Source organism: Methanothermobacter sp., from assembly GCF_030055425.1.
GTDB lineage: Archaea > Methanobacteriota > Methanobacteria > Methanobacteriales > Methanothermobacteraceae > Methanothermobacter.
This window is the reverse complement of the sequence record NZ_JASFYE010000007.1, coordinates 1-45,630: the sequence shown is the minus strand read 5'-3', so window position 1 is coordinate 45,630 and position 45,630 is coordinate 1. Positions and strand designations below refer to the sequence as shown.

Below are 45,630 nucleotides of genomic sequence, written 5' to 3'. Positions count from 1 at the left end.
GAATTATCTGCCAAAATCAAAGCTTCAAAAGTTCCTAAAGGATAAAAATTGTGAAATTATGATGGTCTAAGGAACTCCATCACATCCACAAAGTTCTCAGCGAATATCTCTACCTGCTCAGTTGGTATGGAGAAGCTGAGACGTATGTACCTGTCCCCGAATATCTTGCTGGTGTATGCACCCTGCCTTACAAAGATCTTCCTCTTAAGTAGGTAGTCTGTAAGGTCAACGGGGTTCACACCGGTTTCATGTATATCTATGGCCATCATGTTACCATTTGATGGGTAAACCGGGAGAAATGCCCCTTCAACCTCTTCAACAGCGTCCCTGATGATCCTCTGGTTCCTGAAGGTCACATCCCGTATCCTGTGGACCCACCTGTCCTTTGATTTGAGAGCTGCAATTGCACCTGCCTGGGATACAACATTTGTACCCAGGTCATTTATGACGATGCTCTTCACTGACTCAACAATGTCTGCAGTTGCAACAATTGCACCTATCCTTAGACCTGCCATCCCGCATATCTTGGAAAAGCTGTACACTGTAACTGTATGGTCGGGTGCGTAATCAGCTGCAAGGTGGTGTTCCTGTGCAAAGTCCCTGTAGGTTATATCGTGCAGAAGGTAAACATCATGGTCCACTGCAATGTCTGCAAACGCCTTTATCTCCTCCAGTGTATATGATGAGCCCAGTGGATTCAGGGGGTCAATAAGTGAAATCAGGCGGGTGTTGCTGTCCATATTCTCAAGCACAAGGTCAGGTGTCAGTTTATACCCACATTCGCTGCTGTATATTGGGACCGATTTGACAGTGCATGCGAATCTGCTTGCAAAGTTGTCAATTATCAGGTAGCCGGGATCACATGTTATGGCATTGTCCTCAGGGTTGAGAATATCATTCATGCAGAGATACAGGGACTCTGTACCCCCGGCGGTTATGAGGGCTTCAAAGCCATCCCCCAGTCCCAGATCCTTCAGTACAAGTTCCTTGAGTTCCGGGAACCCCTCAGGGGGAGGATACTTGCAGTAACTACCCTCATTTATGCAATCAATCATGGCTTCCGCTATTTCAGAGTGATCATGAAGATGGTTGGTGTTCTGACCCATCCATATCATTTCTTTGTCCTTGAAGACGTAGTTAAAAAACTCATTTGAAGTTTTAAAGCCGTTTGGCGGCACTTTTGCGGCTTTAGCATATTTTTTAGGAGAAATCATTTTATCACATCAGCACCAGAGTATCCTAATGAAAGAGAAGAAGGCTTCTCTTATCTACCCGAGGCTGAACCTCAACCATAGGCCACACTATTACCGTGTTCTATATCATATTAAACAAACCACTTAATAAACTTTGTTCAGAAAAAGAGCCTCTGTAATAAAACTTAGGGCCCATATCCTACTTCAAGAATGCAGCCAGCCTCCAGGGGATCAGCCAGATGATAACGATGGCCGCCCGGAGTGGAATTCCTGAAGATCAGACAATACCCTCAGGAACTATCCTGAAACTGGTCCTCAAACCTTCGGGCCTGTTTCTGTGCCTTCTGAGTACAGCAACTCTTTCACCTGGCCTATCACCCATTTCAAGTTCAACAATTGTTTTGGACCAGTACCTCAGGAGGGTCCCGCCAACGGGACTCACCCTCTCCACCCCATCATCTCCCCTCAGGGAATATATCTGGTTGGTTACAACCACCGCAAGGTCAAATCTTCTTGCCATCTGCAGAAGAAGGAAAAGCTGTCTTCCAAGATCAACATTGAAATTCGATCCGTTACCCTCCTTTAGACGGTATAGGGCCACCGCAGAATCAAGCACAATCAGGTCAACTGAATCGCCATGGTTTTTGAGGACATTCAGTGTTCTTTGAATGGCTTCACCCTGTTCTGTGAAGCTAGATGGTTCAAAAACTATTATATTATCGGCAACCCTTTCAAATGAAGATCCTGAAACCTGTCTTATTCTTTCAACAGAAATTCCGCCCTCAGTATCAATAAAAACTGTCTTTCTGTCTCTCTTTGAAGTTTCAACTGCAAGTTTAATTGCAATGTTGGTTTTGCCAGAAGCTGGGGGTCCATAGAACTGTGTGATGGTTCCCCTCTCAACACCCCCTCCAAGTATGGAGTCAATGGATGAACCTGTGGGGAGCCTTCCGTTTTCACCGAGCTCCATAAGGGTCCTCATCTTATACACCTGAAAATCCTGTAGATAACCTCAGGGTCCCCCCTACCTATCCTGAGAACAGCAGGTGGTTCAGCCGTAAGATCCACAACAGTGGATGGTTCAGTGCTATCACATTCGCCTGCATCAAGCATGAGGTCAACCTTCAGATCCTCAATTATATCATTGGTTTTCCCTGATGGTTGCTTACCTGATATATTGGCACTTGTGGCCGTCACCGGAAATTTTGCTGATATCCTCCTGCATACCTCATCATCAGGGACCCTTACACCCACCTTTGATGATCCCCCTGTGAGAATATCCGGCACCAGATCCTTCTTCTCAAGTAAAACCGTGTAGGGACCAGGTAATATCCCCCTGATTATCTCCATTGCATGCTCTGATGGTTTTGAGAACCTTGGTATCTCAGACACCTTTGAGACACATATGGATACCGGTTTATCAGGGGCCCTTCCCTTTATCCGGAAGAGCTTCCTCACTGACTCCCTGTCAAGTGCATTGACACCGAGGCCATAGATGGTATCTGTGGGGTATATCACTACTCCACCCCCCTCCATAACAGATATTGCCTCATCAATCACCTTTTGTGATGGGTTTCCTCTCCTGATTTTCCGGATTATCATTGAACCACCAGATCCATGACCAATTTATATATCTGTAATCAATATAAATGAGTTCATGTTGAATCAGTTCAGACCGGCACTCAGAAGGTTCATAGACCCTATCGCAGAGAAGATCGCAATACCGGCAGATTATATAACGTTCACTGGTTTCCTTGTTGCATGTGCCTCGGCTGCATCCTATGCCAGCGGGAATATTATTAACGGTGCCCTGCTTCTTGCATTAAGCGGATTCATAGATGTCCTTGATGGGGCTGTTGCAAGGAAAAGATTCAATCCCACCAGATTTGGTGGTTTCCTGGATTCGACCCTTGACAGGCTCTCAGATGGCATAATCATCACCGGTATAACGGCAGGGGGGTTCACAGGGATTCTCACAGGTATGCTGGCCCTCCACTCCAGCCTCATGGTCAGTTATGTTAGGGCAAGGGCCGAGTCAGAGGACCTCGAATGCGCTGTAGGTGTTGCTGAAAGGGCTGAGCGGCTCATAATACTCATTGGAGGGTCCCTTGCCGGATACTTCCTTGGCTTATGGTATATGGACGCTGCCATGATAATTCTGGTCTTTGCAGGTTACTTCACGGTGATCCAGAGGATGATGTACGTCCGGAGGCAGATGAAAACATAATGACTCAGGAATTCCCTGATTAAGAGATTGATGAGGTGTTTAAATGGAATGCAGGGAACGCATAGAAAAGGACCTTGATCTTCTTGAGAAAAATTTAATGGAAATGGAATCCATAGAATTCAAAGGGGAGGAGAGGGCCATCATTGAGAGGGCACTGAACTACAGGGACGACTCCATTTACTACCTAAAGAAGGGAGATTACATCACATCCTTCGGGTGCATTACCTACGCCCACGGCCTTCTGGATGGGCTCAGAATGCTTCACGGAATTATATGATGGAGATAAAATGAAGTTTTTCATTAAAGAGGGAAAAGTTGAGAAGTATGGGCGCAGGCACCTTGATAAGGTTATGGAATGCTACCTGAAGCTGGAGGAGCTGATGGAGGCCTTTTACAGTGGCGACTGTAGAAGCGTATCCAGACTCGCAAGGGAGATAGCGGTTAGTGAGCATGAGGCCGATGAGATAAGAAGGAAAATGGAACTTGAATTCTATGAGGGGGCCTTCCTCCCCTTCGACAGGGAGGACCGTATAATGCTAGTTGAGAGCATAGACAAGGTCGCTGACGTCATTGAATCAACCGCATTCACCGTATCCCTTGGAAGGGTTTCCTTCCCCTCAGGGTTCAGAGAGGACTTCCAGAGGATGATGGATGTCACAGGAAAGACGGTTCACGCCCTTAAGGAGTGTGTGGAACTCCTTGAAAGGGACCTCGGGGAGGCCATGAGGAAGGTCCATGAAATTGAGGGCCTTGAGGATAAGGTGGATACAATTGAGAGGAAGATCATAACAGACCTCTACTCTGCCTACAGGGAGAAGGAGATGGGTGTCATAAAATTCATGGACATGAAGGAAATCACCAGGAAGATCGGGAACATTTCTGACAGGGCCGAGGATGCTTCTGACCGTGCCCTCATAATAATAGCCAAGAGAAGAGGCTGATGACCCTTAAAATGGCCGTTGAGGACCTGAGATACCTCCTCAACAGGGGTTACCGTAAACGTGTTGCGCTTAATTTCGTTGCAAACCACTATCTTCTCGGGAAGAGGGAAAGAAATTACCTTGCAAGGTATGTCTTCTCAGATGAAACCAGAAAGAGGAGACTCTCCCTGCTGGTAAGTCCAGATTTCCTCAGGGGTTCCACTGTCCACATTGATGGCTACAATGTACTCATAGGTACAGAAAGCGTTCTTGGGGGTGAAGGGTTCTTCATTGCCCAGGATGGGTTTCTGCGGGATGTGAGGGGTGTATCAGGGAGTTACAGGATGGGTGAAGTAACCCTGAGGGCCCTGAATGCCATAATGGATTTTCTATCCGATTCAGGTGTTAAAGAGGTTTTTTTCTATTTTGACAGGAACGTCAGCCATAGTGGCAGGCTGAGGCAGATCGTTGAGGAACTAATGGATTCCAAGAAACTTGAGGGACGTGCTATTCTCTCATCATGCGTTGACAGAAACCTTAAGGAAAGTGGGGGTGTGGTGGCAACAGCTGACGGTGCTGTGATTGACTCTGTGGATATGGTGATTGACATTCCCCATGAGATACTCAGGAGACTCAACAAGAAGAAACCAAAGGATGGTGACAGAAAAGAAACCAATCATTAAAAATGCCAAGATCAATCAACCCTATATCAGAACAATCATTAAAGGTATCCGGAAAACGATCTGCTGGCAGAACCTAGGAATTTAATGTTTCCAAAAAAATAAAATTTGAGCGGAGTCTGTTTACTCCATGTCCTCAAATCTGTCTCCGAGTTTTTCAAGCACACCCGGAAGGGATGTGTACTCCATTTCATCTGATGGGAGTCTGTGGGGTTCGAATGGCCCGTGTCTTCTCATGTACTCTGCAATTTCAGATGCAAGCTGCCTTGAGCGGTCAAATGCTGGGTCATCAAACATGTCGATTGGACCCACGAGTTTGCAGTCTGCGATCTGGAATCCCAGCCCTATGACCCTTGGAGGTCCGTCGAACCTGACGGGTGTTGCATCCCTCTGGGCAACAGGCATCAGTGGCCCGTTGTGTGATCCCCTCATCCAGCCACCCACAAGATGAGGGAATGCAAAGGGCTCAACGACTTCCCCTGCTGCAGGGAATCCTGACTGTGCCCTCACAATTGCAACAGGGTCATCCTTTCCTATGTACTTACCTGCCATGAGGTTAAGTCGTTCTGTGCTCACAGAGGCTGCTATTTCACCGTCGTCCCTTCTGTGTATCTTCTTTATCACATAGCGGCTGATTGAACCGAGAAGTGCAAGGAGGTCGTACATCTCATCAGGGCATGCCATTGTAACCTTCTTGTGTTCAACAACGTCAAAAACCTCGAATTCGTATCCGTTGTGAAGTGATGGGTCAATAACAAGACCCGCGGTGTTGAATGGGTCTGCAAACATTCTGAAAAGGGGCAGGTTAAATGCTCCAGGTTCTGTCTTGTCGCAGCAGAAAATTATAACAGGATCGCTTGGCCTCTCCTTAAACTCCATCTCAGCGCAGCCAGGGCCCATACCCTTGATGTTTCCTGAGAAGGTGTCTGAGAGAAGGTCCTGTCCTGCACCGTAAAGTTTTAAGCCCCTGGCAACCTCTGTGGCTTCCCTGAAGGCGTTCCATGCTGTCTGGTGAACCTCCTCATTTTCTTCACCGTTCCTGTGGGTCATTATGAGGTCAATGTCATCCCCACAGTTGGTAATATAATAATCCTCAAGGATTCCTGTATCCCTGGCTTCTGCCAGTATCTCGTCGCACTTCTTCTTTAATGCTTCATGTGCGACTGCGTGACCGGCTACGCTTCCAACGTCTGCTTTAATTACACTAATGGTTGTTTTCATCATTACACCTCCAGAAGATAGTGAGTTAATTAACTGGATTCTTTATATAAAAGATGTGATCTGATTATTTAAAAAGTTATCCACAGAATCTGCAACGATCATTCAGGGCTTTCTGTTTCGAAGCTGATCTGAATATCCTCTCAATTTCATCTTCAACCTGGATTTTTTCTGAGAGTTCCCTGATGGAGGCTGGATCTGCTGCTGTTGAGGGATGGCGGGGTACAGCACTGCATCCACCATCGGGTATCACCGAGATGTCATAGGTGCCTATCCTCTTTGCAAGGGCCTCTATCTCCACCTTGTCCATGCCTATGAGGGGGCTGAGGACAGGCATCCTCACTGCCATCCTTGTGGCTAGGATGTTTGGAAGGGTCTGGGATGCCACCTGCCCGAGGCTGCTCCCATCCACTATCGCAAGTGCCCCCTCCTCCTCTGCAACCATCTCGGCGAGGCGATACATCCCCGCCTTACATAGGACACAGGTCATGTTCTCAGGGGCTTCTCTCCTGCATTTTTCAAGGTAACTTCCATACCTGAAAATTCTGAGTTTGAATTCAACTCCAGCAGAATACTCCGCAAGTTTTGAAGCGATTTTCTCAACCTTATCAAGGGACTCGGGAGCTGTGAATGGTGAGTTATCGGTGTGGACAGCCACGACCTGGCATCCCCTCTTCATGAGGAGATAGGTGGCAACAGGTGAGTCTATTCCCCCGGATAAAAGGGCAACAACCTTTCCCTGGGTACCGGCAGGCAGGCCGCCAGGACCCTGGATGACCCTGTGGTAGATGTATGTCCTGTTCTCCCTTATTTCAAGGTGGATCTCAAGGTCAGGGTTTCCAAGGTCCACCGGGGCTCCGATCTCCCTGACCACAACTGAACCTGCAAAGGCTGCCATCTCCTGACTTGTGAAGTCATGCTGCCCAACCCTTCTGCATCTTATGGCGAAGGGTGTTCTCTCTGTGATGAGACCCTCCAGTTTCAGTTCACCCACATATTCCCTGAGCGCCCCCTCTATAACATCAAAATCGGTTTCCACAGTCACCGCGGGTGAAAAGGATACCACCCCAAAGATCCTTGAAAGTTTATCAAGGGCCTCATCCATGTTATCAGGGAATACGAATATTCTTCCATGCCTGATCTCTGCTCTGCAGCTGAAAGCAGACCTTATGTTGTGGAGGAGTTTTTTTTCAAATCTCCTTCTAACAGCCGGCCCCTTAATTGCAACCTCACCGTATCTCACAAGTATAACATCATATTCAAGAATACTAACACCCCCCTATGAGGAAATTACCCTTTTCTACGAGTTCCTTGAGTTCAAGGGCAAGTCTGGATGCCCTCACCCTGTCTGACTGTCTGCATACGATGGGTACTGACCTATCACCAATCCTGACCTCACCTGTATCCATCTCATACGCCCCATAGGGACATGAGAAGGCACATACACCGCAGCCAAAACATTTATGAAGGTCCACTCCATGGTCTATTGCATGGGTTGGGCACCTCTCTGCTGCCAGGCATGGGAGGCAGTCAGCACACCTTTCAGGGTTATAGGTGGGTCTCTCGTCACCAGCCCATGTATCCGCATATGTCAGCTCATGGATTATCCTTGAACGATCCCTAACATCGGCAACAGGTAGCCCTATATCTGAATTAAGAACCAGCAGTCTCTCAAAGGCCCTCTCAGATGTCACAGGCAGCGGAACTGCGATGGTGTTGAATATCTCGGGTCCCGCGGCTGTCCTGAAGCCCCCAATGTAATCAGGTTTCATATCATGCAGGTCCCCGCTCAGCATGAGATTTGGTCTTTCAGGACTGCTCCTTGTACCCTCACCCAGCACAAGGCCCCTGGCACCATTTAAGAGTACCCTGGTTCCCCTCCTGATGGCCTCCATCGCAGGATCATTTTCAATGGGATTGATGTCACCGCACCCTGAGAATGAGAGGCCCCCGCAGTGGGGCGGCATTTCAAATGCATTGAATATGGATCTTACAGGTTTATCGGATGGATTTACGAAGGCTGTGTAGTTTCTGAATGCCATCCTTGTCCCTATTATCCTCGCTGTTTCAATATCCTTCAGGGTAACTGTGGATTCAATGAAAGTTCCATCCTCTGACTTTACAGTCACATCAACCTCAGATCCAATGAGAAGGTCCCTGAGAAGAAATCCACCACCATATTCCGGGTCCCTGACGCTTCTGGCTGTCCCATAAATGAAGATGTCCACTGAACCCAGGTTTTCATTTGGACACGGGCCGGGATATGCTGGTATACCATTCAGTTCAACTGAAACAGCCTTCCTGAATGAACCCGGTTCAGATACCCTGAAATGCATGACCGCTGCTGTCCCGGACATTACCCCGCAGGTGGCCGCTGTTACCACGTCGATCTCCTCTGCAGATGGGGCCTCATCGTTGAGAACCAGCTCCTTGAGTTCCCCGGCTGTTAAAACGGTTGCTTCACCATCCATTATCCTCTCATTTATTTCTGAGATGGTCCTCCTCAAATTCATCACCAGACAACGACAAGAACCGTTATTTTACAGATCTCAAATTCATCCCCCGAAGGATTCAAGTGAGGATCTTGCCTCCTCAAGGGCCTCATGGATTTTATCCTTTCCTTTACCGGCTCCCTGTGCAAGGTGGGGCTTTCCGCCACCTCCACCTCCAAGGACCCTTGAAGCTGATGCTATAACCTCATTTATCCTTAAACCTCTCTCGACCGCATCATCAGAGGCCGCGCCAACTATCTGGCCCTCCAAATTTGCAAGGACAACTGCGTCGACTGATTCTGTGAGTTCAAGGGCCATGTTCTTCATCTCATCCATGTCAGCCTCAACCGTGTCTATGATGACCCTCAGGCCGTTGAGGTCCTCCACCCTATCCCTTACCTCCAGGATTTTGAGTGAAGCCATTTCCTCCTTGAGGCGTGAAACCTCATTTCTAAGGGCCTTCCACTCTGTGAAGAATCTTTCAGAGGTGCGTGGAAGCTGTGATGGTGTTACCTTGAATACATCTGCACTTTCCCTCAGTATATCCCTGTTTTTCTGCATGAGTTCAATTGCCGATGCCCCTGCAGAGAATTCTATCCTCTCAACACCATCCTGTATGCGTTCGGTCCGGTTGATCATTATGAGGCCTATGTCCCCGGTTCTCTTAACATGGGTACCGGCACATGCCTGTACATCCACCTCTGGAATCTCAACGACCCTTATCATGGAGCCAGGAACAACACCCCCCTGGTAGAGTATGAATCCGTACCTTTTCTCTGCAATGTCCCTGTCCATCCACCTGACATCAAGGGGGATGTTTCTCATGACGTATTCGTTGGCCAGCCTCTCTATCTCATCAAGTTCCTCCTGAGTTATCCTCCTGTAATGTGAGAGGTCTATCCTTGAACTCTTAACACCCTTCTGGGCCCCTGCCTGCCATATGTGGTCTCCAAGGACCCTCCTTGCAGCTGCAACTATCAGGTGGGTTGCCGTGTGGTTCCTTGTAAGCTGAAGTCTTCTATCTGGATCAATGCGGCCCCTTGCAGTTTCCCCTGTTTTGAGGCAGATTTCGTCATCTGTCCTGTGGAGTACAACGTTACCTATCTTCTCTGCATGCTTTATCTGGATCCTGCAGCCTTCTGACTCAATGTATCCTGTGTCAGATGGCTGGCCTCCTCCTTCAGGGTAAAAGAGTGTTCTATCAAGTATGACGCCGTCCTCATATACCCCCAGCACACTGGCTTCGAACTCCAGGTCATCGGGTCGTTCATAGAAGAGGAGGTCTGTCTGGGGGTAATCAAGATGAAGGTCCTCCTCCGGGGTTTCAGTTTCAGCCTCATTCATCTCCGCAACTAGGGTGTAAAAGTTGTCAGGGATTTTAACACTGAACCCTGATTCCTCTGCTATCTCCTTTATGGTTTCAGGGGGGATTCCATGGGAGTCATATAGTTTTATAAGGATTTCAAGGGGCATATCGCTCTTATTATCCTTCCTGAGGTATTTTATGGTCTTCTCCACAATCCTCCGGCCCCTTGTCACGGTCTTTGCATACCTGTGTTCCTCAAGGTCTATGATGCTGAGTATGTGTTCATGGTGCTCCCTTATCTCAGGGTAATGGCCCTCAAGGAACTCCACCTGAATGTTCATTATATCCTTCAGGGACTGCCTCATGCCGAGTTCCTTCATGAGCCTAAGCGTCCTCCGGATTATGAGCCTCGCAAGGTAGCCCTCCTTGACATTTGAGGGTATGACACCATCTGCAAGCATGAAGGCGAGACAGCGCGTATGATCGGCTATGGCATAAATGGACTCCATGGGGGCCGCGGCACTTTCAAGTTCAGTGGCTGAGATTCCAAGTTTATCAGCAACCCTTTTTCGAAGTTCCCTGAGATCAGCATAGGTTTCTATATCCATCATACCGGCCACACGGGCGTTTTCTGCCAGTATCTCCTCTTTGACCTCCACGCCTGTCAGTTCAATCAGCTTCTCAATTACCGGGCCAAAGCATGCGTCGTAGGCTGTTGGTGTCCCCTGGGATATCCAGGCAAATCTCTCAAGCCCATATCCGGTGTCAACTATTTTGAGGGGGATCTCCTCCCTGCCACCATCCGGGAGGGTGCGGTACTGTATAAAAACGAGGGTCGCCAGTTCTACGCCACGGACACAGACCTCATAACAGGGCCCCTCATTTCCGCCGCCCTGCCACCAGGATTCTATGAAGGTTATCTCAGATGGATCTATGCCTATGTGAGTCAGAAATTCGTGGCAGTACTTTACTGTCTCCTCTTCCCAGTAAACTGGGTTATCCTCAGAGTTGAATGCATGGTGCCCCCCCATGGTGAAGCATGTGAGGTGCCTACCTGTTCTTCCAACGTTATCAACGTCGTTGAGTCTTATTGACGGCTGTGCAACCACGAGGGGGTTTGCAGGGGGCTTCACAAGGCCTGATGTCACCCATGGCTGAAAGTTGTATATGGATGCTCCAACAAGGAAGACATCGTCCCGCCAGCGCTTTGCAAGTACCGGATATCTTCTGATGGGCTCATGGCCCCTTTCAGCGAAGAATTCTATGAATTCATCCTGTATCTCGTACAGGTCATAGCTCCTCGAGGTCGCGGGATTTCCTATAAAATCGTATTCATCACAGGGGGCATCCCCACATGTGCTGCGTTCCCTTATTGACCAGAAGGTGTTCCCACAGGACTCGCATTCATATTTTCTGTAACCCAGTTCTTCAAGCTGACGAGACATGGTAATCATTGAAAACAGTTTTTTATAAATAGAATCAATCAGGAAAAATAAATTTTTTGCCATTTGTTATGGCAGAGAAAAATAGAAAAGAGTTTAACCGAAGAGTGCGCCAAGACCGGCTGCTGCTTCCTCTTCAGCTTCCTCTTCTTCCTCTTCTTCTTCCTCTTCTTCTTCAGCCTCTTCGGCTGCTGCTGCAGGTGCTGCAGCTGCTGCAGGTGCTGCTGCTACAGCTGTTGTTTCCATTGCCTCTTCAATGTCCACATCTTCAAGGGCTGCTATTAGAGCCTTGACCCTTGCATCATCCACTTCAGCGCCTGCTGCTTCAAGGACACTTTTAACGTTTTCTTCGTTGATCTCCTTACCGGTTGTGTGCAGTAACATTGCTGCGTATATGTATTCCATATGATCACCTCAAATTTTTATTTTTTAGGTTAACTATGCCAGTAAAGTGTTTATCCGAAGAGTGCGCCGAGACCAGCGGCTGCATCCTCTTCTTCCTCTTCTTCTTCCTCTTCAGCTTCTTCTTCAACCTCTTCCTCTTTCTCTTCAGGGGCGGGTGCTGCTGCCCTTGAAGACAATTTATCCCTCAGTTCATCATCAACTGCTTCACCATTAACCTCTGCAGCTGCAGCGGCCAGTGCAAGCATCTGGGCATAGGCCTTTGCAAGCAGCAGATCAGTGGTCTCTGAGGTGAGGATTGATGCATTGTATGCAAGGTTGAATGACTTCGAAGCAGCCTTCTGGATAATCGCAGGCATTGTTTCGCGTGTGTATATAACTGCGTTAACTGACAGGTTAAATGCCTGTGAAAATGCTTTCTGAATGTCAGATAAAGTTTTTTCATCATCTATTGTCAGGATGTCTGCTGTGTAGACTGTCTGATTTTCGTATGCTGCCCTGAGGTCTATTCCAACCTCAAGTGGCTGTATATCCAGCCTTGTTAATATTCCTGCCACCTTGGGGGGTATCTCCTCCCCGGCCTTCACAACAACGTGGTCATTTGAGACCACGATCTTTCCCTTCTCGATCTTGGCGGGGATTCCTATCTGCTGAAGCTCCCCCAGGATTGGGCCCGGGGCAAAGCCGGTATCCCCCTTGGGGACAACTATATCTGCCGGGGCTATGGCGCCTGGCTTGGCAGGGGCAGGGGTTTTGCTGTCCTCAAGAATCTTGAAGAGTTTGAATGGGTTCATATCGGTGAATATGAGTGCAGGCTGGCCCTCCATATAATCAGAGAGGGAATCAACGTTTTCGAGTTCTCTGCCAGCTTTTTCCAGGGCAAGGCTGATCAGTGTCTTCTTTGACATTCTGATGAGTGCACTGTCACGGAGTGTCTGGCGCATCTTCTGTAGCTGTCTTGCAGGTATATCTGCAAGGTTAGCTATACCAACCACTTCATGACTTTTGATGAGGTCCTGGAGCTCCTGAACCTCCTTCTTCTTCCATTCAGCCACGTGAGCCATTTAAATCACCCTCACTACCGGGCCCATGGTTGTTTTAACATACATGGACTTAAGCTGGTTTCTGCCCTTCTCAAGTTTGCGGTCAATTGTCTGCAGAACCGCCTCTATGTTCTCGGCAAGTTTCTCATCATCCATATCCTCTGTGCCAACCACGGTGTGAACCACAGGCTGGTCCTTGATTCTCACCTTGACAGTGTCCCTGAGTCTCTTGAGTATGGGCTCCGGGTTTACTGTTGCTGGCACCGGTTTTGGCATCTTCTTTCTGGGTCCAAGAACCGGTCCAAGGAACCGCCCCACCAGGGGCATCATATCTGCCTGGGCCACGAAGAATTCATAGCTGTTGGCAAGTTTCTTTGCTTCCTTTCGGTTTTTGCCAAGTTCTTCAAGTTCATCCTTGGTTATCACAAGGTCGGCTCCAGCGTTCTTAGCCTGGAGAGCCAGTTCCCCATCGGCTATCACGGCGATTTTAACATCCTTACCGCGACCGTTGGGTAGAGAAACTTCCTCGTCAAACCTGTTCTCTGGTTTGTTGACGTCAAGGTCCTTGATGTTAAGAATAACATCCATGGACTGTGTGAAGTTTCTCGGCCTTGAAAGTTCCTTGGCCTTCTTCACCGCTTCCATAATCTCCTGTTGCATTTCTGAATCCTCCATGAACTTCGAAAAATAAGTTCATATGATGGGGTTAGTTATGTGATTTTCAAGATTTATAAATTTTTATGATGTGAGGAGGTCGTCATAGACTCCCTGATCAACTTCCCTCTGAACCTCCCGGGGGTCCTTGCCGTTCACTGTTACACCCATGCTCACGCAAGTACCCATGATCTCCTTGACTGCCTGTTTGTAGTCGTTTGAGAGGAGGGCGTCGAACTTCATCCTTGCTATCTTCAGCACCTGCTCCATGGATATGTCTGCTATCTTGTCCATACCAGGGTCCTGTGAACCCTTCTCGATCTTGAGTTCATCCATGATCAGGGCGGTTGTTGGTGGCGTACCAACCTCAACCTCAAAGTCCCTTGTGTCGGTATCAACTATGATCTTAACCGGGACCTTCATTCCCTCGAAATCCGCGGTCTTGCGGTTTATCTCCTCAACAACCTGCATCATGTTAATTCCAAGCGGACCAATCGCAGGACCCAGTGGCGGTCCTGGAGTGGCTTTTCCACCATCAATAAGAATTTCAACGGTTTCTTTAGCCATTAATCAGCCTCCTTTTGTATTATTCTAATCTGATCACCTTTAACTGTTACAGGAATTGGCACTGCAGCCTCTATGAGTTCAAGTACAACTTCCTCTCTGGATTCGTCTATACGGATAACCTTTGCCCTTTCACCCTTGAATGGCCCTGAGATCAGCTCAACGATGCTGCCCTTCTTAATGGATGATATTATGGGCTCAGGTTTGAGGAACCTCTTAACCTCCTCGAACTCTATCTTTGCTTCGCCCTCGGTTTTTCCCTCAACAACACCCCTGAGGTGGGGAACCCTTATGGCAGGGTTTCTCATGTCGATTTTTGACGAGGACTCAACAAGGATGTAGCCCCTGAGGGACTCTGGAACAAGAATCGCGTTTATCTCAATACCACTATCCCTTACCTTCCTGGCCAGCATCCTTGCCACATTCTTCTCCTGACCCACAGAGGTCTTGAGGGCATAGATGGAATTTTTACTATCTTCCATTAAGAACACAACCTCATATATATAATTCACTGTGACTTTTCAGTAAGAGTTAATCAGCCGCCCAGTAACTGGGCAATTATACTTATTATGAACCCTATTACACCTATCAATATTATACCGATGCCTGTCACCTTTGATACGTTGAGGTATTCTTCCCTTGTGGGTTTCTTTGATACCTTCAATACCCTCTTTGACTGCTTGATAAAATTGAGAACAGAATCCCTGTATTTCATGATTTATCCCCGCTAATTTATAATGATTAAAAACAAGGATGATGATCGGGATGAGTGATGGAGTAATCTATCCTTCAAGATTTATAAATGTTTTCATTGATGTGGGGGTGTATGGAAGAATATCAGAATACTCCATCTATAAATTCTTCCAGGACAGACTCATCCACAGAGTCCTTCTCCCGCTGTTTTTCCTCGAAGAACTCCTTTTCTGCAGAACCATGTGAGCCGTATATGTACGGTGACCTCACACCAGCAACAACAATCGTTGTTCTTATAACGTTCTGCAGTTCATCCTGAATCTGCGCACCCCATATTATGTTTGCATCGGGATCCAGTTCCTCGGCAACAACCTCAACTATCCTTTCGGCCTCCTGAAGTGTCAGGTCGGAGCTTCCAGAGATATTTATAAGTGCACCCTTTGCATTGGATATGTCCAGATCAAGCAGCGGGCTGTTAAGAGCCTCGTAAACTGATTCAAGGGCCCTGTCACCTGCTTCGGCTTCACCCATTCCAATCATTGCCATTCCTGAGCCCTTCATTATGCTCCTCACATCAGCAAAGTCAAGGCTCACAAGACCTGGCCTGGTTATGAGTTCCGTTATACCCTTGACAGCCCTTCCAAGGATTTCATCTGCAACCATGAATGCCTTGTTGAGGGGAAGGTTGGGTGCAACCTCGAGAAGCTTGTCATTGGGGATCACTATCACGGTATCAGCAGCACTCTGAAGTTTCTCTAGACCCTTCTCAGCATTCTCCCTTCTTTTAAGGCCCTCTGCACTGAAGGGCATGGTTGCAACTGCTATTGTGAGTGCACCGGCCTTTTTGGCCAGCTTGGATATCACAGGTGCCGATCCGGTTCCTGTGCCTCCCCCAAGACCGCAGGTCACAAAGACCATGTCAGCCCCTTCAAGCTCCCTGCGGATATCATCCTCACTTTCCTCGGCACATTCCTCTCCAACTTCAGGGACACCACCTGCACCAAGACCCCCGCATACATTCCTTCCTATGAGAAGTTTCCGGTTAGCAACCGTGTAGAAGAGGTCCTGGGCATCTGTGTTAATGGCTATTGTCTCAGCACCCTCAACTCCTATTTCACTGAGCCTTGTTACGGTGTTGTTACCCGCCCCGCCGGTCCCAACAACGTATATCTTTGCCCTGCTATTTTCGATTATTTCCCGAAGTTCCTGGTCGATTTCTGAGTTCATTGAGATGGAAGATGGCTTTTCCCTTTTCTCAGATTCCTTTATGGCATCGTTAATGAATTTCAATTACTACCCCCACATTTATCTATGAAATATGTTATTGTGATAAGACATATTTAAAAGCAACGGTTAAAGCGGCACCAATGACCCCATGGGTCCCGATCAAAATTAAAAATCAGTTTCTGTGACCTCTGAAAATACCGGTACAATGTTGGGGCAAAATGGAATTATGGTATGGTCACCGGACCATGAAAATCATGAATTCCGGCAACCCACCCATACCTTGAAGGTACCGGGTTATGGCCTTGGCACTGCAATGATCTCATGGATTCTCAGGTCAAATACGCTGTTCATATGTGCCGGTGTGAGTACCATGGCCGTGTCAGCGCCCCATGCCGTTCCGCCTATGGCTATGACCTCCCTGTCAACAGGGATGAGGCCGGCGTCGGCTGCCATTATCGATATCTCAACACACACCTTGAAGCCCTGTGAAACCATCCTGAGGGTTTCAGCCATTACCTCAACAGGTGTGACTCCACCGAACTTATTTGATATCCCCCTTCCAACACCGCTGAGTGCATGTGAACCTGCATATACACTGACGCCCCTTTCAATCAGTTTCTCCCTCATCTCGGGTTCAAGTTCAAGTTTGCCCTTTTCCCTGAAACCGGCGTGGTGTGTTACAGAAACAATGTTTCCCTCAACCATCTCAGATAACCTGAGTGCTGTTTCACCGGATACCGAGGCCACCACAAAGTCCCTGATCCCCAGTTTATCTGCCCTTTCCTTAACAAGTTCAAGGACCCTTTCAGTGTTCTCCTTACCCGGTCTTTCAAAGTAGCATATACTCTCCATCACATGTACCACCACCTATTAATATATAATAAGATCCCAAAATAGTGATGGGACGCAACTTATGATCTCATGTTATCTATCCCATGAACCTATATGAGAAAAATTATTTATAAAGGTAGTAAACATATGAATTTAAATTAATATGCCGTTGGTGTTTATTCTGACTCAATCCAGAAGGTGATAAAATGAACGCCTTTGACTTTCTCACACCTCCAAGGCGTGGGAAACCCAGAAAAAATGGAATAACCATGGTTCTCGATAAGGGAATGGGCATTAAAACAGCCCGTGACCTCATGGAGATTTCATCAGATTACGTTGATTTCATAAAGTTTGGATGGGGAACCCTCCCCCTCCACAGACGTGACGCTGTCATGGAAAAAATAGAGATGTACCGTTCGTTCGATGTGGAGGCCTATCCCGGGGGCACCCTATTTGAGATCGCCTACCTCAACGATAAAATTCAGGAATACTTTGAGGAGGCAAGAAGCCTCGGTTTTGAAACACTGGAAATATCAAATGGAACCGTTGAGATTGAAACCGATGAAAAATGTGAACTTATAGAGAAAGCGGTCAACGAGGGGTTCCAGATCATATCAGAGGTTGGTAAAAAGGACCCTGTAAGGGACAGGCTCCTCAGCCCGGAGGATCGGGTTGAACTTGTCAGGGCCGACCTCAAAGCTGGAGCCTGCATGGTGCTCATGGAGGCCCGGGAGAGCGGCCATAATATAGGTATATACGATGAGAATGGAAACGTAAAGGAGGAAGAATTCAACCACCTCCTCAATGAACTCCCACAGGATAGGATAATATGGGAGGCCCCACAGAAAAACCAGCAGGTGTACTTCATACTGAAAATAGGACCAGACGTTAACCTTGGAAACATACCCCCCGAAGAGATAACAGCCCTTGAAACCATAAGAAGAGGCTTGAGGGGAGATACTCTCGGAAAGGTGAATCTTTAATGATAGAGAAAATCACAGTAATCGGCGGTTATGACAAATACGGAGAGAAGGAACCGGTTGAGAAGGTTGAAATAAGAAAAGGTGAAATTTTTGGTGTGGTTGGCCCAACAGGAAGCGGTAAAAGTTCACTTATAGGTGACATTGAACAGCTGGCCCAGAAGGACACATTCTCCAAGAGAAAAATCCTTGTGAACGACGAAGAGCCAAGTTACGAGGACCGTACAAACCCCCGAAAGAAGATGGTGGCCCAGCTCTCCCAGAACATGAACTTTCTGGCGGACATGACTGTGGGAGAGTTTCTCAGCCTTCACGCAAAGTGCAGGGGTGCCAGTGAAAAGTGTGTGGATCGCGTGATAGAACTTGCAAACACCCTCACCGGTGAACCCATCAAAAAGGAGCACGACCTCACAATACTGAGCGGGGGGCAGTCAAGGGCCCTCATGGTTGCAGATGTGGCCATAATAAGTGACTCTCCCATAGTGCTCATAGATGAAATTGAAAACGCCGGTATAAGGAAACATGATGCACTCAAGGTGCTGGCGGGACATGGTAAAATAGTTCTGGTTGTAACCCACGACCCTGTGCTTGCACTCATGACCGACAAGAGGATAGTTATGAAGCATGGTGGTATGCAGAAGATAGTTACAACAACAGCCCAGGAGAAGAAGATATCCCGCGAACTCAACAAGATAGATGAACTCATGCTCAGCCTCCGTGAGAAGGTAAGGAGGGGAGAGCTGGTTGAGAGCATAGACCTCACAGAGATAATAAATGGTTAAGCTGAAAGCTGCACCAGTTACAGAAGGGAAAGATATGAGAATGGTAATAGTTGCTGGAACACCAGGATCCGGAAAAACAGCAGTCCTCATGCACACACTGAAGAGCCTCAAGGCGAGGGGATTCAATTCATCGGTGGTTAAAATAGACTGCCTATACACCGATGATGATAAAAAATTTGAGAAGATAGGTGTGCCCACCCTTGTGGGTCTCTCAATGGATATGTGCCCGGACCACTACGCCATCTACAACATAGATGACATGATAAAATGGGCCGATAAGAATGAATCAGACTTCCTCATCATTGAAACAGCAGGGTTATGTCACAGGTGCGCGCCCTACACAAAGAACTGCCTGGGTGTCTGCGTTATAGACGCTACAAGCGGTCCCAACACCCCCCTAAAGGTCGGGCCCTTCCTTTCAACCGCAGACATTGCTGTGGTGACCAAGGGGGATATGATATCCCAGGCAGAGAGGGAAATATTCAGGGAGCGTATACTTGAGGTTAACCCATCGGCAAAGATAATAGAGGCTAATGGCCTCAGCGGACAGGGCTGCATGGAACTTGCAGAGGAAATGATAGAGAGCAGAGAGGTATCCCTTGAAAATGAGGAGCTCCGTCACTCAGCACCCCTTGCAGTCTGCACCCTCTGTGTGGGTGAGACAAGGGTCAATAAGAAGCACCACAGGGGAATACTAAGAAGGATAGACGGCTTCCAGACCTATGAGGGAGAATGAAAAGAGGGTCTTTCAGATGCCAAGAGACAGATCACTCAGAGAAAGGGTTACAGAACTTCTTCCCGGATACAACTGCGGTATCTGCGGCTATGCAAGGTGCGATGAATATGCCTCCGCACTCCTCAAGGGGCGGACAGAGATCGACAGATGCCACTTCATGTACCAGGAGCTTTTTACAGACAACCTTAAGAAGCTCCAGGAGATCCTCAAGGAGGAGAACCTTCTACCAGAGGAGAAGAAGGTTGTGGGTGTCCTTGACGGTTACGAGGCAGATTTCATACTGAAGCCCCTCCCTGATGAGGGTTCATGCAGGGAGGTGCTCTTTCCATTTTCAAGGGCTGAGCTTAAAAAGGGGGATATAATCCGTTACAGACCCCTGGGGTGCCCCATAACCCACTTTGCAGAGATACTGGATGAGAACAACGGACTCATAACTGTCCACATCGTTGGGCCATGTCACCGCCTTGGCAGCGAGGACTTTGAGTTCAGGGACGTCGGGGTCTGCCTGGTGGGGGGCTTCGAGGGTATGATCGATGGGGAACTCCCCAACATCGGTGACACCGTGAGATTCCTCCCGGCCCACTGCATGATGCAGAAGGTCCACTCAGGGGTCGTGGTGCAGCTTGAAGGCAGGAGGGCCATCATAGAGGGCATAGACCTCAAGGTCTGGGCCCCTCCTGTGAGGGTCAGATGAACCTGCATCAATTTCTGAATGGTTAATTGACAGGAGCATGCCTTTGAGGACAGAACATGCCCAGAGATGGATACAGCACGGTGCCTGTGAGGACAGACTACATAAAGCCTGGTGAGGGTTTATGGAAAATCGTGGAGATGGCAGGTGAACTGGTCATAGATGGGGATTTCCTTGTGGTCTCTGAAACCCCCATCTCGGTTGCCCAGGGAAACCTGGTTGATGAATCAGAATTTGAAGCCTCCAGGACCGCCATCATTCTTGCAGACCTCTGGTCAAAGTACATCTGGGGCCACGTCCTCGGGCCCATTTTTGGAATAAAGGAAAGAACCCTGAGAAACCTCAGAAACCTCCCACCTGAGGCAAGAAACCATAAGGAGGTTGTCCTCCGATATTACGGCCTGAAACATGCCCTTAAACCGGCCTCAGAGGCGGGAATTGATTTGAGCAACGTCCCCGGCACATATGTTTCACTTCTTCCTGAAAACCCGGTGGGTGCTGCAAAATCCATTGCAGAGGGTATTCTGAGTAAATTCGGTGTCGATGTCACCGTGGTTGTTATTGACACCGACGCAACCTACCGAATCCTTGGGAGGTATTTCACATCACTTCCCACAGCTGCACCGGGTATAATCTCAGATACCGGGTTCCTGGGTTACATTGCAGGGAGGTTTTCCAGGGAAAGATGGCCAACCCCCCTTGCATCATCAAGGCCCACTGCCACTGAGGTACTCCTTGAGGTGGCATCCGCCGCCGAGGAGTACCATGAAAGGCACAGCAGCAGAAAAACCGTGTATGATATGGCCAGTGAACTTGGAAGTCAACCCGAAACAGTTACAGTTGAAATGCTGTCCTCACTGGAACATGTACCTGCGGTTATTGTAAGACCCCCTCTGAAGTGAGGGGCTCATGATTTTATAAAATTTTAAATAAGATTAGGCACATAAATTGGAGTGCACTCAAAAAATTTGATTGATTCAGCATACCCTGTATGCAGTTATTTCTCAAAGCTGGAGGATTTCAATTGATTGATGATCAGATGCTACAAGAGTTGATCCATGAGATTATCACTGAGGAGGAAGAGGAGGAGGCAGTGCCAGTTCTGGAGTGCCTCATGAAGGGTAAGGTGACAGATGAAGAGATTTCAGAGAAAACCCAGCTTAAACTCAACATAGTCCGGAGGATACTCTACAAGCTCTATGATGCGGGGGTGGCAAGCTACAAGAGAAGCAAGGACCCTGAAACACAGTGGTACACCTACACATGGAAATTTGAACCAGAAAAGGTTACAGAGATGATAAAGAGGAAGCACAGTGAAATAGTTAAAAAACTCAGGGAAGCCCTGGACTTTGAGGAGAACAACATGTTCTTTGTATGTGTAAACGGCCATTACCGCTTCACCTTCGATGAGGCTGCTGAAGAGAACTTCACATGCCCTGAATGTGGCTCTGAGATGGAATTCATGGACAACTCTGAAATAATACAGCAGCTGAAGGATGAGCTGAGCCTCTACGAAAACAACGGTTTTGATACCGCCCACACCCATACTCTGAATTCCTAGAAATCACGAATTTTTGATTAAAAGGGTGTTGTCTTGAGCATCCACCTACTTAGAAGTGCTGGATGTCCCGAATGGGTTGTTGACCACTCACTGGCCGTCAGAAAAAAGGCCCTTGAACTGGCAGGAAACCTCCCTGTTAACAGAGAACTTGTTGAAGAGGGTGCCCTGCTTCATGATATAGGTCGCTGCAGGACCAGTGGAGTTGATCATGCAGTTGAGGGGGCCCGCATCCTAAGGAAACTCGGTTACCCTGTGGAGGTCATCAGGATAGTTGAGAGGCACGTGGGTGCGGGAATACCTGAGGATGAGGCTGATGCCCTGGGACTTCCACCTGGAAACTACATGCCAGAGACCCTTGAAGAGAAGATTGTTGCCCACGCAGATAACCTCATAAATGGTTCAGATGAGGTTGATATTGATTTTGTCATTAAAAAATGGTCTGATCGCCTTGGAAAGAATCATCCATCAATAGATCGCCTCAGACAACTTCATGAAGAAATCATGGAGATGTCAAAATAGTATGACATTATAACAGCAGGCCACACATCCCAATCCACACGTGTTTGCCAGACCATCACCATTAATTACATGAAGACGTTATAACTTACTAAGAGCCAACTGCAGCGGGGGTTGTTATGAAGGAACAGGACAGGGAATGTTTATGCCCGGATTGCCCGAGTTATCCCGGTCACGGGGACGATGAGATGCTCTTCTGTGCCAGAGGCAGCAGCAGATACGAGGTTAATGAAAGGGGATGTCTCTGCGCATCATGCCCTGTTTATCAGAAATATGGTCTCAGGGAACTCTATTTCTGTAACACAGAATCACTGAATGGCATCCGTATGAGGAGAGAAGGTCGCTCCGAGAATCACAGGGACTACATGAACATAATCCATATCAAGGAGGCTGCAGGAACAGGTGAAGCGCCCATGGAGTCAATGGGATCTCAAAAGAGGCTGCCAGTGGGACTTGATGACATACACTTTGTACCGGCACAGGTGTCCTCCATACCCCTGAACGCAGAGGACCCTGTGAAAACAGAGGTGACCATAGGTAAGATGGCGGACAAACCCCTAGAACTGAGCTCACCTCTAATGATAAGCGGTATGAGCTATGGTGCAGTCTCAAAAAACACAAGGATGGCCATTGCATCCGCTGCAGCCAGACTGGGGATCGGCTTCAATTCAGGTGAGGGGGGTGTCCTTGAATATGAAATGGAGAAGGCTGGAGATTACCTCATAGTCCAGTATTCAACAGGGAGATTCGGGGTCACAGAGGATATACTTCAGAGGGCCGCCGCCATAGAGATAAGATTCGGTCAGGGTGCATACCCCGGTAAAGGGAGTTATCTGCCAGCTGACAAGATCACAGGTGATGTGGCAAGGGTCCGTGGGCTTAAAGAAGGTGAGGGCTCATATTCTCCCGCACATCACCCTGACATCAGAAACCCTGAGGAGCTCAGAGAGAAGGTATCATACCTAAGGGAACTCTCTGGAGGTTCTCCTGTTGGTGCCAAGATCGGATGTGGAAACGTTGAGGACGATGTGAAAGCCCTCCTTGATGCCGGTGTTGACTTCATAGCTCTCGATGGATTTGGAGGGGGTACCGGGGCTGTTAACCCCCATATAAGGGACAGCACAGGCATACCACTCATTGCAGCCATACCCCGGGCCGCCAAGGTTACTGTCAACGAGGGCCTTGAGGGTAGAGTATCCCTGATTGCAGGGGGAGGCCTCAGGACAGGGGCTGATATGGCCAAATGCCTTGCCCTGGGTGCAGATGCAGTTTACATAGGTACCGCGGCCCTTATTGCCATGAACTGCCAGCAGCACAGGCTATGCCACACAGGGATGTGTCCAACGGGTATAACCACCCATGACCCCACCCTTGTGAAGCACCTTGACGCCAGAAAGGCTGCTGAACGGCTTGAAAACTATATAAAGGTATCAACAGCCGAAATCGCTGATTTTGCAAGGATAACCGGAAAGGATGATATTAAAAAACTGAATCACGAGGACCTTGTGGCCCTTAAAAAGGATGTGGCAGAACTCACAGGTCTCAGATGGCTGAATGGCCTTTAACCCACAGTAAGGAGTCATGATAAAATCAGAACTGATAGGATGAAGGTTATATGTTCAATTGAAGAATCACTCCACCGCCCCGAGGCTGTGAGGTGGCGCGAGAGAATGAAACTGATGAAGCCCCTCGGGGAGGTTGTGGTGGTGCTCCCATGCAGCATGAAGAAACCCTACTCCACCTCAAGGTCCCACAGAAAATTCATGAGGGTCACCAGGGGATTCCAGGAACTCATACTCACATCACCCTTCGGCATATGCCCCCGGGAGATGGAGAATACACATCCAATATCATCATATGATGTTTCAACCACGGGGGAATGGTCCCATGAGGAGAAAAAACTTTCAGGAGAACTTCTAAGAGACTACGTGGCTGACCTTGATGTTATAGCCCATGTTGATGGGGGGTACCTTGAGGTCTGCGAGGAGTACCTTGACGCCTTCACCCCCACAGCCACCACCTCAAGGCCCGCCTCCCCAGAGGCCATTCACAGGCTTGGAAGGGAACTTGAAGGCTATGAAAAGATAGGGGCGCGGGAAAGGATGCTCCATATGCTGCGCTCGGTGGCAGTATACCAGTTCGGGGAGGGTGCAGACGTTATCATACCCGATGACTGCAGGGTGAGGGGGAGATACAACAGGCGGATCCTCACCCAGGATGGTTCAGAGATAGGCACCCTGATGATGGACCGTGGGCTCATCTCACCATCCCTTGAGGGCGCGGCATCCATTTACAGCCTCGGCGTGAAATGGGTTGAGATAGATTTCAGGCTGGAGAGCAACACACTATTTGCACCTGGTGTGGTGGACGCCGACAGGGAAATAATACCCAACGATGAGGTTGTAATAGTTCGTGAAGGAGATGTCGTGGGTGTTGGAAGGGCTGTTTTATGTGGCGAGGAGATGGTGAAGGCAGAGCGTGGTGTTGCTGTCAGGTTAAGGCGCAGAAAAAGTTTAAAATAACCCTTATTTCATTATCTGATGGCTTAAAATTCTTTTTCAGGGCGGCTGATAATGGACATGTTTAAATAGGGTTAACTTAAAAATAGAGAATCACCACAGTGATTATCAAAATACCAGCTGAGGTAATAATAATGTCAGAAGAACTCTTGGAAAAGGTTAAGGAAGCTCTCAAAAAGGTTGCAGACCCACACATGGGTATAAGCATAGTGGAGATGGGTCTTGTTGAAAACATCGAAATCGAGGAGAAGGGTGAAACCATTGCAAAGATAACGATCCGGCCCACAAACCCTGGGTGCATGAGCGCCGCCAGGATGGCCATGGATGCAAGAACTGTTGCAGAGGAGGTTGAGGGCATCGACCGGGCCGAGATCACAGTGGAAGGCCATATGATGGCAGATGCCATAAGTGAAATGGTAAATAAATGATATCAGTCTCATGCCGGGTTTTCCTGAAACCATTGCCATTGTGGGCGTGCCAGGTGTGGGAAAAACCACCCTATGCAGGATTCTCTCTGAAAAACTGAATCATACCTTCATCAATTATGGAGAACTGATGCTTGAAGTTGCAGGGGAGAGAGGCCTTGCAGGTACACTGGAGGAACTTTTCAGCCTCCCGATGGATCTGCAGCACAGCATCTGGCGTGAAGCCGCCCACAGAGTATCTGAAATGAAGGGGGTGCTCGTGGATCTCCACGGACTTGATAGGTCACCCCTCGGTTACCTTGTTTCACTTCCGGTGGAGTTCATAACCCCTGATCTCATCATAATCCTTGAATCAGACCCCCTGGATATACTTAGAAGGAGGATTGCTGACTCCAAAAGGAGAATGCATGATACTCCCTCAAGTCTTATGGAGCACATGGAGCTACTTCGAACAGCAATGTTCGTATGCGCAGCCCTCATGGGATCCATCGTCAGTGTGGTTGAAAACAGGACTCCTGAAGGGGCCGCCTCTGAAATCACTGAGATCATCAAAGCAGCAGAGGAACTCGAGATTTTACGGGGTTGATGCTGGAAAACCCTGAATTCCCCAGACAGAAAAGCATATATATGAGGAATTCCAAAAGTTGGAATCACCCCCTGATTCTTAAATACTTCATGGGCCCGTGGCTCAGGTGGTTAGAGCGCACGGCTGATAACCGTGAGGCCCTGGGTTCGAATCCCAGCGGGCCCATTACTTTTACAGGTTCTGAGTTAAGGATGCGAAATCTTCCAGTAAACGGAGTGCAGCTCCAGATTCAACTGTTTCTCTTGCAGCTTCTGTTCCACCTTCAAGTGTATCCTCCATTTCCGCAAGGTATATCAGTGCCCCTGCATTCGCAAGGGCGATATCCAGGCGCGATTTCCTCTCAGGCGTATCATGCACTCCAGCGAGGACATCCAGAAACATTCTGAGGTTTCCATCAACAGTTGATGCCGCCTTCAGGTGCCGTAGCTGCCCAACATCAACACCGAAATCCGATGGCATGAGCCTCTCGATCCCTATCTCATCATCCTCAAGGAAACCCACAAGGGTTGGGCCCACCGTGGATATCTCATCCATCGCAGGGTTCATGTTACCATCAAAGCCATGGACAACCATCGCCCTTTTCACACCAAGGTTTCTGAGGACCTCTGCAACTGGACCCACAAGGTAGGGGTCAAAGACCCCCAGGAGCTGTACCTCTGCTGATGCAGGGGATGTTAGGGGCCCCAGTATGTTGAATACCGTCTTAAAGCCAAGTTCCCTCCTTACTGGTGCCGCCCTGGCGGTTGCCCTGTGGAAGAGTGGTGCAAACATGAAGGCTATTCCCAGGGTTTCAAGGGACCTTCGTGCAGCCTCAGGTCCCAGTTCTATGTTGACCCCCGCGGCCTCCAGTATGTCTGCACCGCCACATGAACCTGTAACAGCCCTGTTACCGTGTTTTGCCACCTTAACACCGGCTGCGGCGGCTATTATTGCCGCTGCGGTGCTCACATTGTAGGATTTGAACCTGTCACCCCCTGTTCCACATGCATCAACGACCCTCATGGATTCAGGGGTTTTAACCTTCACGGCCCTCTCCCTCATTGCCCTTGCAAAGCCTGTGATCTCCTCCACGGTCTCCCCCTTCATTGCAAGGGCTGTGAGTAATGAGGCGATCTTCACATCCCCCAGTTCACCATCCATTATCATCTCCATTAAATCGTGGGCCTCATCCTCACTGAGGTTCCTGAAGTCCATTATATCATTCATTATCCTCTCAAACCTCATCTGGACCCCCCTGCAGCGTTCTTCATTTTTCTGACCATTTCGTATATCTCCAGGAGCATCCTCTCCCTGTCATCAAGATTCCTGGATATCATGTCTATGATTGCGCTTCCAACTATAACCCCATCGGCACCTGCTTCAGCAAGCATCCTCACATGTTCTGGCTGTGAAACGCCAAAGCCAACCATCACAGGAAGGCTTCCTGCCCCCTTAACCCTCTCTATGAGTTCAAGTGTGCTCTCCTCAACCCTGGACCTTGCACCGGTGACCCCCATGACCGATACAAGGTAGTGGAACCCTGATGAAACCTCTGAGATCATTTTGAGGCGTTGGTTGTCTGTTGTGGGTGCAACTATGAATATCTGATCAATACCATACTTTTCAGCCGCCCTGAGGGCATCGCCGGCCTCCTCAGGGGGAAGGTCCGCCGCGAGGATACCTGTAACACCGGCCCCGGCGGCCCTCCTGTAGAATTCATCAACACCCATCCGGTATATCAGGTTGTAGTATACAAGAAGACCCACAGGTACTGAGGTGAATTCCCTTATCCTCTCTATCAGCCTGAAGCAGTCATCGGTGGTCATCCCGGAATTTAAAGCCCTCAGATCAGCCTCCTGCACACTTGTACCATCTGCTATGGGGTCAGAGAATGGGAAACCTATTTCAAGGGCATCTGCACCGGCATCCACAAGTGTCCTTATGATTTCAACCGATGTCTCCATGTCAGGGTCCCCTGCAACCACGAAGGGGACAAAGGCACATCCCTCAACCCTGCTGAACATTTCAGCGTAATTCATATAACTCCCCACTCCAGTACTATGTATATCGTTCTGAGTTACTCTAGCGTAATTCATACATCCACCCCCAGAAGGCCCGCTGCAAGGAACATGTCCTTGTCTCCCCTTCCTGAAAGGTTAACTATAACATTCTTTCCCCTGTTTTCAGGTTTTGAGGCGTATTTTTCAAGGCATGCTATGGCATGGGCGCTTTCAAGCGCCGGCATTATACCCTCACATCTTGAGAGGAGTTTGAAGCCCCTGAGGGCCTCGGCGTCGGTTATGGGCTCATACCTTGCCCTTCCAGTCTCCATGAGGTATGCATGCTCTGGGCCAACCCCTGGATAATCGAGGCCCGCCGAAACCGAATGGGCCTCATTTATCTGCCCATCGTCATCCTGGAGTACATATGAAAGTGAACCGTGCAGTACACCCTCTGAACCGGCAGATAGGGTTGCACCATGGTTTCCTGACTCTATACCTTCACCCCCTCCCTCTGCACCTATCAGTTCAACGTCATCTTCCAGGAAGGCCGAGAATATACCTATGGCGTTGCTACCTCCGCCAACACAGGCTATTATGGTATCAGGGAGTTCACCCTCAATTTCAAGTATCTGTTCCCTGGCCTCCCTGCCTATGACGCTCTGGAAGTGCTTCACCATGGTGGGGTAGGGGTGGGGGCCCATGGTGGATCCTATCAGATAGTGGGTGTCCTCCACGCTGCTTATCCAGTCCCTCATGGCCTGGTTTATGGCGTCCTTAAGTGTCCTTGAACCTGAATCAACAGGTATGACCCTTGCACCTGAGATCTCCATCCTGAAGACGTTGAGTTTCTGTCTCTCAACATCCTCGGTTCCCATGTAGACATCAACTTCCATCCCGAAGAGGGCGCCTGCTGCTGCAGTTGCTATTCCATGCTGCCCTGCACCTGTCTCTGCTATCAGCCTCCTCTTACCCATATACCTCGCGAGGAGTGCCTGGCCTATTGTATTGTTTATTTTATGGGCCCCAGTATGCAGCATATCCTCCCTCTTGAGGTAGACATTGCATCCAAGTTTCTCTGAGAGGTTCCTGGCGTGGTACAGACCTGTTGGTCTTCCTGCGTACTCCCTCAGGTAGTGGTCCAGGTCCTCATTGAACCTCCTATCCTTACTGTAGTGGAGGAATGCCGCCTCAAGCTCCTCAAGTGCAGGTATGAGGAGTTCTGGCACGAATATTCCCCCATATTTACCGAATTTACCATCCATTATCATGATAAAACACCTATAATTTTTCAATTGCCCCTTTTCTGGAGGGGAGTCCCTCAATGTAGTCCATGAGTTCAGCCATCATCTCATGGTCCTTTACACCCGGCTCAGCCTCAATTCCTGAGTTGAAGTCCAGGCAGTCGAATTTCGATACATATTCCATGTTTTTCCTGACAAATTCCAGTGTAAGGCCCCCTGCAAGTGTAACCCTCAGGGAGGGATCCATTCCCCTTACAAGGGCCAGTAACTCAAGGCCATCTGAGGGGGGTATTATCTTCCCTGTGCCCCCTGTTTTTCCGCCTGCAGCCGAGTCAAGGATCAGGCCGGATACTCCCTGAAATTCATGTCCGCAGATGTAGGAAGAAAGTGGGGGGATGGCGAGGGTCAGCTCCAGACTGTATCCATCATCATGGAGGGACTCATGGATTCTTCCAGCTGTTTCAGGACTTACAGAGTGAAGCTGTATCCTTTCTATACCTGTTTCATCTATGGCCTCCCTTATCCTACTGGTTTCTGATGTCTCAAGGACAAGAACCGCCTTTTCATCCGGTATGATGGAGGAGAGTTCCGCCACATCCCCCAGTTCAAGGTGCCTTGGCGACCTGCGGATATGTATGAATCCCAGTAAATCGGCCCCAAGTGAATCTGCAAGGACAACGTCCTCCTCCCTGGTGAGCCCACAGATCTTGATCTTCATATGACTCATCCCTGTCCCCAGAGATTGCTCATGCGAACTGTTCAAAGAATTCATCCCCTGAGTACCTCTTTCTGCCAGGTCTGCAGGATTTAACAGCTGCCATTATCTCATCAAGGAGTTCCCGTGGATCACTGGCCAGCATGAGGGAGGTTCCTATGAGCAGTGCATCCGCCCCGCAGCCTGCAAGGATCTCAGCATCCTCAGGTCCCCTGACCCCGCTTTCTGATACCATGAGCAGGTCATCAGGTACCAGGGGGGCCAGGGCCCTTGTCCGCTCAAGGTCAACCTCGAGTGTTTCCAGGTTTCTGTTGTTAACTCCTATGATCTCTGCCCCGGCCTCTATGGCCCTGTATATGTCGATTGCGCTGTGACACTCCACCAGGGGCTCCATTGAGAGTTCCCTGCAGGTTTCGATCCCTGATTCAAGGTCAGGGCAAACCCCGGTTATTAGGAGAACCGATGATGCCCCTGATGCCCTTGCCTGGTATATCTGGTACTCGTCCACCACGAAGTCCTTCATGAGAAGGGGTATGCCATATTCTGAAGCCTCCCTGAGGAACTCGATGGAGCCCTGAAAGTACCTGTTCTCTGTTATAACAGAAACAGCGTCTGCACCCTCCCTGTACACCTCCATCATCTCATGGAGGCCTCTCCCATATGTCCTCCCTGAGGAGGGGGATGCCCTTTTATATTCACATATGAGTGATACCCTGTTTCCTGTGAGGGCATCGGTGAAACTCAATGGTTCGTCCAGGGATGTTAATTCATCCCTGAGCTCCTCAAGGGGCTTTTTTCTGGATAAATTTTTGATCTCAAGTTTTCTTGACCTTATTATCTCCTGAAGTATGGACATGTGATCACATCCTGAGGAAGTTCTCAAGTATGTCCCTCCCGTGGGGGGTTCCTGCGGATTCCGGGTGGAACTGTAACCCGTAGACTGGATACTTCCGGTGTCTTATGGCCATTATGGTGCCGTCAGGTGCAGATGCAGATACCAGGATGTCCTCAGGCACCCCATTACACTCACATCTCAGTGAATGGTACCTTGTGGCCAGGAAGGGATTTGGAACTCCCCTGAAGAGTTCTGACCCGTCATGGAAGACCTGGCTGATCTTCCCATGAACAGGTTCCGCGTAACCAACAGCACCGCCAAAGTAATGGAATATCCCCTGGTGCCCGAGGCAGACACCCAGTATGGGTCTATCAGTGAATTCACCTATCACATCACCGCATATGCCAAAATCTTCCCTCTTAATGGGGTTGCCTGGACCCGGGGAGATTATTATCTTCTCAGGGTCAAGGTCCCTAACATCATCAATGTCCACCTCATCGTTTCTCACAACCAGGATATCTGCAGAATCCATTTCCATCAGGATCTCCCCTGCCATCTGGTAGAGGTTGTGGGTGAATGAGTCATAGTTATCGATTATCAGGATCAACTTCTTCACCTGCCACTTCCATTGTAGGGCAGCTGAGCACCCATAAGATGCTCAGTGTCAGCTGCCATTTCCATTGATTTTATAAGGGCCCTGGCCTTATTCTGGCATTCCAGATATTCCATCTCCGGGATGGAGTCATGCACTATCCCTGCTCCTGCCTGGATTCTCCCTGTTTTCCCCTGGCATACCATTGACCTTATGGTTATTGCGAAGTCCGCGTTTCCATTGAGTGAGAGGTAGCCGAGTGCACCTGCATAGGCATTTCTTGGAACACCCTCAAGGGACTCTATTATCTCCATTGCCCTTATCTTTGGTGCTCCGCTCACGGTGCCTGCAGGAAAAACAGCCCCCAGTGCATCAATCGCGTCAATTCCATCCCTCAATTTACCGGTTACATGGGAGAGTATGTGCTGCACATGGGAGAACCTCTTTATGGTCATGTATTCAGGCACCTCCACCGAGCCAAACTCCGAGACCCGCCCTATATCGTTCCGGGCCAGGTCAACCAGCATGAGGTGCTCTGCAAGTTCCTTCTCATCAGATAAAAGATCAGAGGCTATCACCCTGTCCTCCTCTTCTGTCCTTCCTCTGGGACGCGTTCCTGCAATAGGGAAGGTTTCAGCCCTTCTATCCTCAACCCTGACAAGCATCTCGGGGCTTGAGCCGGTTATCTCCCTTTCACCCAGTTTAAGGTGGTACATGTATGGGGAGGGGTTGATCCTCCTGAGGGATTCATAGAATGCCAGCCTGTCTCCCCTCAGCCTGTAATCTGTGGCATTGGAGAGCACTGCCTGAAATATTTCACCCTCCCTTATCCTCTCCTTGGCCTCAAGGACCATGTCCATGTACCTCCTCTTTGAGAGGAGTGTTCTTTCCCTCCTGTATCCAAGGCTCCCCGTGGGGACATCATCCCCAAGAAGAGGGGATATATCAGGTAGCCTGTTGCCGTGACGGCTGATGTAACTGCATTTCCCTGTCAGGTGGTTGAACATGATACCATCAAGGAAGAGTCCAAATTCAAAATCAGGGAAATCACCTTCACTGAGCCTGATGGTGTCAAAGAATCTTGCGGCCTGATAGGATATGTAACCCACGAGACCCCCACAGAATCCTCCGGACTTTTTTTCCATCTTCAGAAATCCCCTGAGGTCCTCGAATGGGTTTTTTGAATCAAACTCCTCCCTGGAATCGCCATCATCAACCTCAATGACCCCTTCACGGGCCCTTATTATCATCTCAGGTTCAAATCCAATGAAGGAGTACCTTGCAAGTCCAGTGTCACTTTCCATGGACTCCAGAAGGAATGAAGACTCATATTCAGAATAGATACTTTTGAATACTTCAAAGGGTTCTCTGAATTCCAGTTTTTCTTTTATGGGTTTTTCCAGGTTTATAATGCCAAAAACATTCACTCCCATGCATTCCTATCACCTTAATTAATCCACAAAGTACTTATACATGAAAGTACTATTTAAATCTTGCCTGTATAATAATGTACATTGATGTGGTGTGTTTATGTGGAATCAGATAAAGCACAGGTTCGAAAGATATCCGTCGAGAATGGATGTTGCAAGGAAAATCATAGAGCTGGGACTCAGAATAGACCCTGATGGAAAGGTCTACTGTGATGACGTTGAAATAAATGACGTTGCCCTTGCAAGGGCCATAGGTGTTGACAGGAGAACAGTAAGGGCAACAGCAGAAACCATCCTGGAGGACGAAAAACTCAGGGGGATATTCCATAACCTCAGACCCGCAGGGGCACTCCTGAGGGACGCTGCAGCCGAACTTGACTTTGGTGTTGTGGAGATAGAGGCAGAGGCCCGTAACCCAGGGATACTTGCCGCCGCTGCAGAGCTGATATCCAGTAGCGGCATAACAATAAGGCAGGCACATGCAGGGGACCCTGAACTGGATGAAAATCCGAAACTTACCATAATAACAGAAAAACCTATCCCCGGCAGTCTACTCAGGGAATTCCTGAAAATAGATGGTGTTAAAAGGGTGTCGATATACTGAAGGACTTCAGTACACCATTGCAGCAAAAATAAACCAGAACCTTTAAAATTAAATGGAATCCTGGAAATTCAAATTTCCAGGTTATCCTCCTCTTCAAGGGCCTTTAGAAGTTCATCCCAGGCCTCCAGGGACTCCCTGGCCGCCTCGTCAGACATGACCTCAATGGCGTAGCCTGAGTGAACAAGCACATACTTGCCCTCCGCAACGTCATCCACAAGATCAAGTTTCACCTGTTGCCTCACACCACCAAAGTCGACGGTGGCAACATTATCCTCACTGTCAATTTCAATAATCTGAGCAGGTGCTGCAATACACATTCAATAACCCTCTCCAAATTAATAGGATTAAAGTCAAAAAATTACACTGTCAGTAATTAGATAAAGATTTGTGACATATAAATATTTGTGGGAAATAACCATTCAGAATTAATACAGGTGCGTCCTATGAAGTGTGTTGTGATAGGGGGAGGTCCCGCAGGAAGGGCCGCGGCCATGGAACTTGCAGCCCTTGAAAACGACGTTACAATCCTTGAAAGGAAATTCATCGGGGGAACATGCCTGAATGAGGGATGTATGGTTGTGTGTGGTCTGAACGACGTTGCAAGATTCCTGGATGAAGCCCGCCAGTTGAGGAAACTTGGTGTCATCGACCTTGAATACTCCACAGACTACAGGAAAATATCAGAGGGTGTGAGAAAAACACTCGACAGGATAAGGCATGTTACAGAAAGGGAGACACGTGATGCTGGTGTTGAGATAGTATACGCCGACGCAGAGGTCTCAGAGGGTAAGGTAATCGCAGGGGATGATGAACTCCCCTATGAAAGGCTCATAATAGCAACAGGGGCCAGGCCCAGCATCCCCCCAATTGAGGGCGCTGAAAAAGCCATAACCTACAGGGACGTGCTGGATCTTGACAGGATCCCTGAGAAACTCGTGATAATAGGTGGGGGTGTAATTGCAGCGGAATTTGCAGGCATATTCTCCTCCCTTGGATCAGATGTGACCGTGGTATCAAGAAGCGAGTTCCTTGGCAAACTTGACCCCCTCATCAGGGATTACGTTATGAGGAAACTTCTGAAAGACGTCAGAATCCTTGAGAATACATCCACCACCTCAATAGATGAGGATGGTGCCGAAACATCAGCCGGCCGCATTGAAGGCCTCACCCTCCTTGCAACGGGTCAGAGGCCAAACTCAGAGTTCCTTGATGGGTTCGTTGAGCTCAGAGAAAACGGTGCAGTTAAGGTTAATGAGCGTATGGAGACCTCAAGAAAACACGTCTACGCGGCAGGCGACGTTACAGGTGGCCACGGAACAACACCCGTTGCAAGGATGGAAGGCGTGGTGGCAGGGCTCAATGCAGCGGGTGTTGAGAGGCGAATTGACTACCGGCATCTTCCCTACGCAATATCACTGGGGTACGATGTTGGCTTCATCGAAACCGGGGATCCTGAGGGTAGGGAGGCTGTTATACCAGGTCTTGCAGGTCCAGGTTCCTTCTGGAGTGTCCCTGAGGGGAAAACAGGGTTAAATAAGGTTAGAATCCAGGATGATGGCACTGCAACTGCAGTTTACGCAGTTGCACCGGGTGCCCGGTTGATAATGCCCTACCTTTCACTGCTAATGCGAATGGGTGTTTCAATGTATGAATTTGAGGACTTCGTGGAGACACACCCCTCAACGGATGGTGTATACAAGCTCATGAGGTTCCTCTCAAGGTACTGACTTAACAGCCTCCTCAGATAAGATACCAATACAAGGGGGGGCGCACTCCAAACTCAAGACACTGATTTAACTGCCTCCTCCTCTATAATTTCAGCTATCCTATCTGCCGACCCCATTACATCACCACTGTAGGCCTCCGCCGCCCTCCTCATATCATCTGAAGCCTCAAGTGCCCTCAAAATAGCCCCATCTATACCATCAAGGTCTGTCTCCAGCACGGCCCCCCTGAAGACAGCACCCATGTTATGGTACCTTCCATACTTGACACCCCTCAGTGCCACCACCGGCACCCTCATTGCAATGGCCTCATGGACCATCACCCCATCATCAGAGAGCACCACAAGGTCAGCGAGGCTGTAGAGGTCACTGACCCAGTCTATGTAGCCCAGGTTGATTATCCCCTCACGGTCCACCATCCGCCCGTATTCCTCCCTGAGGGGGTGCCCCACAACTGTGATGTTTGCACTGAGATCTGATTCTGCCATTTTAACCGCGGCCTCGGCCATCATCCTGAAGAGGGATGAACCCGAGGAGAAAACAATGGTTGGTTTCTCAGGGTCAAATTCAGGGGGCATCCTTTGAATGGCCCTTTCAGGATCCCCCAGTGTTATATCAGGGCTGATGGGTGAATATACGCTCTCAACTCCCTCAGCGTCCTTTCCAAATAGGCTGGACTCTGGAAGCGCCACGTTCCTGTTGAGGCGGGTGCAGACCCGTGCATCGGTTGGGGTTATAAGAACACCCACAGCAGGCACTCCGGTAATTCTTGCGGCAAGGCAGCCCACCACCGCGCCCCCGCCTATCACGCCAACAACCACATCCGGTTTGATCTTCCTTATCAGCCTTCCTGTCTCGTAAACCGCCCTCAGGGTCCTGAAAGCAGCCTTCAGTAGTTTCAGCCTGCTTGCTGCGTGGCCCCCTGCCTGGGGTATCCTGACCCTGTGCCAGTCGATACCCCTCTTTTTGAGGAGTATCCCGGGGGCGCTGTGATCAAGTGCAAATTCGCATTCAAATCCTCTCTTCTCAAGTGCACTGGCTATGTTTAGTGCTGTTATTGCGTCTCCACCCATTCCCCGACCTGTTACAGTGAAAAGTGCCTTCATATGATCACCATGATTTCAGTGAAAAACCCATGAAATGTAACGGGAGATTCTATATCTGCAAAATAGGTTTAAATATTATACATTAAATAAGTGGTTAATATGAACATACCCCCATATAATAAGAGGCCCGACATGGGGCGCCTCAGGGAGATCGTAAGGGTAATGGGCAAGTACCACTTCGGGAACATACTTGAGGCCATAGGCCTCAAAAACAGACTCTTTGAAAGCCTCAAACTCTACATAAGGAGCCCTGAGGAGATCCATGAACCGGCCCCAGTACGCCTCAGGCTCGTCCTTGAAGAACTGGGGACAACCTTCATCAAACTGGGCCAGGTGCTGAGCACCAGGGCGGACCTTGTGGGCAGGGAAATAGCAGATGAACTGGCCAAGCTTCAGGACGAGGCGCCGCCGTTCCCCTTCAGGGATGTCAGGAGGGTTATCGAATCTGAACTTGGTAAGCCACTGGAGGATATCTTTTCAGAATTCCATGAGGAACCCCTTGCATCGGCATCCATAGGTCAGGTCCACAGGGCACGTTTGAAAAGCGGGGAGGCTGTTGCCGTTAAGGTGCAGCGCCCGGGTATAGCCACCACCGTGAAAAGTGATATTATACTCATGAAGTACCTTGCAAAGCTTGCAAATGACCGTATCCCGGGTCTCGAGTACTACAATCTCCCGGGTATAGTGGCGGAGTTTGAAAGGGCCATCAGGAAGGAACTGGACTACCACCAGGAGGCCAACAACGCTGAGAGATTCAGGGCCATGTTCCTTGATGACGAAACCGTTTACGCCCCCTACGTCTACCGGGAATACTCCACCAGCAGGGTGCTGACCATGGAGTACGTTGAGGGGGTTAAACTCACAGAGATCCTTGAATCAGACATAAAATTCAATGCACGAACAATAGCAGAGCGGGGTGCCCGTTGCTACTTCAGGCAGATATTCATACACGGCTTCTTCCACGCCGACCCACACCCAGGCAATATACTCGTCCAGAGGGGTAATGTACTGTGCTTCCTGGACTTCGGGATGATGGGCCACCTTGACCGTTCATTCCGGGACAAACTGGCTGAACTCTTCATTCTGCTCATGAACTACGATGTGAACGGTATAGTGAGCCAGCTGAGGTACATGAATATCCTCACAGAGGATACAGACCTTGAAGAGGTCAAGTACGATATAATAGACCTCCTTGATCGCTACTATGGTGCCGACGTTAAGAAGGTTGGGGAGATCCTCACAGAATTCACAATGCCTGAGATGATAATGAAGCACAGGATAAGGATCCCCCGTGACTTCGTGCTCCTTGCAAGGGTCATGAGCATGGCAGAGGATCTTGGTGAGCGCCTGGATCCCAGATTCAATGGACTTGAGGTTGCATGGGAGATGACCTACAGCCTCATCAGAAAACGCCTGAATCCCCTGCGGAACCTGGACGAGGTCCCCTCAACTCTCATAGAACTTGAACACATAGTGAACGATCTCCCACGCGGTGTTATAAGGGCGCTCCAGCGGCTGGAGGAGGGTAAACTCAAGATGGAACTTGAGCACAGGAACCTCGATGAGATATCAAGGAGAATTGAAAGATCAACCAACAGGATATCTGTGGCCATGCTGGTATCAGCCCTCATAATAGGCTCATCACTGGTCGCAATCCCAAAGGAGGCCCTGATACTCCAGAAGTTCCCCTTCCTGGGGCTTTTCGGTTTTGCTGTGAGTTTCCTCATAGCCCTTGCACTCATAATTTCAATCATAAAGTCAAGGAAGATGACCTGAGGGATCAGGACTCCGGGAGCCGGGACGCATGGGGGTTGAAAAGTAGCCTTCTGAACCCCAGCGAAATCAGGAAGGGGTTCCTGATTCTGAAAGCCCTCCTACCGAGTATGATCCTCCTTAAAAGATCCCCGAGACCTCCGCCTGTCATGACATCCATATAAAGATCCCCGAGGGTGGGGTTCTCAATTTTAAGTCTCTTCTCAAGGAATTCTGAGAGATTGCCCCTCCTTAAAATGGCCGTTACAAGGGGTGTGAGGAGAAAGAGCACCAGGAGAAGCCACGGCCCCCCTGAACTGTAGAATAAGAGGCCGAGGGCAACTGCGAAGCTGTGGTTTCCAACCTCCCCCATCATTACCCTCCCCATGTAATCAAGTGGTGAGTACGCCAGTGCCACCACCATGATGAGAAGGGCAAGGTGGATGCCTGAACCTGTTACGACCGCTGCAGGGAGTGCCAGGAGGGACATGATGACAGTCACGGTGCAGGCCACACCCGGCTGCATGTCGGCAATATTCAATGGCTGTACCATGAGTGCCACAAGGAGCCCCCATGCCCCCATGAAGGGGTAGGTGATGAGGAAGACTCCCAGTATACCCAATCCCCTTGAAAGCTGCCCCCACTCAATGGGAAGGTTCATTATCCCTCTTCTTCCAGCAAGGTCATCAATAAAGGCCAGAACCCCCATTACAGCAATAGGCACGTTAAATGGTGGGGGTGTGAATATGGAGAGTGCTGCCCATGGAACAATACCGGCACCGCGGGGTGTGCCACCCCTCACATCAGTGTAGAGATTTGAATTTTTAAAGAGGGATATGATGGCCGCAGCAGCAGGTGTCAGTACAAGCACAGCGACAGCCGCTAAAAGCAGGTCCCAGTCATAAATCAACATAAGCATGTTCTCCCACCCCGTCTGTGATCATCCTATGAACCCCTCCGATGTCTGAACAATTACCCTTCTGAGGCCCCCGTCAAGCATCAGGTCACGAACCACAATCATTTCAGAAACCGAGGGCCTCTTTATGTTTTTAAGCCTGAACTCGGGCCTGTAGTCAAGGAGGGTTACCTGGACGTCTGGACTGACAGAGGCTATCTCAGACGCCATTTCAGCAATCTCCCCGGTGGATATGAGTGCCCTGTTGTATGGGACCCCCAGGCCCATGAATATTCCATCATGCTCCTCAGATATGTACCTGAAGGCATTCCAGGCGTTTTCAAGGTACACACTGGCTTTCTCAGTGTCGCTGAGCCCTGCTATCCCCATGAATGTCTCCAGCCTCCTACCCTTGAGGTCAATTCCTATCCGGTTCATGCCGGCCTCAACAAGTTCATCAATGTATCCCTGGGTGAGCACGGTGCCATTTGTGTCCACGTGAATGTTGATCCCCCCATCAAGTTCCCTTATCCTCCTCACTGAACCGGAGAGCCATGACCTGTTAAGTGTGCATTCACCGCCAGAGAACGTCACGGTGCCTGTCCTGTAAATCGATTCAACCCCAAGGAGTATCATTGCGGTTTCTTCAGGGTCAAGCAAAGTGTCACCCCTGGTGAACGCCACCTGGCTGTTCTGGCACTGGGGACACCTCAGGTTGCATCCATGGGCGAAGCACACCACCTCAACGGGGCCATCCCCCTTTTCACTGAAGGGTGTCCCCACTCCCCCAGCAGTGTGGGGGCCGAAGTTGCTCACATACCTGAGTGGTGGTTCAGGTATGGTCTCTATGACCATCCCCTCCTCAAGGGGTGTTACACAGGACTGCACCGTCCTGCCATTTGCTGATACAGCGCAGGCCCAGCATCCGCCTGTACCGCATGGTGAGAATAATTCGCCCTCACAGGGAATGTCACTTACCCTGATACCTGCAACCTCAAGGGCGTCCCCCACGGTGCCGGTGGCCATGACATCTTCACTGTTTACTGTCACCCTGTACTCTGTATCATCCCTACTCCCTGGAACAACTGCGCCCTCAGGGCATACCCGCTGGCAGGCCCCACACCCTGAACATTTTCCGCTGCACTGGAGCATCCTGCATCTCCCGCAGCCGGTGCATTTATCCTGGAGAATCCTGAACACCTGATACCCCCATCATGAAATCCTGAACCTCAGGATACCTGCAAGTCCACCGAGGGATTCCAGCTGTTTACCGCCCTCGTGTTCACTGCTTATGAGAACCACGGAACCCCCCATGCTCTCAACGATATCAAGGTATCCCTCAATATCCTCCCTGCTTACAACCCTGTCAAGGACCAGCAGCCTCTCAACAGCCCCCATATTGATGGCATCCAGCACCTCCTCCCTGCCATAGACCACCGTTTCAGGGTCCCTCCCAAGCCTCTCAAGGACCTCATTCACATTCCTTACCTCTGCTGCCACCCTGTTCTCTGATGAAACCCTCTCCACGGTGCCCTTCTTAAGAACCTCGTATATTCCTGACCTTCCGCCGGTCCCGGTGTTCTCAACCACGGCCTTCCTTCCGATCTCAGGGTGCTTCTCAAGCAGGTATTCATGGAAGTCCGACTTGTAGAAGCCAGGACCTGCAATTATGATTGTCTCAAGTTCACCGTATTTTTTTAGGGCGTCCACTATACTCTCATAGAATTCAAGGCGCAGTTTACCCCGGTCCCTCTGCTGCATCCTCTTACCCGGGATGTGACCTGTGATGGGGCCCTGGTACTCCACACCATACTGTCTTATGACTCCAATGTCTGCCACATCATCCTCAATCACAACTATGACTGCCCTGATATGCTTTGATGCCTCCACCGCCTCCTGAAGCCTCTTAAGTGTCCATCTGCTCCAGGAATCCTTTTTGATCCTGAGGGGGGTGTTGAGTTTAACCTCAAGGGTGTGGTGCGACCCAAGGGGGACCAGGTCCTCAGGGCCCCGCTCTATAACCCCTGTTGCTCTGAGTTTTCCTGTGTAGATGTGGAAACTGACACCTTCCACCCTTATACCCAGATAGAAGGTTTTCTTAACTCCCCTGTCGCTTCTTATCTTCTCTCCACTGGTATCCTGTATCCTCCTTGTTGTCCTTGCCGAAAGCAGGTCCCCCTCCTCAATTATATGGGAGAGGTGCCAGAGATCGTCAAGGGTTTCTGGTACAACTTCTATGACGCCGTTTTTCTCATCCTCATGTACTATCCTCATCTCTTCACCCTGAAATCATTGGAAAAATGATTCTATATGCTGAATGATCAATGATAATATATATGAATGCTTTTATAAATTAAGAGTCAGCTAGTAGGATAGGAGTGTAATCTGATGGGTGACTATGAATCAGGCACTGCAATTTTTCTGAGCATCATCGTGGGCTTCATCATGCTATTCTTCATTGACGGCCTCTTTGTTTACACCTTCACAGGGTTCCTGGCAGCCTACCTCACAAGGGCTGAAAGGAGAAGTGCAGGTGGAGGGGCTGCCGCTTCACTCATTCTTGCGGTTATAAGTTTCTCATCAGGGATGATATTCGGTCCCAGGATGCCAGGTAGAATTGCAGGTCTTGCCGCGCCTGATATATTCACCTTCACCACGGGTCTTGTAATCATCGGGGGCCTGAGCCTCCTGCTGGGTGGTATAGGGGGCTACATTGCCGTTAAGGCCTTCAGGGAGTAGGCTGGTGGAAATGATTGTGAGCATCATAGGGGGTACGCGTGGGCTTGGATACTGGATAGCCAGATTCCTGAAAAAGGAGGGAATAAGGGTCATAATCACCGGAAGGGACCCTGATGCTGGAATGGAAGCCGCGTCAAGGATTGGTGTGGAATACTGCAGTGACAACGTCCAGGCAGCGTCCCGTGCAGATGTCGTGGTTGTTTCTGTGCCCATAGATGCAACTGCAGATGTTATAAGGGAGGTCGCCCCCCATGTCAGGAAGGGGGGCCTCCTGATGGACGTCACATCTGTAAAGGAGGAGCCGGCCAGGGTCATGGAGGAGTCCATAGGGGATGGCGCCCACCATCTTCCAGCCCACCCCATGTTTGGGCCCAGAGTCTCCTCCCTTGAGGGGCAGGTTGTTGTCCTGACACCCACACAGGAAAACCCATGGGTTGATACCGTCATTGATTTCCTTGAGAAACGTAAGGCCCGTGTTATAGTAACTGACCCTGCAACCCATGACCGTATGATGAGTGTTGTGCAGGTGCTGACACACTTTGCCTACATAAGCATAGCATCCACCCTCGAGGCAGAGGGGGTCGATATAAGGGAGTCGAGGAAATTTGCAAGCCCCATATACAACCTCATGATAGACACCATTGCAAGGATAGTGGCCCAGAACCCATACCTGGCGTACTCCATCCAGACCCATAACCCCCATGGACAGGATATGCGTGACAGTTTCCTTAGGACTGCCTCTGAACTCAATGAGATGCTCAGTGATGGCAGGATGGATGAATTCGTATCAAGGATGGGTCTTGCAGCCAAGAACATCGATGATGTTGAGGCGTCCCTGGGGAGGTCTGATAAGGCAATAGAGGCCCTCAATGAGGAACTTAAAATTCTGAAGGATTCTGTTGGAGGAGAAGTTGGTCTGAGGCACATCTATTCGGGTAAGGTACATGTTGGGGTGCTTGAGTCGGTCACACCGGATTATGCGACCCTCAGGGAAGGTAAGAGGGTGCTCAGCTTCAAGATCTCCAACATAATGGTTCTATCTGATGATGAACTCCAGAGGTGGAAGGCTGAAAACCTTCCCACACGTGTGTATGATATATCAGCTGTTTTTCCGGATACAGTGGACCCCCAGGTTATTGAGTACCTCACAGGGCTTCTTGATGGTGTTGCTAACTCAGAGGTTGTTGATGTTTACAGTGGCCCGCAGATACCCGATGGTCATGTGAGTTTAACCCTCAGGATTCGTGTATTCCAGCGGGAGGACTATGAGAGGGTCAGGGGAATCCTTGAGGGTATGGGAGCCAGGATAAGGTAGCAGCCACACCTCTCTTAGATATGGCTGAAGTGGACCATAGGGTAAGTATTAATTGATTCTACTATTACTATATAAATATACCGAAAACTTTATATATGATGACTTACTTCGATATTATAGTAACTTAAATTTACTAAAACATTCCGTTAAATTATAAATTTAACCGGAATCATAATAATCACATAAAAGAGGTGGGTTGTATGGCAGAAAAGGAAATAAAATTAAAGGTTGCAGAGGCCCTCGCCCAGCAGGACGTTGGTAGAGGAATAGCCCGTGTGGACCCCGCATGCATGGAAAAACTGGGTCTCTCTGATGGGGACATAATCGAAATAGAGGGTAAAAAACTGACCGCTGCAACCGTCATATCATCACAGTCCGACATAGGCCTCGGAATCATAAGGATAGATGGATACCTCCGTAAAAATGCAGGGGCATCCATCGGCGAAGAGGTGACAGTGAGAAGGGCAGAGGTAAAGGACGCCCAGAAGGTCGTCCTGGCACCCGTTGACCAGGAAGTGATCATACGTGGAGACATAAGATCAGCATTCCTCAACAGAGTCCTCGTCAAGGGGGACATAATCGTATCAGGGATAAGGCAGCAGATATCCGGTGGAGGGCTCTTCGATGAGTTCTTCAGGGACTTCATGGACCTCTCACCCCTGGGGGAAATAAAACTCGCAGTCGTATCAACAAGCCCCGCAGGTGTAGTTAGGGTCACACCCACAACCCAGGTGGAAATGCAGTCAAAACCCGTTGACGTCAGCAAACTGGAGGGCGTGAAGAACCTTGTGGACGTCACATACGAGGACATCGGAGGCCTCAAGGAGGAGGTCAAAAAGGTCAGAGAGATGATAGAGATCCCCCTCAAGAGGCCCGAACTCTTCGAGAGGCTCGGCATAACACCACCAAAGGGTGTCCTCATGCACGGGCCACCAGGTACAGGAAAGACACTCCTCGCCAAGGCAGTCGCCAACGAAAGCGACGCCCACTTCATAGCCATAAACGGTCCCGAAATAATGAGCAAATACGTTGGAGGATCAGAGGAGAGGCTGAGGGAATTCTTCGAGGAAGCAGAGGAAAACGCGCCATCCATCATATTCATAGATGAAATAGATGCAATAGCACCCAAAAGGGAGGACGTCAGTGGCGAGGTTGAAAGGAGAATAGTTGCCCAGCTCCTCACCCTCATGGATGGCCTGAAAAGCAGGGGCCAGGTTGTGGTCATAGGTGCAACCAACAGACCAGACGCCCTCGACCCTGCGCTCAGAAGACCCGGAAGATTCGACCGTGAAATCGAAATAGGCGTCCCTGACAGGGAAGAAAGGAAGGAAATACTCCAGATACACACCAGGGGTATGCCACTGGCAGAGGACGTTGACCTTGATGAACTTGCAGAGATAACCCACGGCTTTGTGGGCGCAGACCTGGAATCACTCTGTAAGGAATCCGCCATGAGGGTGCTGAGGAGGGTTCTCCCTGAGATAAAGGCCGATGAGGAGATACCCAAAGAGGTCCTCAAGAAGATGATAGTCACAAGGGCAGATTTCAAGGAAGCCCTGAAGGAGGTTCAGCCATCAGCACTCAGGGAGGTCCTTGTACAGGTGCCCAACGTTTCATGGGAGGACATAGGTGGACTGGAGGACGCCAAACAGGAACTCAGGGAGGCCGTGGAGTGGCCCCTCAAGTACCCTGACAGGTTCAAGAAATTCGGCATAAAACCGCCAAAAGGCATCCTCCTGCATGGATCACCAGGTACAGGTAAGACACTCCTCGCCAAGGCAGTCGCCAATGAGAGCCAGGCAAACTTCATAGCCGTGAAGGGCCCTGAACTCCTCTCAAAATGGGTGGGCGAATCTGAGAAGGGTGTCCGTGAAGTCTTCAGAAAAGCCCGTCAGACAGCGCCAACCGTGATCTTCTTTGATGAGATAGACTCAATAGCCTCAATGAGAAGTGGAAGCACGGCAGACTCCGGTGTGACCCAGCGCGTTGTGAACCAGCTCCTCACAGAGATCGATGGACTTGAGGAACTGCAGGACGTTGCTGTGATAGCCGCAACCAACAGGCCAGACATCCTTGACCCTGCACTCCTCCGACCTGGAAGATTCGACAGACACGTCAAGGTAGAAGACCCCGACAGGGAGGCAAGGCTCGCCATATTCAAGGTGCACACCAAGGATATGCCGCTTGCAGATGACGTGAACCTTGAAAAACTGGCGGACAAGACAGAAGGATACGTTGGTGCCGACATTGAAGCCGTCTGCAGGGAGGCCGCCATGCTGACACTCAGAGAGAACATGGACGCAGAGGAGGTCCCGATGAAACACTTCCTTGAGGCCATGGAGAAGATAAAACCAAAGGGTGGCGTTGAGGAACAGGTTCAGTACCATTAACCTCTAAATTTTTTTAAATGAATTTATACACATTTTTAATTTAAAAGAGATCTTTTTTTAAATTCAGGATAAATAAGCATTACAACCTCTTCGACTGTTTAAGGAAAAGACAAAGGGATGAGTCTGCTATCATCCTCCCAATATCATACTCCAAAAAAAGAGAACGAGTAACAAAAACAATAGAATTAAAAATATACATCCTTGTATTTCCTTAGCTCATCACTCACCAATCTAACCACCTTCTTATCCATACTTTAAATTTCAATCCCATTTTGGTCTGATTTTAACAATTTTATCAACATCACCATACATATCCTTAAACCAATTTCAATCCCATTTTGGGTCTGATTTTAACTTTGTGCTTCGTCGAATGCTGGTAGTGTGCGTTTTTACATTTCAATCCCATTTTGGTCTGATTTTAACTCACAATAGACGAATTTATAAAACAACTAGAAGCTTTATTTCAATCCCATTTTGGTCTGATTTTAACCAGAACCAGGCAGGGAATAAAAGAAAAAGGAACTTGGATTTCAATCCCATTTTGGTCTGATTTTAACTTGTCTCCTGTCATTAGTATCCATTCTTTTGGTTCATTTCAATCCCATTTTGGTCTGATTTTAAC

At 49.2% G+C, this 45,630-nt stretch carries 48 protein-coding genes, 1 tRNA gene and 1 CRISPR repeat array; of the genes, 22 read left to right on the top strand and 27 right to left on the bottom strand.

The genetic code is table 11. The features are described from left to right. Positions 1-56: 56 nt before the first annotated feature. From QFX39_RS07310 to QFX39_RS07300, 3 genes are all read right to left on the bottom strand, one after another. Positions 57-1,214, bottom strand: coding sequence for a pyridoxal phosphate-dependent aminotransferase (locus QFX39_RS07310; RefSeq protein ID WP_300478917.1), 1,158 nt, complete (start codon positions 1,212-1,214; stop codon positions 57-59). 256 nt (positions 1,215-1,470) lie between these two features. Then, positions 1,471-2,175: a DNA repair and recombination protein RadB gene (gene radB, locus QFX39_RS07305; RefSeq protein ID WP_300478915.1), complete on the bottom strand. Its 705-nt coding sequence runs from the start codon at positions 2,173-2,175 to the stop codon at positions 1,471-1,473. Next, the gene (locus QFX39_RS07300; protein ID WP_300478913.1) at positions 2,172-2,795 is read right to left on the bottom strand and encodes an L-threonylcarbamoyladenylate synthase; all 624 of its coding nucleotides are present in this window, start codon (positions 2,793-2,795) and stop codon (positions 2,172-2,174) included. Before QFX39_RS07300 ends, radB begins: the two co-directional genes overlap by 4 nt. A gap of 55 nt (positions 2,796-2,850) precedes the next feature. Between QFX39_RS07300 and pgsA the strand changes: the two genes are divergently transcribed. From pgsA to QFX39_RS07280, 4 genes are read left to right on the top strand one after another with little or no spacing between them, the layout of a single operon-like run. Continuing rightward, positions 2,851-3,420 carry an archaetidylinositol phosphate synthase gene (pgsA, locus tag QFX39_RS07295; RefSeq protein ID WP_300478910.1) on the top strand — a complete coding sequence of 190 codons (570 nt, stop codon included), beginning with the start codon at positions 2,851-2,853 and terminating at the stop codon, positions 3,418-3,420. A gap of 43 nt (positions 3,421-3,463) precedes the next feature. Further along, entirely contained in the window at positions 3,464-3,697 is a 234-nt protein-coding gene (locus QFX39_RS07290; RefSeq protein ID WP_013295103.1) for a DUF357 domain-containing protein, read from the top strand. Positions 3,698-3,707: 10 nt separating this feature from the next. Beyond that, positions 3,708-4,361: a TIGR00153 family protein gene (locus QFX39_RS07285; RefSeq protein ID WP_300478905.1), complete on the top strand. Its 654-nt coding sequence runs from the start codon at positions 3,708-3,710 to the stop codon at positions 4,359-4,361. Then, the gene (locus QFX39_RS07280; RefSeq protein ID WP_300478903.1) at positions 4,361-5,023 is read left to right on the top strand and encodes a DUF434 domain-containing protein; all 663 of its coding nucleotides are present in this window, start codon (positions 4,361-4,363) and stop codon (positions 5,021-5,023) included. Before QFX39_RS07285 ends, QFX39_RS07280 begins: the two co-directional genes overlap by 1 nt. Before the next feature lie 120 nt (positions 5,024-5,143). Here QFX39_RS07280 and fbp read toward each other — a convergent pair whose 3' ends face one another. From fbp to QFX39_RS07220, 12 genes are all read right to left on the bottom strand, one after another. Further along, the gene (fbp, locus tag QFX39_RS07275) at positions 5,144-6,241 is read right to left on the bottom strand and encodes a fructose-1,6-bisphosphate aldolase/phosphatase (protein WP_300478901.1); all 1,098 of its coding nucleotides are present in this window, start codon (positions 6,239-6,241) and stop codon (positions 5,144-5,146) included. 76 nt (positions 6,242-6,317) lie between these two features. Beyond that, positions 6,318-7,481, bottom strand: a complete 1,164-nt coding sequence (gene thiI / locus QFX39_RS07270; RefSeq protein ID WP_300478899.1) for a tRNA uracil 4-sulfurtransferase ThiI — start codon at positions 7,479-7,481, stop codon at positions 6,318-6,320. 25 nt (positions 7,482-7,506) lie between these two features. After that, complete coding sequence (locus tag QFX39_RS07265; RefSeq protein ID WP_300478897.1) at positions 7,507-8,751, bottom strand: methanogenesis marker 16 metalloprotein; 1,245 nt, start codon at positions 8,749-8,751, stop codon at positions 7,507-7,509. Positions 8,752-8,793: 42 nt separating this feature from the next. Beyond that, entirely contained in the window at positions 8,794-11,490 is a 2,697-nt protein-coding gene (alaS, locus tag QFX39_RS07260) for an alanine--tRNA ligase (RefSeq protein WP_300478895.1), read from the bottom strand. An 84-nt stretch (positions 11,491-11,574) separates the two neighbouring features. Beyond that, a complete protein-coding gene (gene rpl12p, locus QFX39_RS07255; RefSeq protein ID WP_013295096.1) occupies positions 11,575-11,883 on the bottom strand; it encodes a 50S ribosomal protein P1 in 309 nt (102 codons plus the stop codon). 50 nt (positions 11,884-11,933) lie between these two features. Then, a complete protein-coding gene (locus tag QFX39_RS07250; protein WP_300478890.1) occupies positions 11,934-12,944 on the bottom strand; it encodes a 50S ribosomal protein L10 in 1,011 nt (336 codons plus the stop codon). Next, a complete protein-coding gene (locus tag QFX39_RS07245) occupies positions 12,945-13,583 on the bottom strand; it encodes a 50S ribosomal protein L1 (RefSeq protein ID WP_237778841.1) in 639 nt (212 codons plus the stop codon). A gap of 78 nt (positions 13,584-13,661) precedes the next feature. Then, positions 13,662-14,144, bottom strand: a complete 483-nt coding sequence (locus tag QFX39_RS07240; RefSeq protein ID WP_013295093.1) for a 50S ribosomal protein L11 — start codon at positions 14,142-14,144, stop codon at positions 13,662-13,664. After that, complete coding sequence (locus tag QFX39_RS07235; RefSeq protein ID WP_300478887.1) at positions 14,144-14,623, bottom strand: transcription elongation factor Spt5; 480 nt, start codon at positions 14,621-14,623, stop codon at positions 14,144-14,146. The genes QFX39_RS07240 and QFX39_RS07235 overlap by 1 nt, the downstream gene beginning before the upstream one ends. A gap of 53 nt (positions 14,624-14,676) precedes the next feature. Beyond that, positions 14,677-14,856, bottom strand: a complete 180-nt coding sequence (locus QFX39_RS07230) for a protein translocase SEC61 complex subunit gamma (RefSeq protein ID WP_160323217.1) — start codon at positions 14,854-14,856, stop codon at positions 14,677-14,679. A 122-nt stretch (positions 14,857-14,978) separates the two neighbouring features. Next, positions 14,979-16,124 (bottom strand): cell division protein FtsZ, encoded by a 1,146-nt coding sequence (ftsZ, locus tag QFX39_RS07225; RefSeq protein ID WP_013295090.1) that lies wholly within the window; start codon positions 16,122-16,124, stop codon positions 14,979-14,981. Between the two features lie 231 nt (positions 16,125-16,355). After that, a complete protein-coding gene (locus QFX39_RS07220; protein ID WP_300478881.1) occupies positions 16,356-16,916 on the bottom strand; it encodes a pyruvate kinase alpha/beta domain-containing protein in 561 nt (186 codons plus the stop codon). A 182-nt stretch (positions 16,917-17,098) separates the two neighbouring features. Between QFX39_RS07220 and comA the strand changes: the two genes are divergently transcribed. The 12 genes from comA to QFX39_RS07160 all read left to right on the top strand — a co-directional run bounded on the left by comA (position 17,099) and on the right by QFX39_RS07160 (position 25,853). Continuing rightward, positions 17,099-17,875, top strand: a complete 777-nt coding sequence (gene comA / locus QFX39_RS07215) for a phosphosulfolactate synthase (RefSeq protein ID WP_300478878.1) — start codon at positions 17,099-17,101, stop codon at positions 17,873-17,875. Further along, positions 17,875-18,654 (top strand): ABC transporter ATP-binding protein, encoded by a 780-nt coding sequence (locus tag QFX39_RS07210; RefSeq protein WP_300478875.1) that lies wholly within the window; start codon positions 17,875-17,877, stop codon positions 18,652-18,654. The genes comA and QFX39_RS07210 overlap by 1 nt, the downstream gene beginning before the upstream one ends. Positions 18,655-18,688: 34 nt before the next feature. Next, entirely contained in the window at positions 18,689-19,390 is a 702-nt protein-coding gene (locus tag QFX39_RS07205; RefSeq protein WP_300478873.1) for a GTP-binding protein, read from the top strand. 16 nt (positions 19,391-19,406) lie between these two features. Further along, complete coding sequence (locus QFX39_RS07200; protein WP_300478871.1) at positions 19,407-20,084, top strand: (Fe-S)-binding protein; 678 nt, start codon at positions 19,407-19,409, stop codon at positions 20,082-20,084. 56 nt (positions 20,085-20,140) lie between these two features. After that, positions 20,141-20,983: a coenzyme F420-0:L-glutamate ligase gene (locus QFX39_RS07195; RefSeq protein ID WP_300478869.1), complete on the top strand. Its 843-nt coding sequence runs from the start codon at positions 20,141-20,143 to the stop codon at positions 20,981-20,983. Between the two features lie 122 nt (positions 20,984-21,105). After that, the gene (gene tfe / locus QFX39_RS07190) at positions 21,106-21,642 is read left to right on the top strand and encodes a transcription factor E (protein WP_300478867.1); all 537 of its coding nucleotides are present in this window, start codon (positions 21,106-21,108) and stop codon (positions 21,640-21,642) included. 33 nt (positions 21,643-21,675) lie between these two features. Continuing rightward, positions 21,676-22,161, top strand: coding sequence for a TIGR00295 family protein (locus tag QFX39_RS07185; protein ID WP_300478864.1), 486 nt, complete (start codon positions 21,676-21,678; stop codon positions 22,159-22,161). A gap of 116 nt (positions 22,162-22,277) precedes the next feature. Then, a complete protein-coding gene (locus QFX39_RS07180) occupies positions 22,278-23,723 on the top strand; it encodes a glutamate synthase-related protein (protein ID WP_300478861.1) in 1,446 nt (481 codons plus the stop codon). A 39-nt stretch (positions 23,724-23,762) separates the two neighbouring features. Further along, the gene (locus QFX39_RS07175) at positions 23,763-24,680 is read left to right on the top strand and encodes a DUF5591 domain-containing protein (protein WP_300478859.1); all 918 of its coding nucleotides are present in this window, start codon (positions 23,763-23,765) and stop codon (positions 24,678-24,680) included. A 131-nt stretch (positions 24,681-24,811) separates the two neighbouring features. Continuing rightward, on the top strand, positions 24,812-25,105 hold the full coding sequence (locus tag QFX39_RS07170; RefSeq protein ID WP_013295078.1) for a metal-sulfur cluster assembly factor: 294 nt from the start codon (positions 24,812-24,814) through the stop codon (positions 25,103-25,105). Between the two features lie 10 nt (positions 25,106-25,115). Further along, a complete protein-coding gene (locus tag QFX39_RS07165) occupies positions 25,116-25,688 on the top strand; it encodes an adenylate kinase (RefSeq protein ID WP_300478855.1) in 573 nt (190 codons plus the stop codon). A gap of 91 nt (positions 25,689-25,779) precedes the next feature. Then, positions 25,780-25,853, top strand: a tRNA-Ile gene (locus tag QFX39_RS07160). Positions 25,854-25,859: 6 nt separating this feature from the next. Here QFX39_RS07160 and trpD read toward each other — a convergent pair. Genes trpD through trpE form a run of 7 tightly spaced genes read right to left on the bottom strand, consistent with a single transcriptional unit; the run spans position 25,860 to position 32,486 of the window. After that, a complete protein-coding gene (trpD, locus tag QFX39_RS07155; RefSeq protein ID WP_300478852.1) occupies positions 25,860-26,912 on the bottom strand; it encodes an anthranilate phosphoribosyltransferase in 1,053 nt (350 codons plus the stop codon). Next, positions 26,909-27,706 carry a tryptophan synthase subunit alpha gene (trpA, locus tag QFX39_RS07150; RefSeq protein ID WP_300478849.1) on the bottom strand — a complete coding sequence of 266 codons (798 nt, stop codon included), beginning with the start codon at positions 27,704-27,706 and terminating at the stop codon, positions 26,909-26,911. Before trpA ends, trpD begins: the two co-directional genes overlap by 4 nt. A 53-nt stretch (positions 27,707-27,759) precedes the next feature. Further along, positions 27,760-28,938, bottom strand: coding sequence for a tryptophan synthase subunit beta (gene trpB / locus QFX39_RS07145; RefSeq protein WP_300478847.1), 1,179 nt, complete (start codon positions 28,936-28,938; stop codon positions 27,760-27,762). A gap of 10 nt (positions 28,939-28,948) precedes the next feature. After that, positions 28,949-29,629: a phosphoribosylanthranilate isomerase gene (locus QFX39_RS07140; protein WP_300478845.1), complete on the bottom strand. Its 681-nt coding sequence runs from the start codon at positions 29,627-29,629 to the stop codon at positions 28,949-28,951. Between the two features lie 28 nt (positions 29,630-29,657). Beyond that, positions 29,658-30,482, bottom strand: coding sequence for an indole-3-glycerol phosphate synthase TrpC (locus QFX39_RS07135; protein WP_300478843.1), 825 nt, complete (start codon positions 30,480-30,482; stop codon positions 29,658-29,660). A gap of 4 nt (positions 30,483-30,486) precedes the next feature. Beyond that, positions 30,487-31,068, bottom strand: a complete 582-nt coding sequence (locus QFX39_RS07130) for an aminodeoxychorismate/anthranilate synthase component II (RefSeq protein WP_300479049.1) — start codon at positions 31,066-31,068, stop codon at positions 30,487-30,489. 5 nt (positions 31,069-31,073) lie between these two features. After that, positions 31,074-32,486, bottom strand: coding sequence for an anthranilate synthase component I (trpE, locus tag QFX39_RS07125; protein WP_300478840.1), 1,413 nt, complete (start codon positions 32,484-32,486; stop codon positions 31,074-31,076). Between the two features lie 97 nt (positions 32,487-32,583). Here trpE and QFX39_RS07120 point away from each other — a divergent pair, with 97 nt between their 5' ends. Further along, on the top strand, positions 32,584-33,087 hold the full coding sequence (locus tag QFX39_RS07120) for an amino acid-binding protein (protein WP_300478837.1): 504 nt from the start codon (positions 32,584-32,586) through the stop codon (positions 33,085-33,087). 68 nt (positions 33,088-33,155) lie between these two features. Here the strand turns inward: QFX39_RS07120 and QFX39_RS07115 are convergent, their stop codons facing one another. Beyond that, the gene (locus QFX39_RS07115) at positions 33,156-33,404 is read right to left on the bottom strand and encodes a HypC/HybG/HupF family hydrogenase formation chaperone (RefSeq protein WP_300478835.1); all 249 of its coding nucleotides are present in this window, start codon (positions 33,402-33,404) and stop codon (positions 33,156-33,158) included. A gap of 126 nt (positions 33,405-33,530) precedes the next feature. On the opposite strand from QFX39_RS07115, the gene QFX39_RS07110 reads away from it, so the two are divergent. Next, positions 33,531-34,814 carry an NAD(P)/FAD-dependent oxidoreductase gene (locus tag QFX39_RS07110; RefSeq protein WP_300478832.1) on the top strand — a complete coding sequence of 428 codons (1,284 nt, stop codon included), beginning with the start codon at positions 33,531-33,533 and terminating at the stop codon, positions 34,812-34,814. A gap of 53 nt (positions 34,815-34,867) precedes the next feature. On the opposite strand, the gene QFX39_RS07105 is transcribed toward QFX39_RS07110, so the two are convergent. After that, positions 34,868-35,917 (bottom strand): glycosyltransferase, encoded by a 1,050-nt coding sequence (locus tag QFX39_RS07105; protein ID WP_300478829.1) that lies wholly within the window; start codon positions 35,915-35,917, stop codon positions 34,868-34,870. A gap of 99 nt (positions 35,918-36,016) precedes the next feature. On the opposite strand from QFX39_RS07105, the gene QFX39_RS07100 reads away from it, so the two are divergent. Next, positions 36,017-37,693 carry an AarF/ABC1/UbiB kinase family protein gene (locus tag QFX39_RS07100; protein WP_300478826.1) on the top strand — a complete coding sequence of 559 codons (1,677 nt, stop codon included), beginning with the start codon at positions 36,017-36,019 and terminating at the stop codon, positions 37,691-37,693. A gap of 4 nt (positions 37,694-37,697) precedes the next feature. Here QFX39_RS07100 and QFX39_RS07095 read toward each other — a convergent pair whose 3' ends face one another. Genes QFX39_RS07095 through QFX39_RS07085 form a run of 3 tightly spaced genes read right to left on the bottom strand, consistent with a single transcriptional unit; the run spans position 37,698 to position 40,838 of the window. Next, a complete protein-coding gene (locus QFX39_RS07095; protein ID WP_300478823.1) occupies positions 37,698-38,588 on the bottom strand; it encodes a hypothetical protein in 891 nt (296 codons plus the stop codon). A gap of 21 nt (positions 38,589-38,609) precedes the next feature. Beyond that, entirely contained in the window at positions 38,610-39,764 is a 1,155-nt protein-coding gene (locus QFX39_RS07090; protein ID WP_300478821.1) for a radical SAM protein, read from the bottom strand. A 12-nt stretch (positions 39,765-39,776) separates the two neighbouring features. Next, a complete protein-coding gene (locus QFX39_RS07085; protein WP_300478819.1) occupies positions 39,777-40,838 on the bottom strand; it encodes an mRNA surveillance protein pelota in 1,062 nt (353 codons plus the stop codon). A gap of 114 nt (positions 40,839-40,952) precedes the next feature. Here QFX39_RS07085 and QFX39_RS07080 point away from each other — a divergent pair, with 114 nt between their 5' ends. The 3 genes from QFX39_RS07080 to QFX39_RS07070 all read left to right on the top strand — a co-directional run bounded on the left by QFX39_RS07080 (position 40,953) and on the right by QFX39_RS07070 (position 45,008). Next, positions 40,953-41,303 carry a hypothetical protein gene (locus QFX39_RS07080; protein ID WP_300478816.1) on the top strand — a complete coding sequence of 117 codons (351 nt, stop codon included), beginning with the start codon at positions 40,953-40,955 and terminating at the stop codon, positions 41,301-41,303. Positions 41,304-41,313: 10 nt separating this feature from the next. Continuing rightward, entirely contained in the window at positions 41,314-42,618 is a 1,305-nt protein-coding gene (locus tag QFX39_RS07075; RefSeq protein WP_300479047.1) for a prephenate dehydrogenase, read from the top strand. Between the two features lie 200 nt (positions 42,619-42,818). After that, positions 42,819-45,008: a CDC48 family AAA ATPase gene (locus tag QFX39_RS07070; protein WP_300478813.1), complete on the top strand. Its 2,190-nt coding sequence runs from the start codon at positions 42,819-42,821 to the stop codon at positions 45,006-45,008. A gap of 258 nt (positions 45,009-45,266) precedes the next feature. Further along, a CRISPR array of direct repeats spans positions 45,267-45,630; the repeat unit is 30 nt; unit sequence ATTTCAATCCCATTTTGGTCTGATTTTAAC.

Excerpts from the sequence above, each read along its gene's own strand:
- QFX39_RS07310 (WP_300478917.1), bottom strand. The coding sequence starts at position 1,214 with ATGATTTCTCCTAAAAAATATGCTAAAGCCGCAAAAGTGCCGCCAAAC.
- radB (WP_300478915.1), bottom strand. The coding sequence starts at position 2,175 with ATGAGGACCCTTATGGAGCTCGGTGAAAACGGAAGGCTCCCCACAGGT.
- QFX39_RS07300 (WP_300478913.1), bottom strand. The coding sequence starts at position 2,795 with ATGATAATCCGGAAAATCAGGAGAGGAAACCCATCACAAAAGGTGATT.
- pgsA (WP_300478910.1), top strand. The coding sequence starts at position 2,851 with ATGTTGAATCAGTTCAGACCGGCACTCAGAAGGTTCATAGACCCTATC.
- QFX39_RS07290 (WP_013295103.1), top strand. The coding sequence starts at position 3,464 with ATGGAATGCAGGGAACGCATAGAAAAGGACCTTGATCTTCTTGAGAAA.
- QFX39_RS07285 (WP_300478905.1), top strand. The coding sequence starts at position 3,708 with ATGAAGTTTTTCATTAAAGAGGGAAAAGTTGAGAAGTATGGGCGCAGG.
- QFX39_RS07280 (WP_300478903.1), top strand. The coding sequence starts at position 4,361 with ATGACCCTTAAAATGGCCGTTGAGGACCTGAGATACCTCCTCAACAGG.
- fbp (WP_300478901.1), bottom strand. The coding sequence starts at position 6,241 with ATGAAAACAACCATTAGTGTAATTAAAGCAGACGTTGGAAGCGTAGCC.
- QFX39_RS07265 (WP_300478897.1), bottom strand. The coding sequence starts at position 8,751 with ATGAATTTGAGGAGGACCATCTCAGAAATAAATGAGAGGATAATGGAT.
- alaS (WP_300478895.1), bottom strand. The coding sequence starts at position 11,490 with ATGATTACCATGTCTCGTCAGCTTGAAGAACTGGGTTACAGAAAATAT.
- rpl12p (WP_013295096.1), bottom strand. The coding sequence starts at position 11,883 with ATGGAATACATATACGCAGCAATGTTACTGCACACAACCGGTAAGGAG.
- QFX39_RS07250 (WP_300478890.1), bottom strand. The coding sequence starts at position 12,944 with ATGGCTCACGTGGCTGAATGGAAGAAGAAGGAGGTTCAGGAGCTCCAG.
- QFX39_RS07245 (WP_237778841.1), bottom strand. The coding sequence starts at position 13,583 with ATGCAACAGGAGATTATGGAAGCGGTGAAGAAGGCCAAGGAACTTTCA.
- QFX39_RS07240 (WP_013295093.1), bottom strand. The coding sequence starts at position 14,144 with ATGGCTAAAGAAACCGTTGAAATTCTTATTGATGGTGGAAAAGCCACT.
- QFX39_RS07235 (WP_300478887.1), bottom strand. The coding sequence starts at position 14,623 with ATGGAAGATAGTAAAAATTCCATCTATGCCCTCAAGACCTCTGTGGGT.
- QFX39_RS07230 (WP_160323217.1), bottom strand. The coding sequence starts at position 14,856 with ATGAAATACAGGGATTCTGTTCTCAATTTTATCAAGCAGTCAAAGAGG.
- comA (WP_300478878.1), top strand. The coding sequence starts at position 17,099 with ATGAACGCCTTTGACTTTCTCACACCTCCAAGGCGTGGGAAACCCAGA.
- QFX39_RS07210 (WP_300478875.1), top strand. The coding sequence starts at position 17,875 with ATGATAGAGAAAATCACAGTAATCGGCGGTTATGACAAATACGGAGAG.
- QFX39_RS07205 (WP_300478873.1), top strand. The coding sequence starts at position 18,689 with ATGAGAATGGTAATAGTTGCTGGAACACCAGGATCCGGAAAAACAGCA.
- QFX39_RS07200 (WP_300478871.1), top strand. The coding sequence starts at position 19,407 with ATGCCAAGAGACAGATCACTCAGAGAAAGGGTTACAGAACTTCTTCCC.
- QFX39_RS07195 (WP_300478869.1), top strand. The coding sequence starts at position 20,141 with ATGCCCAGAGATGGATACAGCACGGTGCCTGTGAGGACAGACTACATA.
- QFX39_RS07180 (WP_300478861.1), top strand. The coding sequence starts at position 22,278 with ATGAAGGAACAGGACAGGGAATGTTTATGCCCGGATTGCCCGAGTTAT.
- QFX39_RS07175 (WP_300478859.1), top strand. The coding sequence starts at position 23,763 with ATGAAGGTTATATGTTCAATTGAAGAATCACTCCACCGCCCCGAGGCT.
- QFX39_RS07170 (WP_013295078.1), top strand. The coding sequence starts at position 24,812 with ATGTCAGAAGAACTCTTGGAAAAGGTTAAGGAAGCTCTCAAAAAGGTT.
- QFX39_RS07165 (WP_300478855.1), top strand. The coding sequence starts at position 25,116 with ATGCCGGGTTTTCCTGAAACCATTGCCATTGTGGGCGTGCCAGGTGTG.
- trpD (WP_300478852.1), bottom strand. The coding sequence starts at position 26,912 with ATGAGGTTTGAGAGGATAATGAATGATATAATGGACTTCAGGAACCTC.
- trpA (WP_300478849.1), bottom strand. The coding sequence starts at position 27,706 with ATGAATTACGCTGAAATGTTCAGCAGGGTTGAGGGATGTGCCTTTGTC.
- trpB (WP_300478847.1), bottom strand. The coding sequence starts at position 28,938 with ATGATAATGGATGGTAAATTCGGTAAATATGGGGGAATATTCGTGCCA.
- QFX39_RS07140 (WP_300478845.1), bottom strand. The coding sequence starts at position 29,629 with ATGAAGATCAAGATCTGTGGGCTCACCAGGGAGGAGGACGTTGTCCTT.
- QFX39_RS07135 (WP_300478843.1), bottom strand. The coding sequence starts at position 30,482 with ATGTCCATACTTCAGGAGATAATAAGGTCAAGAAAACTTGAGATCAAA.
- trpE (WP_300478840.1), bottom strand. The coding sequence starts at position 32,486 with ATGGGAGTGAATGTTTTTGGCATTATAAACCTGGAAAAACCCATAAAA.
- QFX39_RS07120 (WP_300478837.1), top strand. The coding sequence starts at position 32,584 with ATGTGGAATCAGATAAAGCACAGGTTCGAAAGATATCCGTCGAGAATG.
- QFX39_RS07115 (WP_300478835.1), bottom strand. The coding sequence starts at position 33,404 with ATGTGTATTGCAGCACCTGCTCAGATTATTGAAATTGACAGTGAGGAT.
- QFX39_RS07110 (WP_300478832.1), top strand. The coding sequence starts at position 33,531 with ATGAAGTGTGTTGTGATAGGGGGAGGTCCCGCAGGAAGGGCCGCGGCC.
- QFX39_RS07105 (WP_300478829.1), bottom strand. The coding sequence starts at position 35,917 with ATGAAGGCACTTTTCACTGTAACAGGTCGGGGAATGGGTGGAGACGCA.
- QFX39_RS07100 (WP_300478826.1), top strand. The coding sequence starts at position 36,017 with ATGAACATACCCCCATATAATAAGAGGCCCGACATGGGGCGCCTCAGG.
- QFX39_RS07095 (WP_300478823.1), bottom strand. The coding sequence starts at position 38,588 with ATGCTTATGTTGATTTATGACTGGGACCTGCTTTTAGCGGCTGTCGCT.
- QFX39_RS07085 (WP_300478819.1), bottom strand. The coding sequence starts at position 40,838 with ATGAGGATAGTACATGAGGATGAGAAAAACGGCGTCATAGAAGTTGTA.
- QFX39_RS07080 (WP_300478816.1), top strand. The coding sequence starts at position 40,953 with ATGGGTGACTATGAATCAGGCACTGCAATTTTTCTGAGCATCATCGTG.
- QFX39_RS07075 (WP_300479047.1), top strand. The coding sequence starts at position 41,314 with ATGATTGTGAGCATCATAGGGGGTACGCGTGGGCTTGGATACTGGATA.
- QFX39_RS07070 (WP_300478813.1), top strand. The coding sequence starts at position 42,819 with ATGGCAGAAAAGGAAATAAAATTAAAGGTTGCAGAGGCCCTCGCCCAG.